At 65.3% G+C, this 54909-nt stretch carries 56 protein-coding genes and 2 tRNA genes (1 of these 58 only partly in view); 12 read left to right on the forward strand and 46 right to left on the reverse strand.

The window, feature by feature from the left end:
* From QE494_RS05220 to QE494_RS05260, 9 genes are all read right to left on the reverse strand, one after another.
* Positions 1-131, reverse strand: a 131-nt coding sequence (locus tag QE494_RS05220) for a GTP-binding protein (RefSeq protein WP_300041906.1), incomplete at its 3' end; no start/stop codon positions are given.
* A 191-nt stretch (positions 132-322) separates the two neighbouring features.
* The gene (gene fusA / locus QE494_RS05225) at positions 323-2425 is read right to left on the reverse strand and encodes an elongation factor G (RefSeq protein WP_300041852.1); all 2103 of its coding nucleotides are present in this window, start codon (positions 2423-2425) and stop codon (positions 323-325) included.
* Between the two features lie 68 nt (positions 2426-2493).
* A complete protein-coding gene (gene rpsG, locus QE494_RS05230) occupies positions 2494-2967 on the reverse strand; it encodes a 30S ribosomal protein S7 (RefSeq protein WP_300041853.1) in 474 nt (157 codons plus the stop codon).
* Positions 2968-3130: 163 nt separating this feature from the next.
* Complete coding sequence (gene rpsL / locus QE494_RS05235; protein ID WP_017759704.1) at positions 3131-3508, reverse strand: 30S ribosomal protein S12; 378 nt, start codon at positions 3506-3508, stop codon at positions 3131-3133.
* A gap of 235 nt (positions 3509-3743) precedes the next feature.
* On the reverse strand, positions 3744-4937 hold the full coding sequence (locus QE494_RS05240) for a D-alanyl-D-alanine carboxypeptidase family protein (protein ID WP_300041854.1): 1194 nt from the start codon (positions 4935-4937) through the stop codon (positions 3744-3746).
* A gap of 9 nt (positions 4938-4946) precedes the next feature.
* Positions 4947-5573: an alpha/beta hydrolase gene (locus QE494_RS05245; protein WP_300041855.1), complete on the reverse strand. Its 627-nt coding sequence runs from the start codon at positions 5571-5573 to the stop codon at positions 4947-4949.
* A gap of 42 nt (positions 5574-5615) precedes the next feature.
* Positions 5616-5972, reverse strand: a complete 357-nt coding sequence (locus QE494_RS05250) for a ferredoxin (RefSeq protein WP_300041856.1) — start codon at positions 5970-5972, stop codon at positions 5616-5618.
* Entirely contained in the window at positions 5969-7087 is a 1119-nt protein-coding gene (locus tag QE494_RS05255) for a VanZ family protein (RefSeq protein WP_300041907.1), read from the reverse strand. Before QE494_RS05255 ends, QE494_RS05250 begins: the two co-directional genes overlap by 4 nt.
* A 31-nt stretch (positions 7088-7118) precedes the next feature.
* Positions 7119-7541, reverse strand: coding sequence for a CopD family protein (locus QE494_RS05260; RefSeq protein ID WP_300041857.1), 423 nt, complete (start codon positions 7539-7541; stop codon positions 7119-7121).
* Positions 7542-7851: 310 nt separating this feature from the next.
* Between QE494_RS05260 and hemB the strand changes: the two genes are divergently transcribed.
* Positions 7852-8856 (forward strand): porphobilinogen synthase, encoded by a 1005-nt coding sequence (hemB, locus tag QE494_RS05265; RefSeq protein WP_300041858.1) that lies wholly within the window; start codon positions 7852-7854, stop codon positions 8854-8856.
* A gap of 57 nt (positions 8857-8913) precedes the next feature.
* Here the strand turns inward: hemB and QE494_RS05270 are convergent, their stop codons facing one another.
* From QE494_RS05270 to QE494_RS05280, 3 genes are all read right to left on the reverse strand, one after another.
* Complete coding sequence (locus QE494_RS05270) at positions 8914-9597, reverse strand: dienelactone hydrolase family protein (RefSeq protein ID WP_300041859.1); 684 nt, start codon at positions 9595-9597, stop codon at positions 8914-8916.
* 177 nt (positions 9598-9774) lie between these two features.
* Positions 9775-10353, reverse strand: a complete 579-nt coding sequence (locus tag QE494_RS05275; RefSeq protein WP_300041860.1) for a GNAT family N-acetyltransferase — start codon at positions 10351-10353, stop codon at positions 9775-9777.
* Positions 10354-10379: 26 nt separating this feature from the next.
* Positions 10380-11927 (reverse strand): class I SAM-dependent methyltransferase, encoded by a 1548-nt coding sequence (locus QE494_RS05280; RefSeq protein ID WP_300041861.1) that lies wholly within the window; start codon positions 11925-11927, stop codon positions 10380-10382.
* Positions 11928-12115: 188 nt separating this feature from the next.
* Between QE494_RS05280 and QE494_RS05285 the strand changes: the two genes are divergently transcribed.
* The 4 genes from QE494_RS05285 to QE494_RS05300 all read left to right on the forward strand — a co-directional run bounded on the left by QE494_RS05285 (position 12116) and on the right by QE494_RS05300 (position 17005).
* Complete coding sequence (locus tag QE494_RS05285; protein ID WP_300041862.1) at positions 12116-13657, forward strand: CoA-acylating methylmalonate-semialdehyde dehydrogenase; 1542 nt, start codon at positions 12116-12118, stop codon at positions 13655-13657.
* Positions 13658-13724: 67 nt separating this feature from the next.
* Positions 13725-15353 (forward strand): GMC family oxidoreductase, encoded by a 1629-nt coding sequence (locus tag QE494_RS05290; RefSeq protein ID WP_300041863.1) that lies wholly within the window; start codon positions 13725-13727, stop codon positions 15351-15353.
* A 345-nt stretch (positions 15354-15698) separates the two neighbouring features.
* On the forward strand, positions 15699-16457 hold the full coding sequence (locus QE494_RS05295; RefSeq protein ID WP_300041864.1) for a TSUP family transporter: 759 nt from the start codon (positions 15699-15701) through the stop codon (positions 16455-16457).
* Positions 16458-16477: 20 nt separating this feature from the next.
* A complete protein-coding gene (locus tag QE494_RS05300) occupies positions 16478-17005 on the forward strand; it encodes a DUF2946 family protein (protein WP_300041865.1) in 528 nt (175 codons plus the stop codon).
* Positions 17006-17093: 88 nt separating this feature from the next.
* Here QE494_RS05300 and QE494_RS05305 read toward each other — a convergent pair whose 3' ends face one another.
* Positions 17094-17651, reverse strand: coding sequence for a cytochrome c5 family protein (locus QE494_RS05305; protein WP_300041866.1), 558 nt, complete (start codon positions 17649-17651; stop codon positions 17094-17096).
* Between the two features lie 147 nt (positions 17652-17798).
* Here QE494_RS05305 and QE494_RS05310 point away from each other — a divergent pair.
* The 3 genes from QE494_RS05310 to QE494_RS05320 all read left to right on the forward strand — a co-directional run bounded on the left by QE494_RS05310 (position 17799) and on the right by QE494_RS05320 (position 20563).
* A tRNA-Arg gene (locus QE494_RS05310) sits at positions 17799-17874 on the forward strand.
* 18 nt (positions 17875-17892) lie between these two features.
* Positions 17893-19377 (forward strand): DUF1800 family protein, encoded by a 1485-nt coding sequence (locus tag QE494_RS05315; protein WP_300041867.1) that lies wholly within the window; start codon positions 17893-17895, stop codon positions 19375-19377.
* 10 nt (positions 19378-19387) lie between these two features.
* Positions 19388-20563: a DUF1501 domain-containing protein gene (locus tag QE494_RS05320; RefSeq protein ID WP_300041868.1), complete on the forward strand. Its 1176-nt coding sequence runs from the start codon at positions 19388-19390 to the stop codon at positions 20561-20563.
* Between the two features lie 10 nt (positions 20564-20573).
* On the opposite strand, the gene QE494_RS05325 is transcribed toward QE494_RS05320, so the two are convergent.
* From QE494_RS05325 to QE494_RS05365, 9 genes are all read right to left on the reverse strand, one after another.
* Positions 20574-22079 (reverse strand): M81 family metallopeptidase, encoded by a 1506-nt coding sequence (locus tag QE494_RS05325; protein ID WP_300041869.1) that lies wholly within the window; start codon positions 22077-22079, stop codon positions 20574-20576.
* Entirely contained in the window at positions 22076-22903 is an 828-nt protein-coding gene (locus QE494_RS05330) for an ATP-binding cassette domain-containing protein (protein ID WP_300041870.1), read from the reverse strand. The genes QE494_RS05325 and QE494_RS05330 overlap by 4 nt, the downstream gene beginning before the upstream one ends.
* Entirely contained in the window at positions 22897-23946 is a 1050-nt protein-coding gene (locus QE494_RS05335; RefSeq protein ID WP_300041871.1) for an ABC transporter ATP-binding protein, read from the reverse strand. Before QE494_RS05335 ends, QE494_RS05330 begins: the two co-directional genes overlap by 7 nt.
* Before the next feature lie 6 nt (positions 23947-23952).
* Positions 23953-24840, reverse strand: a complete 888-nt coding sequence (locus tag QE494_RS05340) for an ABC transporter permease (RefSeq protein WP_300041872.1) — start codon at positions 24838-24840, stop codon at positions 23953-23955.
* An 8-nt stretch (positions 24841-24848) separates the two neighbouring features.
* Positions 24849-25856: an ABC transporter permease gene (locus QE494_RS05345; RefSeq protein ID WP_300041873.1), complete on the reverse strand. Its 1008-nt coding sequence runs from the start codon at positions 25854-25856 to the stop codon at positions 24849-24851.
* 71 nt (positions 25857-25927) lie between these two features.
* Complete coding sequence (locus QE494_RS05350) at positions 25928-27505, reverse strand: ABC transporter substrate-binding protein (protein ID WP_300041874.1); 1578 nt, start codon at positions 27503-27505, stop codon at positions 25928-25930.
* A gap of 64 nt (positions 27506-27569) precedes the next feature.
* Positions 27570-31433, reverse strand: coding sequence for a hydantoinase B/oxoprolinase family protein (locus QE494_RS05355; protein ID WP_300041875.1), 3864 nt, complete (start codon positions 31431-31433; stop codon positions 27570-27572).
* The gene (locus QE494_RS05360; protein ID WP_300041876.1) at positions 31430-32167 is read right to left on the reverse strand and encodes an IclR family transcriptional regulator; all 738 of its coding nucleotides are present in this window, start codon (positions 32165-32167) and stop codon (positions 31430-31432) included. The genes QE494_RS05355 and QE494_RS05360 overlap by 4 nt, the downstream gene beginning before the upstream one ends.
* 178 nt (positions 32168-32345) lie before the next feature.
* Positions 32346-33218 carry a hypothetical protein gene (locus QE494_RS05365; protein ID WP_300041877.1) on the reverse strand — a complete coding sequence of 291 codons (873 nt, stop codon included), beginning with the start codon at positions 33216-33218 and terminating at the stop codon, positions 32346-32348.
* A 1874-nt stretch (positions 33219-35092) separates the two neighbouring features.
* Between QE494_RS05365 and QE494_RS05370 the strand changes: the two genes are divergently transcribed.
* Complete coding sequence (locus QE494_RS05370; protein ID WP_300041878.1) at positions 35093-35710, forward strand: Hsp20/alpha crystallin family protein; 618 nt, start codon at positions 35093-35095, stop codon at positions 35708-35710.
* Positions 35711-35920: 210 nt separating this feature from the next.
* Here QE494_RS05370 and QE494_RS05375 read toward each other — a convergent pair.
* The 18 genes from QE494_RS05375 to rplN all read right to left on the reverse strand — a co-directional run bounded on the left by QE494_RS05375 (position 35921) and on the right by rplN (position 44841).
* Positions 35921-35997: transfer RNA gene (locus QE494_RS05375), tRNA-Met, on the reverse strand.
* Between the two features lie 35 nt (positions 35998-36032).
* Entirely contained in the window at positions 36033-36425 is a 393-nt protein-coding gene (gene rplQ / locus QE494_RS05380) for a 50S ribosomal protein L17 (protein WP_300041879.1), read from the reverse strand.
* A 72-nt stretch (positions 36426-36497) separates the two neighbouring features.
* A complete protein-coding gene (gene rpoA / locus QE494_RS05385; protein ID WP_300041880.1) occupies positions 36498-37487 on the reverse strand; it encodes a DNA-directed RNA polymerase subunit alpha in 990 nt (329 codons plus the stop codon).
* A 131-nt stretch (positions 37488-37618) separates the two neighbouring features.
* Positions 37619-38242 carry a 30S ribosomal protein S4 gene (gene rpsD, locus QE494_RS05390; protein WP_300041881.1) on the reverse strand — a complete coding sequence of 208 codons (624 nt, stop codon included), beginning with the start codon at positions 38240-38242 and terminating at the stop codon, positions 37619-37621.
* Between the two features lie 150 nt (positions 38243-38392).
* The gene (gene rpsK / locus QE494_RS05395) at positions 38393-38797 is read right to left on the reverse strand and encodes a 30S ribosomal protein S11 (RefSeq protein ID WP_300041882.1); all 405 of its coding nucleotides are present in this window, start codon (positions 38795-38797) and stop codon (positions 38393-38395) included.
* 18 nt (positions 38798-38815) lie between these two features.
* On the reverse strand, positions 38816-39181 hold the full coding sequence (rpsM, locus tag QE494_RS05400; protein ID WP_300041883.1) for a 30S ribosomal protein S13: 366 nt from the start codon (positions 39179-39181) through the stop codon (positions 38816-38818).
* Positions 39182-39206: 25 nt separating this feature from the next.
* A complete protein-coding gene (gene rpmJ, locus QE494_RS05405) occupies positions 39207-39320 on the reverse strand; it encodes a 50S ribosomal protein L36 (protein ID WP_012348927.1) in 114 nt (37 codons plus the stop codon).
* A 73-nt stretch (positions 39321-39393) separates the two neighbouring features.
* Entirely contained in the window at positions 39394-40713 is a 1320-nt protein-coding gene (secY, locus tag QE494_RS05410; protein WP_300041884.1) for a preprotein translocase subunit SecY, read from the reverse strand.
* A gap of 48 nt (positions 40714-40761) precedes the next feature.
* Positions 40762-41193 (reverse strand): 50S ribosomal protein L15, encoded by a 432-nt coding sequence (rplO, locus tag QE494_RS05415; RefSeq protein ID WP_300041885.1) that lies wholly within the window; start codon positions 41191-41193, stop codon positions 40762-40764.
* Between the two features lie 22 nt (positions 41194-41215).
* Entirely contained in the window at positions 41216-41398 is a 183-nt protein-coding gene (rpmD, locus tag QE494_RS05420; RefSeq protein ID WP_300041886.1) for a 50S ribosomal protein L30, read from the reverse strand.
* Positions 41399-41411: 13 nt separating this feature from the next.
* The gene (gene rpsE / locus QE494_RS05425; RefSeq protein ID WP_300041887.1) at positions 41412-41933 is read right to left on the reverse strand and encodes a 30S ribosomal protein S5; all 522 of its coding nucleotides are present in this window, start codon (positions 41931-41933) and stop codon (positions 41412-41414) included.
* Positions 41934-41950: 17 nt separating this feature from the next.
* Complete coding sequence (gene rplR / locus QE494_RS05430) at positions 41951-42316, reverse strand: 50S ribosomal protein L18 (RefSeq protein WP_300041888.1); 366 nt, start codon at positions 42314-42316, stop codon at positions 41951-41953.
* 11 nt (positions 42317-42327) lie between these two features.
* Positions 42328-42861 carry a 50S ribosomal protein L6 gene (gene rplF, locus QE494_RS05435; protein WP_300041889.1) on the reverse strand — a complete coding sequence of 178 codons (534 nt, stop codon included), beginning with the start codon at positions 42859-42861 and terminating at the stop codon, positions 42328-42330.
* 16 nt (positions 42862-42877) lie between these two features.
* Positions 42878-43273 carry a 30S ribosomal protein S8 gene (gene rpsH, locus QE494_RS05440; RefSeq protein ID WP_300041890.1) on the reverse strand — a complete coding sequence of 132 codons (396 nt, stop codon included), beginning with the start codon at positions 43271-43273 and terminating at the stop codon, positions 42878-42880.
* Between the two features lie 15 nt (positions 43274-43288).
* Positions 43289-43594, reverse strand: coding sequence for a 30S ribosomal protein S14 (gene rpsN, locus QE494_RS05445; protein WP_300041891.1), 306 nt, complete (start codon positions 43592-43594; stop codon positions 43289-43291).
* Positions 43595-43603: 9 nt separating this feature from the next.
* On the reverse strand, positions 43604-44143 hold the full coding sequence (gene rplE / locus QE494_RS05450) for a 50S ribosomal protein L5 (RefSeq protein WP_300041908.1): 540 nt from the start codon (positions 44141-44143) through the stop codon (positions 43604-43606).
* A gap of 2 nt (positions 44144-44145) precedes the next feature.
* Positions 44146-44463 carry a 50S ribosomal protein L24 gene (rplX, locus tag QE494_RS05455; protein ID WP_300041892.1) on the reverse strand — a complete coding sequence of 106 codons (318 nt, stop codon included), beginning with the start codon at positions 44461-44463 and terminating at the stop codon, positions 44146-44148.
* Positions 44464-44472: 9 nt separating this feature from the next.
* The gene (gene rplN / locus QE494_RS05460) at positions 44473-44841 is read right to left on the reverse strand and encodes a 50S ribosomal protein L14 (RefSeq protein ID WP_300041893.1); all 369 of its coding nucleotides are present in this window, start codon (positions 44839-44841) and stop codon (positions 44473-44475) included.
* 356 nt (positions 44842-45197) lie between these two features.
* Between rplN and proC the strand changes: the two genes are divergently transcribed.
* On the forward strand, positions 45198-46055 hold the full coding sequence (proC, locus tag QE494_RS05465) for a pyrroline-5-carboxylate reductase (RefSeq protein WP_300041894.1): 858 nt from the start codon (positions 45198-45200) through the stop codon (positions 46053-46055).
* Between the two features lie 11 nt (positions 46056-46066).
* On the opposite strand, the gene ubiA is transcribed toward proC, so the two are convergent.
* The 3 genes from ubiA to recG form a co-directional block, all read right to left on the reverse strand.
* Positions 46067-46954, reverse strand: a complete 888-nt coding sequence (gene ubiA, locus QE494_RS05470) for a 4-hydroxybenzoate octaprenyltransferase (protein ID WP_300041895.1) — start codon at positions 46952-46954, stop codon at positions 46067-46069.
* Positions 46955-47061: 107 nt separating this feature from the next.
* Positions 47062-48018, reverse strand: a complete 957-nt coding sequence (locus QE494_RS05475; RefSeq protein WP_300041896.1) for a LysR substrate-binding domain-containing protein — start codon at positions 48016-48018, stop codon at positions 47062-47064.
* Between the two features lie 15 nt (positions 48019-48033).
* Complete coding sequence (gene recG, locus QE494_RS05480; RefSeq protein WP_300041897.1) at positions 48034-50112, reverse strand: ATP-dependent DNA helicase RecG; 2079 nt, start codon at positions 50110-50112, stop codon at positions 48034-48036.
* A 55-nt stretch (positions 50113-50167) separates the two neighbouring features.
* On the opposite strand from recG, the gene queA reads away from it, so the two are divergent.
* Together queA and tgt are read left to right on the forward strand one after the other, a co-directional pair.
* Entirely contained in the window at positions 50168-51268 is a 1101-nt protein-coding gene (queA, locus tag QE494_RS05485) for a tRNA preQ1(34) S-adenosylmethionine ribosyltransferase-isomerase QueA (protein WP_300041898.1), read from the forward strand.
* 44 nt (positions 51269-51312) lie between these two features.
* Positions 51313-52473, forward strand: a complete 1161-nt coding sequence (tgt, locus tag QE494_RS05490) for a tRNA guanosine(34) transglycosylase Tgt (protein WP_300041899.1) — start codon at positions 51313-51315, stop codon at positions 52471-52473.
* 8 nt (positions 52474-52481) lie between these two features.
* Here the strand turns inward: tgt and QE494_RS05495 are convergent, their stop codons facing one another.
* From QE494_RS05495 to QE494_RS05505, 3 genes are all read right to left on the reverse strand, one after another.
* Positions 52482-53195 carry an RES family NAD+ phosphorylase gene (locus tag QE494_RS05495; RefSeq protein ID WP_300041900.1) on the reverse strand — a complete coding sequence of 238 codons (714 nt, stop codon included), beginning with the start codon at positions 53193-53195 and terminating at the stop codon, positions 52482-52484.
* Entirely contained in the window at positions 53155-53535 is a 381-nt protein-coding gene (locus QE494_RS05500; RefSeq protein ID WP_300041901.1) for an antitoxin Xre/MbcA/ParS toxin-binding domain-containing protein, read from the reverse strand. Before QE494_RS05500 ends, QE494_RS05495 begins: the two co-directional genes overlap by 41 nt.
* A gap of 152 nt (positions 53536-53687) precedes the next feature.
* Positions 53688-54909: the 3' portion of an FIST N-terminal domain-containing protein gene (locus tag QE494_RS05505; RefSeq protein ID WP_300041902.1), read on the reverse strand. The gene runs 44 nt beyond the window's last position; only the last 1222 of its 1266 coding nucleotides appear in the window; the start codon falls outside the window, past its right edge — the gene reads right to left on this strand; it ends in the stop codon at positions 53688-53690.

A 54909-nucleotide genomic window follows, 5' to 3' on the forward strand; every position in this document is an offset into this window, starting at 1 on the left:
GCTTCGCCGCCAAACTTGGCCGACAACACCGTCGTAATGGCCGCCGTCAGCGTGGTCTTGCCATGGTCCACGTGACCAATCGTGCCCACGTTCACGTGCGGCTTGGTCCGCTCGAATTTTCCTTTTGCCATTTCTCAAATCTCCAAAGAGCAAGGCCCGTGACTGTTTAACGTCTCTGGCAAAGACCGCGCCACGGGCAGCGGGTCAACCACGTTCGTGGCGCCAAAGACAATTTCTCGTTACCAGGCCCCGTGGCCCCGGCTTTGCCGGGACCGCCAGGGCGCCCCTTGGGGGGAGGCGGCGAAGCCGCTTCGGGGCGGTCTTATTTAGAGCGCGCGGCCATGATGGTTTCGGCCACATTACGCGGGGCTTCCGAGTAATGCTTGAACTCCATCGTGTAGGTGGCGCGACCCTGCGACATCGAACGTAGGGTGGTCGAGTAACCGAACATCTCGGACAGCGGGACCTCGGCCTTGATGGCCTTGCCGCCACCGACCATATCGTCCATGCCCTGGACCATGCCGCGGCGAGAGGACAGGTCGCCCATCACGCTGCCAGCGTAGTCTTCCGGAGTCTCGACTTCCACGGCCATCATCGGCTCGAGGATGACGGGGCTGGCCTTGCGAGCGCCTTCTTTGAAGCCAAAGATGGCAGCCATCTTGAAGGCGAGTTCGTTCGAGTCCACGTCGTGGTACGAGCCGAAATGCAGCGTGACCTTGACGTCAACGACCGGGTAGCCCGCCAGCACGCCTTGCGTGACGGCTTCGTGGATGCCTTTTTCGACCGCGGGGATGTACTCGCGCGGCACCACGCCGCCCTTGATGGCGTCGATGAATTCGATGCCCTTGCCCGGCTCATTCGGCTCGATCTTGAGCACGACGTGGCCGTACTGGCCCTTGCCGCCCGACTGGCGCACGAACTTGCCTTCGGCGTCTTCCACCGTCTTGCGGATGGTTTCGCGGTACGCCACCTGCGGCTTGCCCACGTTGGCTTCCACGCCGAACTCGCGCTTCATGCGGTCGACGATGATCTCCAGGTGCAGCTCGCCCATGCCGGCGATGATGGTCTGGCCGGATTCTTCGTCGGTACGCACGCGGAACGACGGGTCTTCCTGCGCCAGACGGTTGAGGGCAATGCCCATCTTCTCTTGGTCGGCCTTGGTCTTGGGCTCAACGGCCTGCGCGATCACGGGCTCGGGGAAGACCATGCGCTCGAGGGTCACGGTGGACGACGGGTCGCACAACGTCTCGCCGGTGGTGACGTCTTTGAGGCCCACGCAAGCGGCGATGTCACCTGCGCGGATTTCGTCGACTTCCTGGCGGTTGTTGGCGTGCATCTGCACGATACGACCGATACGCTCTTTCTTACCGCGGACCGGGTTGTAAACGCTATCGCCCTTGGAGAGCACGCCGGAGTAGACGCGCACAAAGGTCAACTGGCCCACGAAGGGGTCGGTCATCAGCTTGAACGCGAGTGCGGCAAACTTTTCGCCGTCGTCGGCCTTGCGGCTGGTGGGCTGCTCGTTTTCGTCGGTGCCGGACACCGGGGGAATATCCACCGGGGAGGGCATCAACTCGATCACGGCGTCGAGCATGCGCTGCACACCCTTGTTCTTGAACGCGGTGCCGCAGAGCATCGGCTGAATTTCGCCGGCGATGGTGCGGGTGCGCAGACCCAACGTGATCTCTTCTTCGGACAAGTCACCTTCTTCCAGGTACTTGTTCATCAGGTCTTCGGACGCCTCGGCCGCAGCCTCGAGCATCTTCTCGCGCCATTCCTTGGCGGTCTCCAAGAGGTCGGCGGGGATATCTTCGTAGTTGAACTTCATGCCCTGGGAGGCTTCGTCCCAGATGATGGCCTTCATCTTGCGGAGGTCGACCACGCCGGTGAAGTTTTCTTCGGCGCCAATCGGGATCACGATCGGCACGGGGTTGGCCTTGAGGCGCAGCTTCATCTGGTCGACGACCTTGAAGAAGTTGGCGCCGGTGCGGTCCATCTTGTTGACGAAGGCGAGACGGGGGACCCGGTACTTGTTGGCCTGGCGCCAGACGGTTTCCGACTGGGGCTGCACGCCACCCACGGCGCAATACACCATGCAGGCGCCGTCGAGCACGCGCATGGAACGCTCCACCTCGATGGTGAAGTCGACGTGGCCAGGGGTGTCGATGATGTTGATACGGTGCTCGGGGAAGGACATGTCCATCCCCTTCCAGAAGCAGGTCGTAGCAGCAGACGTAATGGTGATGCCGCGCTCCTGCTCCTGCTCCATCCAATCCATCGTGGCAGCGCCGTCGTGCACTTCACCGATCTTGTGGTTGACGCCGGTGTAGAACAGGATGCGCTCGGTGGTGGTGGTCTTGCCGGCGTCGATGTGCGCCGAGATGCCGATATTGCGATAACGCTCGATAGGCGTATTGCGGGCCATGATCAATCTCTTTCGTTGAAGTGGACAGCGGCCCGCTCGTGGCGGGCCGACCGTACCAGGGGGAATGCTTAGAAGCGGAAGTGGCTGAAGGCCTTGTTGGCCTCGGCCATGCGGTGCACTTCGTCACGCTTCTTCATGGCGCCGCCACGACCTTCGGTGGCTTCCATGAGTTCGTTGGCCAGTCGCAGGGCCATGGATTTCTCGCCACGCTTCTTGGAGGCTTCCTTGATCCAGCGCATCGACAGTGCAACACGGCGGACGGGACGCACCTCAACGGGCACCTGGTAGTTGGCGCCACCCACGCGGCGGGACTTCACTTCCACCATGGGCTTCACGTTGTTGATGGCGATGGTGAAGGCTTCCAGGGGATCCTTGCCCGGATTCTTTTTCTCGATGAAGTCGAGGGCTCCGTAGACGATGCGCTCGGCCACCGCCTTTTTGCCGCCTTGCATGATCACGTTCATGAACTTGGCGAGCTCGACATTGCCGAACTTGGGATCCGGCAGGATTTCACGTTTAGGGACTTCGCGACGACGCGGCATTTCGAACCTCTTTCATTTGCTTCAGTTGGCCAGCCCTTCCGGGTGGCCGCGAGAGCCATTAGGACTCTCACTTACTCGACCCACAGGCACCATGCCTGCTTGGGGTCACTTCGCCGATGCAGCCTGACTGGCCCACCGACACCGGGAAAAACAATCAGGCCGCTCAGGCCTTCTTCGGACGCTTGGCGCCGTACTTGGAGCGGGACTGCTTGCGGTCTTTGACGCCCTGCAGGTCCAGAGAACCGCGAACGATGTGGTAACGCACACCGGGCAAGTCCTTCACACGGCCGCCACGCACGAGCACCACGGAGTGCTCCTGCAGGTTGTGGCCTTCGCCGCCGATGTAGGAGATGACCTCGAAGCCGTTGGTCAGGCGCACCTTGGCTACCTTGCGAAGCGCGGAGTTTGGCTTCTTGGGGGTGGTGGTGTACACGCGGGTGCAGACGCCACGGCGCTGCGGGCTGTTTTGCATCGCGGGGCTTTTTGATTTGGTCTTTTCGACCTCGCGCCCCTGACGCACGAGTTGATTGATGGTTGGCATTAAACGTCCCTAAACGTTTGAAAACGTCTGAAAAAATCCCAGCGACAGCCGGCGTGAACCCGGAAAGATCGCAGGCAAATAATTCCCGCCCCAATAGCGGGAAAGCCCTCCAGTATATCCGGCCGTCAGGCAACCGGCAATGACAGCAGGCGGGCACGACACCCCTCACGAGGTGACGAGGGTCAGCCAGTGGAGGCGCCGCCGGTCGAAAAACCGGACAAAGAGCCCTAAAGAATTACTTTATCCACAGGCGGATGGCGTCCCAGGCTCGACCCAGCACGCCCGCCTGGGGCACGGCTTCGAGGGCGACAAGCGGAATCTCAGAGACGACCTGATCGCCAGCGAGCACCGTGAGCACGCCCACCGATTGACCACGGCCCAGGGGGGCGACCAGCGGGTCGGGCCGCACCACCTGGGTCTTGAGCCGGCTGGCGGTCCCCGCAGGCACCGCCACCACGATGGCCTGAGGCCGGCCGAGCTTGGCCCGCGACTGGGTACCCTTCCAGACCTCCGGGGTGAGCACGGCCTGATTGGCTTCGAACAGCTTGACCGCCTCAAATGCGGTGTAGCCCCAATTGAGCAGCTTCTGGGACTCGTTGGCACGGGCGTTTTCGTTGGCAGCGCCCAAGACGATGGAAAGCAGGCGACGCGAACCCAGGCCCGGGAAGTCGCGATGGGCGGTGGCAATCAGGCAGTAACCGGCGGCTTCGGTGTGGCCCGTCTTGAGGCCATCGACCGTCGGATCGCGCATCAGCAGAAGGTTGCGGTTGTTTTCGTTCGCGGCGGGCGTGCCCGGGTAACGGTACTTCTTGATCGCGTAGTAGCCCACATAGTCCGGAAAGTCCTGCATCAGCCGGGTCGCTAGGACGCCCAAGTCGCGGGCGGTGGTGGTGTGACCTGGCTCGGTCAGGCCTTCGGGGTTGCGGTAAGCAGTGGCCTTCATGCCGAGGTTCTTGGCCTGGTCATTCATCAGCTGCACGAAGCGCTCTACGCTACCGCCCACACCCTCGGCCAAGGCCACCGTCGCATCGTTGCCAGACTGAACGATCATTCCTTTGATCAGGTCCTCCACCGGCACTTTCATCTTGGGGTCGATGAACATCCGGGAGCCAGGCATCTTCCATGCGCGCTCGCTCACGGGCAGCGCCTGCTTGAGATCGAGTTTCTTCGACTTGAGGGCGTCGAAGACGATGTAGGCGGTCATCAGCTTGGTCAGCGATGCGGGCTCGACAGGCGAGTCCACGTCGCGGCCAGCCAGCATCTGGTTGGCAGTGACATCGAACAGCAGGTAGCTGCGCGCCGCAATCTCGGGCGGCTGCGGCGCCTGTGCCTGGGCGGGACATGACCCGAAGAAAAAAATCAGGGCGAGCAGCGGCCCGAAAAATGACGCAAAAAAATGCGCGGGCAGCATGCGGGCAAGTGGGTTCATGGTGGACGATCAACGCAGGTGGCGAACCACCAGAGACTTGAGCAGCGGCAATTGTCCGTGAAAGAAATGCCCGCCACCAGGCACCACTGTCACCGGGAGCGATTGAGGGCGCGCCCAGTCAAAGACCGCAGACAGCGGCACTGTGTCGTCCTGCTCGCCATGGATCACCAGGGTGCGTTCATGTGCCTCGGGCGGCAAGGTGGCCACCGAAAAGCGCGAGGCGGCAGTGCCCACAAGCACCAGCTGATCGACGGGCCGCTGCGCCCACATCCGCGCCGCCACCTGGGAGGCGACAAAGGAACCGAATGAAAAGCCCGCCAGGCCCAGGGGCCCGGCAGGCGCCACTTGTCCGACCAGAGAGATCATGTCCTCGACCTCGCCAGCGCCCCCGTCATGCGCACCCTCGCTGCCGCCCACGCCACGAAAATTGAAGCGGATCGCGGTCCACCCACATTGAATAAAGGCGCGGGCCAGAGTCTGGACCACCTTGTTGTCCATGGTGCCGCCAAAGAGCGGGTGGGGGTGGGCAATGACCGCGGTGCCCCGCCATGGCAGGCCGTCGGGCGGCGTGTCACGTAGCGCCTCGATCACGCCTGCCCCGCCTGCCAGGCGAAGGCGTTCGGTCTGTGCGTTCATGGGGCCGCCTTCATCCAGGAACGCAGGGACCGGCAGCCAGGTTCAGCGGCCGACGTTCGCCGGTAGCACGAGGCGCTCGACCACCTTCCCGTTTTTCAGGTGGGACTCGACGATCTCGTCGATATCGTCCATATCGACGAAGGTGTACCAGACGGCTTCCGGGTAGACCACCGCCACCGGGCCACCGGCGCAACGGTCAAGGCAACCGGCCTTGTTGACCCGCACTTGCCCGGGCCCAGCCAGCCCCGCCTGCTTCACACGCGCCTTGCAGCGGTCAAAGCCCTCCTTGGCCGGATGATCGGCGCAGCATGCCTCGCCATTGGGGCGCTGGTTCAGGCAGAAGAAAACGTGGCGCGCGTAGTAAGAGGCCGTGTCGGCCCCCTGAACAATTGAAGTCATGCGCCGATTCTAGGCCGCGCATCACCCCGGGACAGCCGCAGCAGACCATAGGCGAGCGCCGCGTACGGCCAGCACCACCCGATCCACTGCGCCAGACCGTTGAAGCGGATAAACCGACCCTGCTCCCAGGCCTGAAGCGTGAGCGAGTAATACGCATTGGCCGGCGCTTGGTTCAACAGGGCCAGGTGCAGCACCAGCACCGGCAGGAGCAGGGCCACGCAGCCCCGGCGAGGCAACCAGACCGCCAGCACGGCCAGCGCCAGCCCACCGGCCAGCCCCAGCTGCACGGATAGGCTCAGCCACGCCCAGGCGTTGGCCGGGCCGAAGCTCAAAGCCGCAGACAGCGCGCTGGCGGCAAGACCGGCGGCAAGGAGGAGGAGCATCAATGCCAGCCGCCCACGAAGGGCACCCATGATGGAAAAAGCCAGCAGGCAAGGCACCAGCAAACCCAGCGCCACCGCGACCAGCTCGGTGCCTTGTCCGAGCGGCTGTTGTAGAGGCTCCCGGACTGGCAGCCAATCGATGAAGGGCGTGTACTCCAGCCACTCCGCCAGGGCGAGTTGGGTTCGCTCGAGCACCTGCCCCAGGCCCAAGGGCAGCGGCGCGGGAAATAACAAGCCGGCCGGCCACAGGGCCAGCAGCACCAGGGCGCCGCGGGCCTCGTCCACGAACCAACGGCGCCGAAAGCGCGACCAGCGTTGCAACAATCCCAACCGCTCGAGGCCCGAGGCGAGCAGTGCGCCCAAGACCGTACCCGCCAGATTGAGCCCGAGGTCGAGGTTCGAGGGCACGCGCGAAGGCAGGAAGGTCTGGAGCGCCTCCAAGGAAAAGGACAGGGTGCCGGCGGCGACGAGTGACACAACCATCGCGCCGCCAGAGCCGCCCGCTGCTGGATCGCGCCGCAACCGGGCCAGGGCGATCAGGAAGCCCAGCGGAGCGTAGCCGGCCACGTTGGCTGCCATATCGAAGCCTGTCCACCACTGCGGCCAGGGGCTGGCCAGGAAAGCCCAGGGCGCGAGGCCCTGGACGCGCCAGCCATCGAAGGGGTAGAGGCTGGCATAGACGATCAACACCCCATAGGCCAGGGCCAGCGGCCCGGCAGAGGTCTTGTGCATCGGCATGACGTCTGCTTGCGTCGGACCGCGCTCAGAATGGCTTGATGACGACTAGCAGCACCGCCACCAGCAGAAGCACCACAGGGATCTCATTGAACCAGCGGTACCAGCGGTGGCTCCGGGTGCTGCCACCGGCCTCGAACCGGCGCAGCATGCGAGCGCAGGCGTGGTGGTAGGCGATGACCAGCAGGACAACGATCAGTTTGGCGTGCATCCAGCCGTCACCGCGACCGATGCCATAAGTCAGCCAGAGCACCAGCCCCAGCGCCACTGCGGGTACGGCCAGCAAGGTGGTGAAGCGCAGCAGCTTACGTGACATGAGCAGCAGCCGATCGCGCTCGGCCAGTGAGCCAGGCTCGACCATGGCGAGGTTGACGTAGATGCGGGGCAGATAAAACAGGCCAGCAAACCAGCTGGCGACGAAGACGATGTGCAGGGCTTTGATCCAGAGCATGGTCTAAGTGTAGACAGCGACACCCCTGGGACAAAAAAAACCCCGGCCAACGAGCCGGGGTGGGAAGCCTTTTTGCTGTCACACATCAAGGCGCCCGCTCAGGGAGGAAAAGCGGGGGGCGGCAAACCGCCCAAGACCAATCTAGCAAAGGCCCCTCGGGCCCACAAGCAACCGCACACGGGGGTTTCCCCTGCCTCGGATGACCATGCAATTCTTTGGAACTACATCTCGGGCTGGCCAGTTAACCACGGTTGACGGTGTGACACGACAAGCTGTTCTTACGACGCCGTCTGGTAGCAAAATAACGACCATGACACTGCATGCCCCGTTCCCCATGGGCCGCCCCCGGCGGCTGCGCCGCGACGAGTTCACCCGCAATCTGGTTCGCGAACATCGTTTGACAGCGCACGACCTGATCTATCCGGTCTTCGTGCTTGACGGCCAGAACCGACGCGAGTCGGTGGCCTCGATGCCGGGCGTCGACCGCCTCAGCCTGGACCAGCTGATTCCAGTGGCCGAAGAGTGCGTGGCACTGGGCATTCCGGTGATGGCGCTCTTTCCGGTCATCGACCCATCCCTCAAGACACCCGATGGCGCCGAGGCTGGCAACCCAGACGGTCTGGTGCCCCGGGTGGTGCGCGAATTGAAGAAGCGGGTGCCCGGTCTGGGCGTCATGACCGATGTGGCGCTGGACCCGTTCACCAGCCACGGACAAGACGGGGTGATGGACGAGACGGGCTACATCCTCAACGACGAGACAGTGGCCATCTTGACGCGCCAAGCCCTGGTGCAGGCCGAGGCTGGTGTGGACATCGTCGCACCCAGCGACATGATGGACGGACGTATTGGCGCGATTCGCCAGGCCCTGGAAAAAGACGGCCACATCCACACACGAATCATGGCCTACAGCGCCAAATACGCCAGTGCGTTCTACGGCCCCTTCCGGGACGCGGTGGGGTCGGCCGCCAACCTTGGCAAAGGCAACAAGAAGGTCTACCAGATGGACCCGGCCAACACCGACGAGGCCCTGCGCGAGGTCGCGATGGACATTGCCGAAGGTGCCGACATGGTGATGGTCAAGCCAGGCATGCCTTACCTGGACATTGTTCGCCGGGTCAAAGACGAGTTCAGCATGCCAACCTTCGCCTACCAAGTGTCGGGCGAGTACGCGATGCTGCAGGCGGCCGCTGCCAACGGCTGGTTGGACCGTGAAGCGGTCATGATGGAGAGCCTGCTGGCGTTCAAGCGCGCCGGCGCAGACGGCATCCTCACCTACTTCGCGCGCGACGCGGCCCGCGTGCTTCAGTCAGCCTGAAGCGGCACCTTTGCTGGCGGTCCATGGCCGGTAGGCCGCTGGACCGCCTGGCCTGAATCAGGCCAGGTGACGAGCGAAGAATTCCAGCGTGCGCTGGCGCGCCAGAGCGGCGGCAGTCGCATCTCCGGTGGCACGGTGGTCACAGTTAAAGCCGTGATCGGCGGCGTAGGCGTGAACCTGCACCTCGGGATGGGCCTCGGCGAAGGCGCGCACAGAGTCCATCGGTATCCACGCATCGCGCTCGCCAAAGTGGGCCATCACGGGCACCTGGGGCTTGCGCGCGGACTCCTCGGGCGAGGTGACGCCGCCACCGTAATAGGGCGCAGCCGCCGCCAGACCCTTGAGCAGGCACGCGGCGCGCCAGGTCAGGAGTCCGCCCCAGCAGTAGCCGACCACCCCGACCTTGCCCGCTTGTCCTGCGTAGTCAATGGCCGCCTGAACGTCCTGCATCACTCCGGGCGCCGGCAGCGTATCGACCGCTGTCTTGAGCGCAAAGCCCGCCTTTTTGTCCTCGTCGCCGTAGCCCAGTTCGACCCCGGACTTAGCACGGTGGAAGGTTGGCGGCGCGACCGCCAGGTAGCCTTCGGCAGCGTAGCCGTCGGCGACCGCACGGATATGCGCATTGACGCCGAAGATCTCCTGCAAAACGACGACGCCGCCACGCGGTTTCCCGGCTGGCCGGGCCACGTAGGCGGGAATGGACTGGCCATCGGCCGATGTGAGGTTGACGATTTCACCCATGGTCTCTCCTAGTCTTGTTCAGATCGCTGCGGTCCCGAGCCCCGCAAATTCTTGCAGACAGGGAAACGCCAGACCAAGCTTAACCGGCCCGGGCTGGCAGACAGGTGCAGGGATCCCCTGAGACAGGGCGAAGGGCGAAGGGCGGGGCGCAGGCTGCTGCGATGGAGGCCTGGCACTTCAGTCGTCTGGCGCGACCCGAGACAACAGCACGTTGTCACGCCAGCGGCCATTGAGCTTGACGAAGTCGCGGGCGTAGCCCTCGACCACGAAGCCCAGACGTTTGAGCAGTGCGGCGCTGCGCAGGTTCTCCGGCAGGTGAGTCGCCATCACCCGGTGCAGGTGGTGGCGCGACATGACCTCGGGCACTACCGGGCCCAGCCACTGGTGCATCAGGCTGCGGCCCTCTAACTGGCGATCGAGCAGAAAGCTCAAGGTGCAGGCTTCGAAATCACCATGCTCGATCCCCCAGAAGCTGACCAGGCCGCCGATCTCACGGTCATCCCCCTGGCGCAGAAAACCCACCAGATGAACCGCCCGGCCAGCCTGCATATCCGCCTGGCGCCGGGGAATCTCGGCCTCCCAGTAGGCCTCTTGTTCGAGCTCGGGGCCCAGGCTCATCGCCATGCGAAGGTGGAGGCGGTTGCGCTGGTGGAAGCGCACCAGCGCCTGGACGAACTGCGGGTGAATGCCGTACAGCCACCACTGGGGGTGTTCGGTCCAGAGAACGGCGGTGTCGAGGGCGGGCTGAATGCTCATGAATTTTCCGGAGGAAAGATGGCCGCTCAGGCCAGGGGATGGTCCATGAGACCCAGCCGCTGCCAGGCTGGCGCGACACGGGCCAGAAAGCGTTCGGCCTCGCCGAGGGGCGTCGCCTGCGCGTCGCCAGATCCGAGACCCAGCTCGCTGCCGGGGCTGGCTTGCCGGAGCGCCTCGGCCAGGGCGACCGGGTCGCGGGCGCCGTCCTCCCACGCTGCCAGCATGAGACGCTCAGGCCTTGAGGCCTCGAAGGCGTGGCCCGTCAACGGGCTGGCGAGGTAACGCAGCAGGTCGTCCTGCCGCGCGCGCTCAGCGACCACCCGGTTGATGGCGCGTGCGCGCGAAGCACCCGCATGACCGGTGTCGTCGGCGAACGCGGGGAAGACATGGCCTTGAGCCACCAGCGCCACCAGCACATGGAGCAGCTGCTCGATCGCAACCTCCGCCAAACCCGCCTCGTCGCGCAGCTGGCGCAGGGGCAGGGGTGCAGACGCAGCCTCAAGTGCAGCCAGCAGCGGTCGCAAGACCTGGGGGTCGAGGGCCACCGAGCCATAGGGCGTCTGCACCGTCGACTGGCCACCGGCACCCGGCCGAAGCAAGACGAAGGAGAGATCGAGCAACCGCTGCTCACGCTCGGCGGGCAGCAGCCGCCGCGCACCGCGGACGAACAGGTCGCGGCGGAAACGCCGGTTCAAGATGAAGTCGTGCGCGGTCTCGCGCAAGGTCGGGTCGAGGCCATCGAGTCCGCGGCCCTGGGCACGCTGCTGGACCTCGCCGACCAGGTCGGACTTGTGGGCGGAACAGGCAAACTGAAGCCCGGCCGGCTCCAGGGCGCGGGCCACATCAGCGAAATAGCCGATGTGCCAGCTGCGGTTGAAGTACTCGTGGGCCACCACCTGGACCTCATCGCGCTGCAGATCTTCGAGCATCTGGACCGCTGGGGGATGGTGGGCAAAAAAGGCCGCCCGGCCCTGGCGCAATCGGTCGGCGAAGTCGACCGAGCGTCGGATGCGCGAGGCGGTCGGGTCGCCCGGGGGACTGGCCAACTCGGTATGCAGGTGCATCAGGTCACGCAGGGGCTTTTCGGAGGCCCAACCAGGCATGACATTGCAGGAGAGGTAGACCACGCCGCCAACCTTGAGCCGGCGGCGCAGGAACTCCACCACAGCAGCCCGTGCATCGGCATCGATCCAGGACCAGACACCGTGGAGGGTGACGAAGTCGAACTCGGGCAAATCTTCGGCGAGCAAGTCCTGAAACGAGCGGGACAGCCAGCGGGCATCCAGGCCGGCGCGTTGAGCCAGGTCTTGGGCAAAAAGCGCGTGCTCGGGCAAAAAGTCGGTGCCCCAGAAGCTGCCCCGGGGGTTCGCAGCGGCGTGCAGGTTGCCCGATACTCCCTGCCCATAGCCCAGCTCGCAATACCGATACCGGCCGGCGTTGCTGGCATCGCCGCCGCCATGGTCCAGCCCCTGCAGCAGCAGGGCAAAGCGGACAAAGGACGGGGCCAGCTCGTGGTAGTAGCCGTGGGTGTAGGGGAGGTCGGCAACATAGCCAGCGGCCCATGAACGTCCCATGAATTCACTCCTCTTAATGAATACGGCTTAATTGAACATTAAGTATCCATTTCTGACAAGCCTTATCCGCCGGGCTCCGGCCCGGCTCGCAAGCCCCGCTTCCAGCGGGGACGAACCGCCTAGGCAAGCCACCCCGCGCTGACCTAGACTGAGCGGCTTTGGCTGCAACCCCACCCTTTCCGACCACCATGAACGCACCCGACAAAATCCCGCAGGCCACCGCTCCCGCCGCCATCGCCCACTGGGTGGGCGGGCGGGCCCTTGGCGGCCGCTCTGGCCGCCAAGGCGATGTCTTCAACCCCGCCACTGGCCGGGTGACGGGCCAGGTGGCCCTGGCCCATGCCGACGAGGTCGGCCAGGCGGTCGCCGCCGCGCAAGCCGCCTTTCCGGCCTGGGCCGAGACGCCCCCGCTGCGCCGCGCGCGGGTCATGTTCAAGTTCCTGGAGCTGCTCCAACGTGAGCGCGACGCGCTGGCCCGCCTCATCACGGCCGAACACGGCAAGGTCTTCACCGACGCACAGGGTGAGGTGACTCGTGGCATTGAGATCGTCGAGTTCGCCTGCGGCATCCCCCAGCTTCTCAAGGGCGACTACACCGACCAGGTCTCCACCGGCATCGACAACTGGACGATGCGCCAACCCCTGGGCGTGGTTGCCGGCATCACGCCGTTCAACTTTCCGGTCATGGTTCCGATGTGGATGTTCCCGGTGGCGATCGCCTGCGGCAACACCTTCATCCTCAAGCCCAGCCCCATCGACCCCAGCGCGTCGCTGCGCATGGCCGAACTGTTCAAGGAGGCCGGCCTGCCCGATGGGGTGTTCAACGTCGTTCAGGGCGACAAGGAGGCGGTCGACGCCCTGCTCGCGCACCCCGATGTGAAGGCCGTGTCCTTCGTCGGCTCGACGCCGATCGCCAACTACATCTACGAGACCGGTGCGCGTGAGGGCAAGCGGGTGCAAGCCCTGGGCGGGGCCAAGAACCACATGGTGGTCATGCCCGACGCCGACATCGACCAGGTGGTCGACGCCCTGATCGGCTCGGCCTACGGCTCGGCCGGTGAGCGCTGCATGGCCATTTCGGTGGCGGTGCTGGTGGGCGAGGTGGCCGACAAGATCGTGCCCAAGCTGGTGGAGCGCACGCGCACGCTCAAGGTGCTGGAAGGCAACAACCTCGCCGCCGAGATGGGGCCCATCGTCACCGAGGCCGCACGCCAGCGCATCACCGGCTACATCGATGCCGGCGTGGCCGAGGGCGCTCAGTTGCTGGTCGACGGTCGCCACTTCGACGGCCAAGCCGCGGGCGCGGGCTGCGAGGGCGGCTTTTGGCTCGGCGGCACGCTGTTCGACCAGGTGACGCCCGCCATGAAGATCCACCGGGAAGAGATCTTCGGCCCGGTGCTCGCCTGTGTGCGTATGCCCGACTTCGCCACCGCGGTCGAATTGATCAACGCCCACGAGTTCGGCAACGGGGTGTCGTGCTTCACCCGCGACGGCAACGTGGCGCGCGAGTTCTCGCGCCGCATCCAGGTGGGCATGGTGGGCATCAACGTACCCATTCCGGTGCCCATGGCCTGGCACGGCTTTGGTGGCTGGAAGAAGAGCCTGTTCGGCGACATGCACGCCTATGGCGAAGAGGGCGTGCGCTTCTACACCCGGCAAAAATCCATCATGCAGCGCTGGCCCGAGAGCATCGGCAAGGGCGCCGAGTTCGTGATGCCTACTTCCAAGTGAGCGGTCGCCCTTCGCGGGGCAGCGCCTGTGCATCCGCCCCAAGAACGAACGAGCAGAGCACGGCCCGATGACCCCACCCGAGTTCGACTACATCATCGTCGGTGCCGGCAGCGCAGGCTCCTTGCTCGCCAACCGGCTTAGCGCCGACCGGACCAAGCGGGTGCTGCTGATCGAGGCGGGCGGCAAGGACGACTACCACTGGATCCACATCCCGGTGGGCTACCTGTATTGCATCGGTAACCCGCGCACAGACTGGCTTTACCAGACCGAGTCGGAACCCGGGCTCAACGGCCGCTCGCTGCGCTATCCGCGCGGCAAGACACTGGGCGGCTGCTCCAGCATCAACGGCATGATCTACATGCGCGGCCAGTCGCGAGACTACGACCAGTGGGCCTCGCTCACCGGGGACGCGCGCTGGCGCTGGGACGAATGCCTGCCCGACTTCAAGCGGCATGAGGATTACCACCGGGGCGCCGACGCGATGCACGGCGCCGGCGGCGAGTGGCGGGTGGATAAGCAGCGCCTGCGCTGGGACATCCTCGACGCGTTTGCACAAGCCGCCCGAGAAGCAGGCCTGCCGGCCAACGACGACTTCAACCGCGGCAACAACGAAGGCGTGGGCTATTTCGAGGTCAATCAGAAAAATGGCTGGCGCTGGAACACGGCCAAGGCCTTCCTGCGTCCGACCTGCTATGGGCGCCCGAACTTCGAGCTGTGGACCCGCGCCCAGGTCAGTCGCCTTCTGTTCGAGCCTGGCGCCGATGGCGCGCCGCGCTGCGTGGGCGTTCAGGTATGGACGGGCCGTGCAATGGTGACCGCGCGCGCCAGCCGTGAGGTGCTGCTGTCTGCCGGCAGCATCGGCTCGCCGCAGATCCTGCAGCTGTCCGGCCTGGGTCCGGCCGACGAATTGCAGGCGCTGGGCATCCCGGTCCTACGTGACCTGCCCGGCGTGGGCGCCAACCTGCAGGACCACCTCCAGATACGGGCCGTCTACCAGGTCAAGGGCGCAGCCACCTTGAACACCATTGCCAGCAGCCTCTGGGGGCGTCTGGGCATCGGCCTGGAGTACGCCTTGCGCCGATCCGGCCCCATGAGCATGGCGCCCTCGCAGCTGGGCGCCTTCACCCGCAGCAGTCCCGACAAGCCCTGGCCCGATCTGGAGTTCCACGTGCAGCCCCTGAGCCTGGACGCCTTCGGCGAGCCGCTGCACCGCTTCGACGCCTTCACCGCCAGCGTGTGCAACCTCAACCCTAGCAGCCGGGGCAAGGTGAGTCTGGTCAGTGCGCGCTTCGAGGACGCGCCCCGGATCGCGCCGAACTACCTGAGCACGACCGAGGACCGGGAGGTGGCGGCGCAATCCCTGCGGGTGGTGCGGCGTATCGCCAGCCAGCCGGCGCTGGCTCGCTACCAGCCCCAGGAGTGGAAGCCGGGGCCGCAGTATGAGAGCGACGAGGACCTGGCCCGACTGGCGGGTGACATCGCGACCACCATCTTCCACCCGGTGGGTACAACCAAAATGGGCCGGGACGACGATCCGATGGCGGTCCTCGACTCCGAACTGCGGGTACGCGGCGTGGCCGGGCTGCGGGTGGTGGACGCGGGCGCCATGCCCACCATCACCAGCGGCAACACCAACGCGCCCACCCTCATGATGGCGGAGAAGGCCGCCAACTGGGTGCTGTCGGCAGCGGCCTGAACGGGCCCCCGTAGGCCCTTCCGGGCCATCGTTCTGGCCGCGGCCCTGACCGAGGCACTGCTCCTCGTCTTCGGCCTCGACCGGCCCTTGCCGAGGGTTTCCGCCAGGGCCGGGAAAGTCCTGATGCCCCGCCGCGGGGCCGGGGGCTACAGTCTCGCCAACTCGCAGGCCACCCCAGGGCGGCTGCTGAAAAGCGAGAGGTCCGAGGAGACATCGGAGACATCGACAGAACAAGACGGACGCCTCCACGATGAGGCGCCCAAGCAAAGGCGCCGTGAGGCGCCTTTGCCTTTTTGGCAGGCCGATCCCAACGGTACGCGCAGGGCCGATGAGACAATCGCCCCCATGGACTTGCTGCTGATGGTGCTGGCCTCGCTGGGGGCCGGCTTCGTGGATTCGATCGTCGGCGGCGGCGGCCTCATTCTGACGCCCGCACTCTTTGCCATCTTTCCCCAGGCGGCTCCCGCATCGCTCTTCGGCCTGAACAAGAGCGCCTCCATCTGCGGCACGTCTTTCGCCGCATTCCAGTACGGGCGCCGGGTCACGCTGCCTTGGCGCGCCTTGCTGCCTGCCGCACTTGCCGGACTGGCGGGCGGGTTCACAGGGGCCTGGTGCGTGACCGTGATCTCGGCAGACTTTCTGCGCAAGGGCCTGCCGCTGGTGCTGCTTGTGGTACTGGCCTACACCCTCGCGCGCAAGGACCTAGGGCGCGAGCATGCGCCGCGTCTGGCGCCGGGGCCCGAGCGTCTGGCGGCGATGGCGATTGGCTTGGCCATCGGCTTCTACGACGGCTTCTTCGGCCCGGGCACCGGCAGCTTATTTATCTTTCTGTTCGTACGGGTCTTGGGCTACGACTTCCTGCACGCCTCGGCCGCTGCCAAATTGCTCAATGTCGCGACCAACGCCGCCGCACTGACCCTCTTTGCGGTCAAGGGCCATGTCTGGTGGCACTACGCCGTGGCCCTTGCCCTGGCCAACATCGCTGGCAGTCTGCTGGGTACGCGGCTGGCCCTGCGTCATGGCGCCGGATTCGTGCGCGGCATGTTCATTCTGGTGGTCAGCGCCCTGATCCTCAAGACCGGCTACGACGCTTTCCTTCGCTAGCGCACGCTGATAATCAGCGCATGGACGATATCGTGCGCCAGGCCATCGCCAAGTGGCCCCATGTGCCCCACTGCTACGGCTGGCTGGGGCTGGACGCCCGAGGCGGCTGGTACATGCGCGACGATCGGGTGCAAGCGCAGGGCCCGTTTCGACAGGCCAAGGGCTCGCTGCTGCGGCACGAAAAGCTGGTCGAGTTCATCCACCGCAACTACGAGCGCGACGCCCAGGGCCAGTGGTTCTTTCAGAACGGACCGCAACGGGTCTATGTCGAGCTCGAGGTCACGCCGCTGGTCTGGCGCCTGGCGGCAGACGGCAGCGTCGAGGCCCATACCGGACGTGCTGCGCAGGTGCGGGGCTGCTACCTCGACGAGCTGGGCCACCTGTACCTGGATAGCGACATCGGTTTTGGCCTCGTCCACAGCCTCGACATGGGTCTGGCCGCCGAGGCGGTGGAGTCCGGGCGCTGGCAGCCGGAGGCGGTGGAGAGCCAGTCGCTCCCGGCACGCTTTGGCTTCGTGCGCAGCCCTAGCGAGACCAGAGCAAGCTAGATCCAAGAAGGCATTGGCTGCGCAGCGCGTGCCAGCACCCAAGAAAAAGGCAGGCCATGGGCCTGCCTTTGCATGAGCGGAGTCCGCCTTACTTCGCGGCGGATGCGGCAGCAGCCGGACGGTCGGGAATGGGGAACTTGCCGCCGGCGGCGTTGGTCAAATAGACCACGCTGCGACCGATTTCGATGTCGTCAAATTCGCCACCGCCTTGGGCGCCCATCGCGCCCTTGCCCTTGAGGGCGGAGGTCAGCAGGGCGTCGTAGCCCTTGGCAATACGCGCGCCCCAGGCGCCGGCATCACCGAACTTAGGAGCACCAGCGGCACCGCTCGCGTGGCAAGCGACGCACTGGGCCTTGTAGACCTCTTCGCCAGCACGCAGGGGGCGGTCGGCGTCACGAATCTCAACCTCGCCGACCTTGCGCAAACGCTCTGCCACGCCGCGCTCCTGGTCCTTGGTGCTCAGGCCACCGAGTGCGTAGCGCTCGGGCTGACCGCTACCTGCGGGCTTGCTCTCGGAGGTGACATAGGCCACCAGGCCGATGATGATGAAAACCGGAATGACGAATGCGGCGAGCGACGCCCACATGAGCTGCTTCGGGGTCTTGATCGGGCCGGTGTGGGCTTCTTCCTGGTGGTTATCGCTCATGGCGTCCTCTGGGGGGAAATGCGGGGAGAGTTGTCGGACGGATTCGAAACAACCAACGATTATAGAGGGGCACCCCGGACAGATCCCGACGGACCACATTGCCCCGCGCACCATCGGACTGTGCCCCGGTACAATCGACGCTCACGCGCGGCTGTAGCTCAGTGGATAGAGTATTGGCCTCCGAAGCCAAGGGTCGTGGGTTCGATCCCCGCCAGCCGCGCCAAACACTCCTACGCTGTCCATGCCCCCACAGGCGACGCCGCTGGTTCACCGATTCACCCGCCGGGTCGCCTTCGGCCTGCGGGCCGACGCGCAGCTGCCAGCCGACCCGCTGAACTGGGCGCAGGCGCAAGTCGCCCAAGTACCCCCCATCGACATCCTTGAGCGCGACGGCACTCGCCGCGCCGACCTGCCCGAGGGCATGCGCCTGCTGTGGGAGATGGACGAGGTGATGACCGCCTTCCACCGGCACCAGGAGGCGGAGCGGGCCTCCTTTGCCAAGGGCCGCAGCCTGCCACGCGAGCAATACGCAGAAGAGCGCAAGCGCGAGATCGAGATTCCCTACCACCGCCTCGAGCACTGGAAGGAGGCGCAGGCCCGCGCCAGCACCGCCTTGCATGGGGCCGCGCCGGTATTCGAGCGCTTCTGGCATTTTTGGGCCAACCACTTCATGGTGGCGCCGGGCAATCAGAACAACGACACCCTGGTCGGGCCCTTCCAGCGGTCGCTGCGCCCGAAGATGCTTGGGAATTTTCGCGACCTGCTATGGCACGCGACAGTCCACCCGGCAATGCTGGTCTATTTGGACAACAACGAGAACACCGGCCCGCGCTCGCGCGCCGTGCGCGAGGGCTGGACCCGTCGAAGCGTCAATGAGAATCTGGGCCGGGAGCTGCTCGAGCTTTTTTCTCTGAGCCCGGAGGGCGGCTATACCCAGCAGGATGTTGAGGCCACCACGCTGCTGCTCACCGGCTGGCGTGACATGAAGCCTGACCGTCACCACAAACCCGGTGTACCCCTGGGCACCTACTTTGACTTCAACCACCACGAGCCGGGTGCGCAAACGGTCATGGGTAAAACCTACACCGCCTTCGTTCGCCAAGACAGCAAGCTTGCAGACCTGGTAACCGACCTGGCCCAGCACCCCGCAACCGCCCGGCACCTGGCGCGCAAGCTGTGCGTGTATTTCATCGACGACGAGCCTCCGCCACAGGCGGTGGCGCATGTGGAGCAAGTATTCAGGCAAAGCCGCGGCGACCTGCCGGCGGTGCACCGTGCGGTCATCGAAATGTGCTGGGCGCATATCGCGAGTACCCGCAAGCTCGCCTCGCCCGAAGCCTGGCTGCTGCAGTGCCTCACCCTGACCGGACTCGATCTGCCCCGAGCGATCCCGGTGGACGATCGCGGCGGCATCAAGACGCACTATTTGCTCGGGGATTTGGGCCAGCCGATTCCCCGCTGCCCCCAGCCCAATGGCTGGCCGATTCGTTCGGTGGACTGGATTTCCAAAGAGTTGATGGACCGCCGGGTGCGCTACGCCGGGCTGCTGTCCAACGACCTGGGGCGCCAGCCCGCAGCAATGGTGCGCATGCTCGAAGTGCAGTCCGAGCGGCACCTCGCCGAGGGCAGCGCCGAGCAGGCGCTGGTGCGCAGCGCGCTGGCGCGCCGTGACCTGCGCAGCGCCAACACCTTGCTCCATGTGAGCCCCTCCCTTTTGTGGGCCTGATGTGGGCCTGATGAAGATGGACCGTCGACACTTCCTTCGCAGCGCCAGCGGCCTGGCCGCGCTCAATTTCGCGGCGGTGCCCTCGGCCTGGGCCAGCGCCGACGCGGACGCGCCGCGATTGCTGGTCGTGATGCTGCGCGGCGGCATGGACGGCCTGACCGCTGTGCCGCCAGTGGGAGACGCGGACTACGAAGCCATTCGGCCCACCATCGGCATCCGCGGCGGCTTACGACTGGACGGCTCCTTCGCCTTGCACCCGGCCATGAAGCAGCTGCACCAGATCTGGAACGATGGGCAGCTGGCCATCGTGCACGCCACCGGCTTCGCCTACACCGGGCGCTCTCATTTCGAGGGCCAGGACATCATGCAATCGGGGATGGCCAAGCCCTACACCTCGTCCTCGGGCTGGCTGGGTCGGGCCATGCAGGCGGCTCAGGCTGGTGGTGGTGTTGCGATCTCGATTCCGATGCCCCTAATTCTTCGTGGCAACCACCAGGCGTCCACCCAGTTCCCCAACTGGATGCCCATCCCCAGCGAGCCAGTGGCCCAGGCCTTGACGCAAGTCTGGGCCAGCGACCCGCTGCTCGCACCCTTGGCCCCGGTGATTCAGACAGAGAGCCTGCGCCTGCGCCAGACACAGAACGTGCGTCCCGATTTCGCGACGGCGCGCTCGCTGCCAGAGCTTGGCCGGCTGGCGGCCGAGGAGATGCGCGCGCCCCAGGGCCCGCGGCTGGGGCTGATCGACTTCACCCATGGCTTCGACACCCACGCCAGCCAAGGCGGCGACACCGGCAGCCATGCCGATCTACTCGCAACGCTCGACCGGGTGGTGGCGGCCTTCAAGACCCACATGGGCCCGATGTGGGCCAAGTCACTCGTGGTCACCGTGACCGAGTTCGGCAGAACAGCGGCAGAAAACGGCACCACTGGCACCGACCATGGCGTCGGCAGCTGCTGCCTGCTTGCCGGTGGGCTGGTGCATGAGTCGCGGGTCTACGCGCAGTGGCAAGGCCTGCGCAAGCCGCAACTGTTCGAGGGCCGCGACCTGCCCGCAACCACCGATGTGGCGGCGGTGTACGCACGGGTGGTGGAAAGGGTGTTCGGGCTGCCGCCGGCGCTGATCAACGAGCAGGTCCTCGCACACCGCAAAAATCCAGCGCTCAAGGGACTGCTCGACCTGGGCTGATGGAGGGTGCTCAATCCGGGTGGTGCACTGGCCCCAAAGGTCCCAGACGCACGCCGGGGCGAAGCCGGCGCCAGTCGAGGTCTGCCGGGTCGAGCGTGCAGGGCCCGGGACTCTTGACGATCATGACCTCAGCGGCGAGCGCCTCAAAATCGTTGCGGAAATGGACCGAGCTTTTGAGTGCCAGCAGGGCCTGGCGCGCAGGCTCCACACCCACATGCCGCAAGAGCGCCTGATCGGCCGCCTGAAACTTGCGACTGGCCAGCACCACACGCACGCCGCTGGTCACGTGACGCAAGCAGGCCATCCGCCCGAGTTGCAGGTGCCAGCCTGCGAACATCGGGCCGGTACAGTGAATATCACCGTCGCCCAGACGCTCGACCTCGAACTCGCCCGCCACCGGGCCACCGCCGATGCGATCGGCCGATGCGCCAAGTCGAAATTGCCCGCGTCCACCTTCACCGAGCGCATGCGCCTGGTCGGCGGCATTGGCGTCGATCAGGAGCGCCAGCACCGCATCCGTCGCAGCCGCCTCGACCAGCGCTCGGAGCAAGCCCGTTGTGTTGCCGTCACCGCCGGCACCGGGGTTGTCCTGGGTGTCGGCCAGAACCACCGGCGCGCCCGGGCGGCCACGCGCCATCGCGCGCCGGACCGCCTCTTCAGGCGCCAGCGCCTCGGTCACGAAGTCCGGCTCGGCGGCGCGAATCGCGCCGGCCATGTCGGCCAAGGCCGCCTGGGTTTGACTGGCATCAGGGCCGTAGGCCACCAAGGCCATGCCGCACTCGGCGATGTCGGCCATGGCAAAGCCCATGGCGAAATCCAGCGAGACGCCGCTACGCGCCTGAAGCGCTTCGAGCCGTTGATACAGGTCACGCGCTGGCGCCACCGTCGTGCACTGCGAAGGCAGCGAGGTGAGGTAGTCAAAGGCGACGAAGGCCTTGTGCGGCCGCTGGCCACTATCCAGCATGGCGTGCAGCAAGTCGGCGGCGCGCTGGCCGGTCTGCGCTGAGTCCACATGCGGATAGGTGCGAAAGACGGTGATCGCGTCGGCCAGCTCGAACATCTGCCGCGTCACGTTGGCATGCAGGTCCAGGCTGACCGCAATTGGCACCTGAGGACCCACCACCGCGCGGACACGACGCAAGATCTCGCCCTCGCCATCCTCGAGGTGGGTGCAGACCATGGCGCCGTGCAAGTCCAGCAGCACCCCGTCCACGGGCCCCGCCTCGCGCAGGCGTTGCACCAGCCGGCCGATGATTCGCTCGAATGCGTCTTCGGTGACATGGGCAGAGGGGGACGCAGCGGCCCAGACCAAGGGCACACACGCGTGACCCAGGGCCTGCAGGCGGTCCAGTGCGCCCTGCACCGGGATGTTGGCGCCCCGCAGGCGTGTGAGCAGGGCTTCGCCCTCGAGCGGGCTGGGCTCGGCCGAGAGCACCGAGAAAGCGTCGTAGTCGGCAGGCGTGGGCGCGAAGGTGTTGGTCTCGTGACGCATGCCACCGATGGCAATACGCGTCATGTAGGGGTCCGTTGCCCGTCCGAGCCTGCAGCGCCGATGCCCTCCAGTGAGGGAACCGCCGCCAACAACTGGCGCGCGTAGTCGCTTTGCGGCGCATCGAACACCTGCTGGCAGTCGCCCTGCTCGACGATCTGACCGTGGTGGATCAGGGCGACCCGGTCGCACATGTAGCGGATGACGGCCAGGTCATGGCTGATGAACAGATAGGTCAGGGAGAGCCGCTGCTGCAGCTCGTGCAGAAGATTCAAGACTTGGGCTTGCACCGACACGTCGAGGGCTGAAGTCGGCTCGTCCAGCAGCAACATCGTGGGCGAGGTCGCCAGGGCACGGGCGATGCCGATGCGCTGGCGCTGTCCACCGGAAAATTCGTGCGGCTTACGAAACAGGTGCTGCTCGCCCAGGCCCACCAGCTGCAGCAACTCGAGTGCACGCTCGGTACGCTGGCGTGCGTCCAAGCCCATGACCTCTCGGTGGATGACCAGAGGCTCGGTCACGATGTCGTGGACCGACATGCGGGGGTTGAGGCTGGCCTGCGGATCCTGGAAGACCATCTGGATGCGGGCGCGCGCATGGCGCATCGAGGCAGGCGACAGGCGCGCCAGGTCCTCGCCCTCGAAGACGATGCGACCCGCACTCACCGGCTCGAGCTGCAAGATGCAGCGTGCCAGCGTGCTTTTGCCGGACCCCGACTCGCCCACCAGGCCGAAGCTCTCGCCGCGGGTAATTTCCAAACTCACGTCCTGCAGGGCCTGAACGGGCGCGCCGCGGCGCCAGCCCCGGCGCTGGCCCGGGTAGGTCTTGTGCACACCTTCGATCGTCAGCATGCGGCCTCCACAGGGTGAGCGTGGAAGCAAGCCACCTCGTGGCCGGCACCGGCCGCCAGCGCGGACGGAACAGGCTCAAGCGCCGGCACCTGCGCGCGGCAGCCTTCCTGCGCGCGCGCGCAACGCGGCGCGAAGCGGCAACCCGGTGGGGGGTGAATCAGGTCCGGAACCGTCCCCGGGATGCCCTCGAGCGCACCGCGCGCCATCTCGCGCCGGGGAATGGCTGCGAGCAGGGCACGGGTGTAGGGATGCGTGGGCCGCCTCATCACCTCCTGAACCGGGCCGCGCTCGACGATGCTGCCGGCATACATCACCGCCACATGCGAACAGGCCTGGGCGACGACACCAAGGTTGTGGGTGATCAGCAGCACGGTCATGCGGAAGTCGCGCACCATGTCCCGCAGCAGCGCGAGGACTTGCGCCTGCACCGACACGTCCAGCGCGGTGGTGGGCTCGTCGGCGATCAGCAACTGTGGCCGGCCGATCAGCGCCATGGCGATCAGCACCCGCTGGCGCATGCCGCCGGAAAACTGGTGCGGGAAATCGTCAAGGCGCTGGGCGGCATCGGGAATGCGCACCCGCTCGAGCATCTCGAGCGACAGGGCACGGGCAGCCCGGCGCTTCTCGCGCGCACTGGCGCCAGCCGGCACGCCCAAAAGCTCAAGCCGCCAGGCGGCAGCGGCCAGGGCCACATCGACGAGCTGCTCGCTGATGCGAAATAACGGGTTGAGGTTGGTCGTCGGGTCCTGGAAAATCATGCCGATGCGACCGCCGCGCAGCGGTCGCATCTGGGCCTCGGACATCTGGAGCAGGTCCTGACCATTGAACAAGATCTGCCCCCGCCCATAGCGAGCCGGTGGCGAGGGCACGAGGCGCGAGACCGACAGGCCGGTGAGGGACTTGCCACAGCCGGTCTCGCCCACCACCCCCCAGACCTCGCCATGGCCCACCTGGAGGTCAACGCCCTGGAGCACATGGGCCTCGCCCTCGAAGCTTCGCATCCACAGATGCAGGTCACGGATCTCGAGAAGGGGAGCGCTCATGAGGCCTCAGCGACGTGAGCGCGGGTCGAAGACGTCACGCAGACCGTCACCCAGCAGGTTGAAGCCGAACACGGCCAGGAAGATGGCTAGGCCGGGAAAGATGGCCGTCCACCAGAAGTCGGGCATGTAGCTGCGCGCCACAGACAGCAGCGAGCCCCACTCCGGCGTGGGTGGCTTGACACCGATACCAATGAATCCCAGCGAGGCCACGGTGAGGATGGCAAACCCCATGTCCAGCGACATCTTCACGATGACTGGCGTCATCACATTGGGCAAGATGTGCACCAGCAGCAGCCGCGCGGGCCGGGCACCGATCGCGCGCGCAGCAGTGACATACAAGTCCTCCTTGCGCGCGAGGACCTCGCCGCGAACCAGACGGGCATAGCCCGGCCACCAGGACAGGGAGATGGCCACCACCATGTTGAAGATGCCTGGGCCCAGGGCCGCGGCGACCGCCATCGCCAGCACCAGGCCAGGGATGGTGAGCTTGAGGTCCGACAGGCGCATCAGCAGGTCGTCGGTCCAGCCCCCCGCAAAGCCAGCGACGCCGCCCACCAGAGTGCCGGCCAGGGCGCCTAGCAAGACCACCGCCAGGCCAGCCAGTACCGACACCCGTGCGCCGCCCATCACCAAGGAGAAAACGTCCTGGCCCATCTCGTTGGTGCCAAACCAGTGCTGCGCCGAGGGCGGCTGGAATCGGGCCGCGGTGCTCACCGCGCCCTCCAGATGCTCGGGATAGGGCGCCAGCCAGGGCCCGACCAGCGCCATCAGCATCAGCAGGGACACGATCGCCAGACCCAGCACCGACAGGCGGCTTTGGGCGAAGCGGTACAGACCGCGCCGCCAAGCCTCACGACCCGCGCTACGAGGCCGCCGGGCGGAGGGAGTAGACATCTCGGCGCTCATGCTGGACGCACCTTCGGATTGAGAAGGCCATACAGCAGGTCCACCAGCAGGTTGACCAGAACGAACAAGGTACCGATCACCAAGGTGACGCCGATGATGGGCATGAAGTCCTGCGTCACCACCGCCTTGGTGGCGTACAGGCCCAGGCCTGGCCAGTCGAACACCGTCTCGACCAGCACCGTGCCGCCCAGGAGCCAACCGAAGTACAGGCCAATGACGGTGAGCGTGGCCGAGAAGGCATTACGGGCCACGTACTTGGTAATGATCAGGCGCTGCGGCAGACCCAAGGCGCGCTCGGTGAGCACATAGTCCTGCTGAAGCACCTCCAGCGTGGACCCGCGCATCATGCGCATGATGGTGGCAAGGGGCGAAAGCGACATGGCCAGGGCCGGCATCAACAGATGCTGGCAGGCCACCCAGAAGGCGTTGAGGTTGCCCGCAAGCAGGGCGTCCACGGTGAGGAGGCCGGTGATGCGCAGCGGCAACTCCTCGGTGATCGGAAAGCGCCCGCCCAGGGGCAACCAGCCCAGGGCCATGGCCAGGCCCAGTTGCAGCAGCAGGCCCAGGAAAAAGCGCGGCATCGAGATGGCGCCCAGTGCGAGCACTCGCGAGAGGTAGTCGGGCCAGCGGTCACGCTGCACCGCGGCCCAGAGACCCATGGGCACACCGACCAGCACCGCCAGCGTCATGGCTGCCAGCACCAGTTCCAGGGTCGCTGGCAGGTAGGCACGCAGGTCCTCGATCACCGGACGGCGGGTGTAGATGGAGACACCGAAGTCTCCCTGCAGCAGGCCCCACAGGTAGCGGCCATATTGCTCCCAAAGCGGGCGATCCAGGCCGAATTCGCGTCCATAGGCGGCGATCTCCGCGGGGGATGCATTGGGGCCCGCGGCCAGGGCGACCGGATCGCCGGGCAGCAGCCGGGCGATAGCGAACACCAGAACCGTCAGGCCCAGGAGCACTGGGACCAGCAGCAGCAGGCGTCGGACGAGATAGGACCACATGGGCGATGTACTCAAGGCGCGCCGGCAGCCCTCAGGGCCAGCCGGCGCGAGTCAGTCGGTCAGGGCCCGACTCAGGTCAGCGAGAGGCCGAAGCACTCGATGGCGTTGGAGGCGACCGGCGCGAACTGGAAGCCCTTCACATTGTCACGCAGCGCCAGCTTGCGCTTTTCCAGCACACCGAAGATGTCGGGCGCATCGGCGACGACCTTCTGCTGCATGTCACGATAGATCGCCACCCGTTTGGCGCTATCGGACTCGGCACGTCCACGCTCGATGAGCACGTCGACCTCGGGGTTGGCATACACCGCGTTTTGCCAGTTGCCATTGCGGGACGAGTGGTACGCGGCAAAGGCCACGTTGTCTGGGTCGCCATAGTTGGCGGTCTGGTAGACCGGGAAGAAGTCCGGGAAGGTCTCGGGCTTGGCGCAGGCGGCGACCATGTCGGGCCAGAGCATGGGCTTGATGTCCAGTTGGATATTCAGCTGCTTGAGGCTGTCGAGCAGCACCAGCCCAAAGCGACGCTGCTGCTCGAGGCCAGAGACATAGGCCATGGTCAGCTTGATGCCGCCATTGGGCGACTTGGACTTGGCCAGGTGCTCCTTGGCCTTGGCCATGTCAGTGCGGTAGACGGCCAGTTGCGGGTTGTGACCCAGGATGCCGTTGGGAAGCGGGCCCACCATCAAGTCGGCGTAGCCAGCGGCGTCCAGGATGCCCTTGTAGTTGACGGCATACGACACCGCCTTGCGCAGGTCGAGGTCGGCCATGGGGCCGTGGCGGGTGTTCATCTTGATCGAGAAGGTGCGGTACTCCGGCTCGATGATGCGCACCACCCCTGGCTTGTCCTTGAGAGCGTCCATGTCCTCGCTGGTCAGATCGACCGCGATATGGACTTCGCCGCGTTGGATCAAGAGGCGCTGCGAGGCGGTCTCGCGCACGATGCGCCAGATCACGCCTGTGAGGTTGCCGCCGCCTTTTTGCCAACCGTCTACACGATCGAGTTCGTACAGATTACCGGCCTCTGCGCGGCGCACCTTGAAGCCACCCGAGGCAGCGGTCTGGGTACGCAGATAGGTCTGGCCATCGTCGCTGCCCAGGTTGGCCTCGACATCCGCCTTGGACACGACCCAGATCCATGGCAGCACGTGCATGAAGGCGGCAAACGGCTTGAGCAGGTTGAAGCGCACCGTGCCCGCATCGACGGCGGTCACGCTGTCCTGGCCGACCACGCCCTGGATCATCCAGGCGTTGCCCTTGTTCAGACGCAGCGCCCGCTTGAACGAATAGACCACGTCGTCGGCGGTCAGCGGCTTGCCGTTGTGGAAGCGGGCCGCCGGGTTCAGCTTGAAGGTGTAGGTCTTGCCGTCGCCGGAGACGGTCCAGGACTGGGCCAATTCAGGCACCGGCTTGGGCGGGCTGCCCTCCACCCGCACCAGGGCATCGTAGACGTTGCGCAGCAGGAAGCTGGCCGAATAGCCGGTGGCGATATGCGGGTCAAAGTTGGGAATGTCTTGCGTGGCGGCGATCACCAGCACACGGCGTCCGCCCTGCTGGGCGAACGCGTCCAGGGGCAGGACCAAGCTGGCCAGGCCGGCGCCAGAGGCACCTAGCCACTGACGGCGGTTGACTTGGGGATTGTCGGAGTGATGCACGGTGATCTCCTTGTTAGCAGGGGTTGGAACGGTCAGAAAGCGCGGGGAGGGAAACAATTCATCTTCAGGTCGTGGCGAGGCTGGGATCGGCGGCGCGCCCGGCACCTGCCGTGGGCGCCGACTGGCCATAGTCGTGGCCTGTGGCATCCGGCGAGATGAGGCCCAGTCGCAGGTCGCGGGCCAGGGCATCGGGCGAACGTTCACGCGGCGACCCATAGCCAGAGCCACCGGCGAGCACCAGTTCGACCCATTGATCGGCGCGGCGAAGCTCGACCAACTGACCGCTGCCGACATTGAGGAGTTCGTTACCCTGGGGGTCGATGAGGCGGCCCAGGGCCTCGCCACCAGGTTGGCCACCGTACAGGCCATCGACCGGGTTGTTGACGCCCTCGGGATAGACCGAGATCAAGGTGGGGAGTCCGTCGTCCTCGCGCTTGCGCAAACGTACGCGCTGGCCGAGGCCGCCGCGATGCCGGCCCGCACCACCGGAGTCGGTGACATAGGTCTTTTCGAGCACGACCACCGGGGCACGACTCTCGATCAGTTCGATCGAGGTGTTGGCGGCGGAGGTGGGCCACAGCAGTGTGGAGTGGCCGTCGCCACGCGCGGAGCCGCCTTGACCACCACCGCAGAACAGCATGTCCGAATAGAACCGGCCGTGCTCGTCCTGGCCATAGATGTTGGCCGCTACTGCGAGCCCGGTGAAGGATTGCACCTGCTGCGGTGCAGCCTGGGACAGCGCCCGGAAAATGTTGGGCGCCAGGTACCAGCCGGTACGGGTGCGCAGGTTGACGGAGGCTGGGTAGCTGCAATTGAGCACGGAACCTTCAGGCGCGCTCACCGTGAAGGGCCGGTAGCAGCCCGCGTTGCCACGCACCGAAGGGGTGAGCATGCACTTGAGCGGGTAAGTTGCGTGCGCCGCCGTGTAGTTCAGGGTGCAGTTCAGCCCCCCTTGCGCCAGTTGCGCAGGCGCGCCGGCAAAGTCCACATCGATCGAATCGCCAGCGATGGTCAACTTGACCGGATAGGCCAGCACCTCCCCGAGCGGGTTGTTGGTGATGACGCTGCGGTACTCGCCATCGGGCAGGGCGCGGATGGCGTCACGCATAGCCTTTTCGGACAGGCCCTGCACCACTTCGGCGAGCGCGCCCAGGTCGCGCATGCCGTAATCGTCCATGAAGGAGAGCACACGCTCGGCCCCCATGGCGTTGGCGGTCACGAAAGACTGCAAATCGCCCAACACCTGGTCGCCATTGCGCACGTTCAGGTGAATCAGCCGGTGAAGGGTCTCGTTGGGCCGACCCGCCTCGTACAGCTTCATTGGCGGGATCTGCAGGCCCTCCTCGTAAATCTCTCGGGCTTTGAGCGAGTCCTTGGTACCGCCGATGTCAGAAACATGACCCACCGTGCCAACGAGACCGACCAGCCGGCCCTCGCGGAATACAGGGGTCACGACCGCGATATCGAACAGATGCCCCGCGCACAGCCAAGGGTCGTTGGTAATCAGCACATCGCCTGGCTGGAGCGTGTCGGCCGGGTAGGCGGCCAGCAGGGCCTTGACTGCACGCGGCAGGGTCAGATTGAAAACCGGCATCGCACGCGGCGAATGGGCCAGCGTCTCGCCGTCGCGATCGAGCAATTCGCAGGCGAAATCCTGCGCCTCTGAGATCACCAATGAGAAGGCGGTCCGGCAGACGGTGAGCCACATCTCGTCAACCACATTGACCAGACGGCTCCACATGATCTCCAGGCCAATCGGGTCCGCCTGGATGCGTGCCACCGCCTCGGCACGCGACATGCCCTCGCGCACCACCGCCTCCATCGCACGCGTGGCAGCGACCGTGATACGCAGATTGAGGTTGTCGTCCACCTCGACGAGGTCGTCCGGTGCGACCACGGTGGTCGATTCGCGCTCCTCGATGATGGCCGGGCCGTCGATCCGATCGCCCGGCCGCAGTGCGTAGCGGTCCACCACCTGGGTGAGCATCGCGCCTTGCTCAAACACCGCCATGCGCTGGCCCTTGACCCGTGGCGAATCGTCCGCGCCACCCGCGGCGCCTTGCAGGCTCAGGCGGGGCGTGGGGCCGGCGCATCGCACGCGAAAATTCACCGCCTCGATGCGCGCGTCCTCGAGTACCGAGGTGTAGCGGGTGGCATAGGCAGCCTCGAAGGCCTGGCGGATCCCCGCCAGGCTCTGGGTACCGATCAGGCCATCAGGCAGTGTGACCGCGATGTCGTGCATCTGCCCTACCAGGCGCATGTCAGCGTGTCGTTCGACCTCTATGGCAGACGGATCAACGCCCGCCGCCTGCAATCGCTCACGGCCCTGGGTCTCCAAGGCCGTGAGCACCTGATTGACCGCTTCGGCATCGAATCCGGGTTCAAACGCCACGCGCAGCGAACGCACCCCGTCGAAGGACAGGGGCGCAGCCAGGAATCCCAGTGCCGAGGCGGCGCCGGACGCTGGAGGAATGATGACCTCACGCACGCCCATGGCGCGCGCCACATCGACCGCATGGGCGGGTCCGGCGCCACCGAAGCCGACCATGGCATAGGCCCGCGGGTCCTTGCCCTTTTCGATCAGGTGCACCCGTGCGGCAGCGGCCATGCTCTCGACCACCACCTTATGGATGCCCAGCGCCGCCTGCGGCACGGTCAAGCCCAGCGGCTTGGCGACGCGCTCGACCGCGCGCTCGGCGGCGGCCAGGTCGAGCTTCATGCGGCCGCCAAGGAAGAAGCCGGGGTCGTAGTAACCGAGCACCAGGTTGGCGTCCGTCACGGTGGGTTCGGTGCCGCCCAGGCCATAACAGGCCGGGCCAGGGTCGGAGCTGGCCGAATGCGGCCCCACCTTGAGCAGACCGACCTCGTCGATGGCGGCGATGGAGCCGCCACCGGCGCCGATCTCGATCATTTCGATCACCGCCGACTTGATCGGCAGGCCCGAGCCGCGGGTAAAGCGGCTCACGCGGGCCGCCTCCATCATCGGCGCGATCTCCGCGCGGCCGTCTTCAATGAGGCAGGCCTTGGCGGTCGTGCCGCCCATGTCGAAAGAGATCACGTCCTGCTTGCCCGCCAGAGAGCCAAAGAGCGCAGTGGCCAGACCGCCGCCGGCCGGGCCGCTCTCGAGCAGGCGGATGGGGAAGAGGCTGGCGGTCTCGACCGACACCAGGCCACCGGCCGAATGCATCATGCGCAGGTCGCCGGCGAAGCCCAGCTCCGAAAGAGACTGCTGCAAGCGACCCAGGTAACCAGCCATCAGCGGCTGCACATAGGCATTGGCGCAGGTGGTCACGGTGCGGGCGTACTCACCCATCTCCGCCACCACGTCCGAGGACAGCGATACCGACACGCCGGGATGGTGCGCGCGGATCCAGTTACCCACGGCCTGCTCGTGTGCCGGATTGGCATAGCTGTGAAGCAGGGACACCGCAATCGCGCGGCAGCCCGCGGCCACCAGGGCATCGACCGCTTCGCGCACGCTGACCAGGTCCAGCGGCGCGACGACACGGCCCAAGGCGTCGATGCGCTCGCCCACCTCACGGCGGAGATCGCGCTCGACCATCGGCGCCGGAAAGCGCACGAAGAGGTCGTAGATGTCGTAACGCTGCTCAGCGCCCATCTCGAGGATGTCGCGAAAGCCCCGCGTGGTCAGCAAACCCAGCGGCGCGCCCTTGCGCTCGATCACCGCGTTGGTCACCAGCGTGGTGCCGTGGATGATCTCGTGCACCTCGGCCAGGGTGATGCCTCGCATCGCCACCAGCTCCTGCAGGCCCTGCAGCGCCGCCTCTGACGGATCTTTGGGTGTGGTCAAGCGCTTGTGCAGCGTGACACGGCCTTCTTCGTTGTCGTAGAGGATGAAATCAGTGAACGTGCCGCCAATGTCAAAGCCAATGCGCCAGCGTGAGTTGAGCACGGGGCTGCGATTCATGGATGACTCCTGATGAGATTTCTGCGCTCCTGCAGGAGCAATTCGATGGCCCGCTTGCGATCGGCCGGACCGAGGGCCAGCAGCGGGTAGGTGAGGCACAGGCACAGGCGCTCACCGGTTTGCGGGTCGGCCACCGCCACGGCAACGGCACCGGCGCCTGGGAGGGCCTCATGCTGAGACTCGGCAAACCCTTGCTCGCGGATCTGCCTCAGCCGCGCGAGCAGCTCGTCAAAGTCACGTGGCGACTGCGGGGCCGCGAGAGAGACGCGCCCACCCAGCAGTTGGCGCACCTCGCCATCGCCCATGGTGGCCAGCAGGGCCCGTCCGGTGGCGCAAGCGTCGACCGGCAAGCGCCCGCCGAGCGGCACGCCCACCTGCTGGGTGTTGCCACCCACATGGTGAGCCAAGCCAACCATATGCGTACCTACCAGCACCGAGACATAGCCGGAGTACCCCATTTGGTCACTGACCCGGCGCGCCGCAGCGCTGGCGCGTGCTTGGAAGGTCTGGGTCTGCGTGGCCATCTGCCCGAGGTCTTGCAACCATTCCCCCAGGCGGTAGCCGCGGCCACGCCCGGCGGCGTCGAGCATGCCGGCCTCATGCATGGCCCGCAGCAAGCGGGATACGTTGCTCTTGGGCAGACCCAACCAGGTGGCGACCTCGGTCACCGTGAGCTCAGGCCGGCTCGGCGTGAAGCAACGAAGCACATGCACTGAGTTTTTCAGTGTCGACATGCCTAGATCCAGCCGGCTTTGTGCCGTAAAGTGGAACGATCGTCCCTCATAGAGGCATCATAGGCCGACTCATCGGCACCAAGCAAGCAAACGGGGGGTGGAGAAATCCCCTAGGACAGAAGGCCACATCGCCGTCGGCGATGGCTCAGGCCCCTGGCCGGCCTCCGGCGAGGCCGAATCAATTGCCGATGCCCTTGCCGGTGTCTTCCGGCACCACGCGCGCGGCGGTCGATGCGGCGGAGGCGAGGGCAGTAGGGGCATTGGGAGCAAGGGCCTGGGACTCCGTGGCCAAAGCTCTGGCCGGGCTCACGCTTGCGGCCATCACGCTTGCCGGGATCACGCTGGCCGGCCCCTGTGCAATCGTCCCCACTCCCTGGCGCCCGCCACCTTGGGCCAGCGAGCGTGACAGCGTGTCTCGCTTGGCGGACTCCCAGGCATCAGAGACCGCGCGGGCGAATGACAACTCACGTTGTTTGGGAAGGGTGTGAAGCACCAGAAGGTTCGCCTGTTCGGGCTGCAGGCCCGCATTCTTCAAGGCCGGAGCGGTGATCGGCACCTGCTCCAGAGCGTGCAGCATGGACCCGATCTGCCGGTCCGAGTTTTCCGCGTGTGGCTCGTTAAGCGCCAGTGCGTCGATCAAGCGATGGTTGTAGAAATGCATAGACGCTGCTGCGACATGCCGCAGGACATAGGGCATGGGGCTCTGCTCGTGCAGGGCACGGGGGCTGATGAGGACAGTGCGGGTGAACGGGTTGTAGCTGGCTTGCTGGCGATTCAGGCTGTCCATGCGAAGCTCAAAGGACGGGAGACCCTGGTACGCACTTGCGCGGCCCTGCGAGGCCTGGCTGAAGATGGCGCGGACGGCCGCAACAACGCTCTGGAAATTCGGGACGACCTGCTTTCGGGCCTGCGCCTGCACCTTCACAGCAGCAAGTACCCGCGCCTGCAGTTCCTGCTCCTGGGCCGTGTAGCACTCACCAGCTGCCAGGGCTCGCGCCAGCTCCGCATGAAACCGGTAACGGGGCGCCCAGCCAGCACCGCGCGGATCCATGCTCTGCAAACTATCCGCCGAACATCGGAGCAGTGAGGCCCGCACCGACAGGGGCCAACGCAGAAGTTCGTTCCGGAATCGGTTGGACAGAGGTTGTCCCGAGGCACGGGTGACGCGCTCGTGCAGTCCCTGGAGTGCGGGAAGCAAATCGCGGTGCCAGCGAGCCCGAATTGCCGCTTGTTCTCTCGCTTGTGTGTTCGCTTGCGCCGACGCTTGCCGACCCGACGCGTCGGGCACGCCCCTGTAGAGGGCTTCGTCAGCGAGGCGTCTTCCCCAATCACACATGCCCGTGAGCTGTGTGGGCCGCTCGGGCGAGGAGAGGCCAAGCAGGCGCCCCTTCGTATCGGCGAGTCGGGCGCGTTCGGTTTCGTTCCATTCACTGCCCCGCTGGTGCGCAGGTCGATCGCCCGCCGACGGCGCTGCACCCAGGGAGCCATACATGGGGATCGAACTGAGCTGATCTGCCAACGAGGGTGCCTCTGTGGAGGCCAGAGGCAGGGGTGCTCCACGGGTCGCAAGGGCCGACGCGACGAGCGGCGGATGAATCTCCGCAGTGGGCGGTGCCGCAGCGCCAGTCCCGGCGCCAGAGAATTCGGGGGCCAGGCTTCTGTTGACACTGCTAGGAGGGTCTGGCTCACCAGCGGCCGAGCGCGGCTCGGATGTAGGCACCCGACCAGAGTCCGACGGGGGTCGACTCGCTTTGTGGCCATCACCGGAGCCCCTGCGCGATCCCACAGCATCGGGAGCCGGATCGGCTTTACGGTCAACGCGGGGCGGCGGCGATGCCTCTGAAGACGCCGCAGCGGCCGCGTCTGGTAGCGGAGCCAGCGAGCGCCGGCGTTGGGTGATCGCGCCGCTCGCAGTCTCCAGCTCGAGGCGCCACGCGGCCTCGTCCTTGGGCGGATCATCCCGCCAGGAGGCATCCAGGCAGGCCTTGACGATCCTCTGGTTTGAGCTGATCAGGCAGGTGTTGATCCGGTTGTAGAGCGTCTGGGTGCCGCTGCAATTCCATGTTGCGGGGGTGAACGCGAGCGTCGACAACCCAGCCGCCTGGGGAGCATCCATGCCGCCCGTGATCAGGTCTTGCTGGAACTTCACAAATGCCGCGAGCAGCCGCAATTGATGCACTCGAACCGCGCCCGCATCGGTGAGGTTGTTGAACGGGACGGCGGCCTGATCCCGGATTACCCCGGGGGGCAACGCCCTTGCGAAACGATCGGCGATGCGGGTCCTCGCAGCGGAGGCTTGCTTGTTTCGCAAGAAGGCCGGCGATAGGGGAGAGCGGGGGGGGGTGCCGGCGGCACTCACGCCCGTGCCATCGAACAGCACCAGATTGTTTGCATCCGAGCACTGCACCGCCGCGCCCAATTCGATGAAACTTTTTGAATCGGCGGCGGCGGTCTGGGGGGGCGATGCCGCCCCGCGTGAAGGTGAGCGCGGGGACAGTGAGCGGAACATTGACGAGAGCATGGGCGGTAACGATCGGCTGTGAGGAGGGAGTGGGGTGGCCGCCATGCGGCCGGAGATGCCTAGGGGACCGTGGACAGACGGACAGATAGACCGATGGATACGGAGGCACGCGGTCTGTCACCGCCGGGGCTCAGCGGGTTCTCTCTGGCTGCGCACATCGCCAGTTGCACGCCAGCGTCCCTTGCGCAACCGCACATGGCCGCACCAAGCCGCACGAGGTCGCACGAGGCCCTGCGACGGGGCGCTGGGCCGTGCCTTGAGGACCGCCGTTTGCACCGACAACAATTGCCCCGCAGACCACTCCTACACCAGCATGGCACCCGCCCCCACAGGACCGCCCTCAGGGCCTGGCGCAAATTGCCCCTTTCCCCTTCCTCGCTCTGACCTTCTTCTTGGAGATGACCATGACTCGCCAGCCCGGATTCCTCACCCCCACGCGCAGCTCAGCCGACCCTTTCGCCGCACTGCACCAGCAGATGAACCACCTGTTCGACGACTTCATGGGCAGCAACGCCTTGCCGTCGCTTCCATCCGCCATGGCCTTGCCGCGAATGGATGTGCGTGAGAGCTCGCAGGAGATCTGCATCAGCACCGACCTGCCAGGCGTCAACCCGGCTGATGTCGAGGTGCGGCTCGACGGCAACATGCTCACGCTGCGGGGCGAGAAGCGCCAGGAGCACGAGACCCAGCAACCCCAGGACTATCACCTGATGGAGCGCAGCTGGGGCCGGTTTCAGCGCTCGCTCCAATTGCCCTTCGCGCCCGAATCACAGGAGATCAACGCGGACTTCGCGCATGGGGTGCTGACCATTCGGATACCCAAGCACGCGCTGCAAGAGCGCAGCCACCGGATTGCTGTGCACAGCCATGAATTGCCCTCGCAGAGTGCGGCGGTGAGCCAGGGCGGTGGGTCAGCAGGCAGGCAAATCGGCACGCAGATGGGCGAGAAAGCAGGTGGGCATGCATCGGCAGAAGGCCATGCAGCGGAGGGCGGGAAAAAAGGGGGCTCCAGCCGCCATTGAGCGCACGCATCTTTCTTGGCCTGGGCCGGGGAAGATCGCGGAGAAGAACGCCGGCGCAAGACGCTACATCATGCCGGCTTGATACCGGCGTGATGTCGGCATGAGAGCCGACAAAAGCGGCACTGAATGCGCCGTTCAACGCACCAATGAAAACGCCCACATATGTGGGCGTTTTCATGGCGTCGGACTTTGTGGTCCTCGGCTTGGGTTTGGTTGCGCGGGCAAGATTTGAACTTGCGACCTTTGGGTTATGAGCCCAACGAGCTACCAGGCTGCTCCACCGCGCGTCAGAACCGATAAGTATAGCGGGGAAACCCCTCGATCACTCGCTCGCAGCGGCTTGATCGGCAGAAATTTCAGGGCGGTCGACGAGCTCAACAAGCGCCATCGGCGCGTTGTCGCCCACGCGGAAGCCCATCTTCAAAATGCGGGTGTAACCGCCCGGGCGCACCTTGAAGCGCGGGCCGAGATCATTGAACAGCTTGGTGACGATGTCACGGTCACGCAGGCGGTTGAAGGCCAGGCGGCGATTGGCCACCGAGTCTTCCTTGGCCAGAGTGATCATGGGCTCGACCACGCGGCGCAGTTCCTTGGCCTTGGGGACGGTGGTTTTGATGGCTTCGTGCGTGAGCAGCGAAATCATCATGTTGCGAAGCATCGCCTGGCGGTGCTCGCTGGTGCGATTGAGTTTACGAAGGCCGTGGCCGTGACGCATGGTGTGTTCCTTTCTTTATCTAAAAGGCAGCCGGATCAGGTACTGCCAGTTCACCAATGTGCAAATTGAAAATCAGCGCTTGTCCAAGCCTGCGGGCGGCCAGCTTTCCAGCTTCATGCCCAGGGTCAGGCCACGGGAGGCGAGAACTTCCTTGATTTCGTTGAGCGACTTGCGGCCCAGATTAGGCGTCTTGAGCAGCTCGTTTTCGGTGCGCTGGATCAGGTCACCGATGTAGTAGATGTTCTCGGCCTTGAGGCAGTTGGCCGAGCGCACGGTGAGCTCAAGCTCGTCGACCGGACGCAACAGGATCGGATCGAACTGCTGTGAGCTGCGCTGCACCGGCTGGTCGAAGGCGGCGAGTTCGCTGCCCTCGAGCTGGGCGAAGACAGCAAGCTGCTCAACCAAGATCTTGGCCGAGGCGCGCACTGCGTCTTCAGCGGTGATGGCACCGTTTGTCTCGATCTCGACGACGAGCTTGTCCAGGTCGGTACGCTGCTCGACGCGGGCGCTCTCGACGGTATAGCTCACGCGCTTCACAGGCGAGAAGGAGGCATCGAGCACGATGCGGCCAATGGACTTGGTGGGCTCGTCGGCAAAGCGGCGCAGCGTACCGGGCACATAGCCGCGGCCCTTTTCAACCTTGATCTGCATGTCGAGCTTCCCACCTTGCGACAGGTGGGCAATGACGTGATCCGGGTTGATGATCTCTACGTCGTGCGGGGTCTGGATGTCGGCCGCAGTGACCGGGCCCTCGCCCTCTTTGCGCAGCGACAGGGTGACCTCGTCACGGTTGTGGAGCTTGAACACCACGCCCTTGAGGTTTAGCAGGATGGAAACAACATCTTCCTGGACACCGTCAATGGAGGAGTACTCGTGGAGGACGCCAGCGATGGTGACCTCCGTGGCTGCGTACCCGACCATCGAGGACAGCAGCACGCGACGCAAAGCGTTGCCCAGGGTATGGCCGTAGCCACGCTCGAAGGGCTCGAGCGTCACCTTGGCGCGATTGGCGCCAAGCTGCTCCACGTTGATGGACTTGGGTTTCAGCAGATTGGTTTGCATTCAGACTTCCTCTCAATACCCCCGGCTCGTTACACCGGTAAGGCTGGTGAAGCACCTGGGCGCAGTGCCCCGCGGCATGGGACGAAAAACGGAAACAGTCGCAGGGAACTCCTGCGACTGCGGCAAGTCGATCAGCGCGAGTACAACTCGACGATGAGCGACTCGTTGATGTCAGCGCCGAACTCATCGCGGTCCGGGGCCTTCTTGAACACGCCTTCGGCTTTGTCGGCGTTAACTTCGACCCAGGCGGGGATGCCAACCTGGTGAGCCAATTGCAGGGCCTCGACCACGCGGTTTTGCTTCTTGGATTTCTCGCGCACGGCGATGACATCACCGGCCTTGACCAAGTACGACGGGATGTTGACCGCCTGGCCGTTGACCGTGATGGCCTTGTGGGACACCAGCTGGCGCGCTTCGGCGCGGGTGGAGCCAAAGCCCATGCGGTACACGACGTTGTCCAGACGGGATTCCAGCAGCGACAACAGGTTAGCGCCAGAGTTGCCCTTGCGGCGGGAAGCTTCAGCGAAGTAGCGGCGGAACTGCTTCTCGAGCACGCCGTACATGCGCTTGACCTTCTGCTTCTCGCGCAGCTGCAGGCCGAAGTCCGAGGTGCGCTGGCCAGAGGTGCGGCCATGCTGGCCGGGCTTGGAGTCAAATTTGGCCTTGTCCGCAATCGAGCGGCGTGCGCTCTTGAGGAATAGGTCGGTGCCTTCGCGCCGGGAGAGTTTGGCCTTGGGGCCGAGGTAACGTGCCACTTTGCTTTCCTTCTATGTCACTGCCGCGGCCATTTACCGCGGGAGCCAGGCACGAATGAGTGCTGGCGGTGGGCTTGGGTTGAAAAACTTCAGGATCGCCGGGGGAGAACGAACTCCGCCGCAAGCGACCCCTTGTTCAAAGCGCCTGCCTCAGATGCGGCGGCGCTTCTGGGGACGGCAACCGTTGTGCGGCACCGGGGTCACGTCCGAGATGGAGGTGATACGGATGCCCAAGGCGCCCAGGGCGCGCACGGAAGACTCGCGACCCGGGCCGGGGCCCTTGATCTCGACGTCCAGGTTCTTGATGCCCTGCTCGATCGCAGCCCGGCCAGCCACCTCGGACGCCACCTGGGCGGCGAAGGGGGTGGACTTGCGCGAGCCCTTGAAGCCCTGGCCGCCGGAAGAGGCCCAGGACAGGGCGTTGCCCTGGCGATCGGTGATCGTGATGATGGTGTTGTTGAAGGAGGCGTGCACGTGGCAGATGCCATCGGACACGTTCTTGCGAACCTTCTTGCGCACTCGCTGCGCGGCGTTGTTGGCGGGAGCCTTGGCCATGTCTTATCTCTTTCCCGATTATTTCTTCAGAGCCTGAGCAGCCTTGCGCGGCCCCTTGCGGGTACGGGCATTGGTGCGGGTGCGCTGGCCGCGCATCGGCAGGCCACGGCGATGACGGAAACCACGGTAGCAACCGATGTCCATCAGGCGCTTGATGTTCATGGTCGTCTCGCGGCGCAGGTCACCCTCGATGGTGATCAGACCGATCTGGTCGCGGATCTTTTCCAGATCAGCGTCGGTCAGGTCTTTCACCTTCTTCGAATAGGGGATGCCAGTCGCTTCGCAAATCTTGCGGGCGCGGGTACGTCCAATACCAAAAATGGCGGTGAGGCCAATCTCGGTGTGCTTATGCGGCGGGATGTTGATGCCAGCGATACGTGCCATGTTGGTCTTTCCTGAAACCTGTAAATCAGCCTTGGCGCTGCTTGTGACGCGGGTCGGTGCAGATCACGCGAACGACGCCCTTGCGCCGGATGATCTTGCAGTTGCGGCAGATCTTCTTGACGGAAGCCGAAACTTTCATTGCTTTTCTCCTAAATACCTTGGCGCCAATTGAAGCGCGAAATTCGTGTGGGTTGCGGGACGGGAGCAGGCCATCAGGCAGCCCCAGTGGTCTTGAAGTTAGCCTTTTTCAGCAGCGATTCGTACTGCTGGGACATCAGGTAGTTCTGTACCTGGGCCATGAAATCCATGGTCACAACCACAATGATCAGAAGCGAGGTGCCACCGAAGTAGAAAGGCACGTTGTAGCGCAGGATCAAGAACTCGGGCAGCAGGCAGACCACGGTGATGTAGATCGCACCGGCCAGGGTCAACCGCACCAGAATCTTGTCGATGAAGCGCGCGGTCTGGTCGCCAGGCCGGATGCCAGGAATGAAGGCGCCGCTCTTCTTCAAGTTGTCGGCGGTCTCGCGGCTGTTGAAGACGAGGGCCGTGTAGAAGAAGCAGAAGAAAATGATCGCCGCTGCGTACAGCATCACATACACAGGCTGCCCAGGCGCCAGGGTGCCGGCCACGTCACGCAACCAAGTCATGGAGTCACCGGTGGAGAACCAGCCCACCACGGTCGCTGGCAGCAAGATGATGGACGAGGCAAATATCGGTGGAATCACGCCGGCCATGTTCAGCTTGAGCGGCAGGTGGGACGACTGGCCGCCGTAGACCTTGTTCCCGACCTGCCGGCGTGCGTAATTCACAAGAATTTTCCGCTGGCCGCGCTCGATGAAGACGACGAACCAGGTCACCACCACCACGATGGCAACGATGAGCAACGCAGCGATGATGCTCATCGCACCGGTGCGAACCAGCTCGAGCAAGCCACCGATCGCGCTGGGCAAACCCGCGGCGATGCTGGCGAAAATCAGGATGGAGATACCGTTGCCCAGGCCGCGCTCGGTGATCTGCTCGCCCAGCCACATCAGGAACATGGTGCCTGCAGTCAGGGTGACCACTGTGGTCAGGCGGAAGCTCAGGCCGGGACTGATCACCAGACCCGCCGAGCCTTCCAGCGCGACCGCGATGGACAAGGACTGGAACAGGGCCAGGCCCAGAGTGCCATAGCGGGTGTACTGGGTGATCTTGCGGCGACCGGCCTCGCCCTCTTTCTTCAACTGCTCAAACGTCGGCACGACGTAGGTGAGCAGTTGCATCACGATGGAGGCTGAGATGTAGGGCATGATGCCCAGGGCAAACACCGCAAAGCGAGAAAGGGCACCGCCCGAGAACATGTTGAACAGGCTCAGGATGCCGCCCTCTTGCGTCTTGAAGAGAGCCTGCAACTGGGTCGGATCGATGCCGGGCACAGGAATGTGCGCGCCCACCCGGTAGACCAGCAGCGCGAGCAACAGGAAGACCAGCCGGCGACGCAGGTCGCCGAACTTGCCGGTCTTCGCGAGTTGTGCAGCGTTAGTGGCCACGCGTGGTTTCCTTGGCTCGGTTCAAGTTGCTTCGGGTCAGCTGAGTGCTCAGGCCAACGAGCCGCCAGCGGCCTCGATGGCTGCCTTGGCACCGGCGGTAGCGCCGACGCCGGTCAGCTTGACCGCACGCGTGATTTCGCCCGACTTGATCACCTTGACGACCTTGGTCATCGCAGGCACCAGATCGGCCGCCTTGAGGGCCAGCAGGTCAACTTCTGCGGCGCCCAGCTTTTCGAGGGCGGTCAGGGTGACTTCTGCGTTGTACTTGAGCGATTGGGACTTGAAGCCGCGCTTGGGCAAGCGCCGCTGCAGCGGCATCTGGCCGCCTTCGAAGCCCACCTTGTGGTAGCCGCCTGCACGGGACTTTTGGCCCTTGTGACCGCGGCCGGCGGTCTTGCCCAGGCCGGAGCCAATGCCGCGACCGACGCGGCGCTTGGCATGCTTGGCGCCCGCTGCGGGCTTGATGTCATTCAGTTGCATCGTGTGCCTCTCGACTACCGGTTCAGAGAACCTGGACCAGGTAGCTGATCTTGTTGATCATGCCGCGCACCGAAGGAGTGTCCTCCAGCTCGCTGACGCTATTGAGCTTGCGCAGGCCCAGGCCACGCACAGTGGCGCGGTGATCAGCCTTGGTGCTGATGGGGCTGCGAACGAGCTTCACTTTGACGGTTGGTTGCTTGGTCATGTGAGTGCTCCGATCAGGCGGTGAAAATGTCTTCGACCGACTTGCCGCGCTTGGCCGCCACTTCCGAGGGGGTAGTGGAGTTCTTCAGCGCATCAAAGGTGGCGCGGACCATGTTGTAGGGATTGGTCGAACCATGGCTCTTGGCCACGATGTCGGTAATACCCATGACCTCGAACACTGCGCGCATCGGGCCGCCGGCGATGATGCCGGTACCCTTGGGGGCGGGCATCATCATGATGCGGGCTGCGCCGTGCTGGCCTTCCACCGCGTGGTGGATGGTGCCGTGCTTGAGGGACACCTTGGTCATGTTGCGACGGGCCTCTTCCATGGCCTTTTGCACGGCGACGGGCACTTCCTTGGACTTGCCCTTGCCCATGCCGACGCGGCCGTCACCGTCACCTACCACAGTCAGCGCAGCGAAACCGAGAATTCGGCCGCCCTTGACGACTTTGGTGACGCGGTTGACCGCAATCATCTTCTCCCGCAGGCCGTCTTCCGGACCGTCACCCTGGGTCTTCGCAATAATTTTTGCCATTTGTGTATCCGTGTCCGTTAGAACTGCAGGCCGGCTTCGCGGGCGGCTTCTGCCAGGGCCTTGACGCGGCCGTGATAGGCAAAGCCGGAGCGGTCGAAGGCCACCTTCTCGACGCCGGCGGCCTTGGCCTTCTCGGCGATCAGCTTGCCGATGGCGGCGGCGGCGGCGGCGTTACCACCCTTGCCCGAGCCACCGAGCGACTTGCGCACATCGGCCTGGGCGGTGGAGGCGGCTGCCAGCACCTTGCTGCCGTCTTCGGAGATGACGGCGGCGTAGATGTGGAGGTTGGTGCGATTGACGGTCAGACGGGCCACACCTTGCTGGGCAATGCGGAAGCGGGTCTGACGGGCGCGGCGCAGGCGCTGCTCTTTCTTGGTCAACATCGTGCGGCCCCTTATTTCTTCTTGGTCTCTTTGATCGTGATCTTCTCGTCCGCGTAGCGGATCCCCTTGCCCTTGTAGGGCTCGGGCGGACGAATCGCACGGATCTCGGCAGCGAACTGACCCAGCACCTGCTTATCGAAGCCCGTCACCACGATTTCAGTCGGGGTGGGGGTCTTGACTTCCAGACCCTTGGGAACATCGAGGTTCACCGGGTGCGAGTAACCCACCTGCAGGTTCAGCTTGGCGCCCTGCGCGGCGGCCTTGTAGCCCACGCCGACCAGGCTCAGCTTCTTCTCGAAGCCGCGGGTCACACCCACCACCATGTTGTTGACCAACTGGCGGAAGGTGCCACTCATGGCATTGGCCTCGCGCGACTCATCGATCGGGGTGAAGGACAGCTTGCCGTCCTTGTTCTCGACCTTGACCAGGGTGCTCAGGGCCAGGGACAGAGCACCGCCCTTGCCCTTGACGTTAATCTGGTCCTGCTTGACTTCAACGGTGACGCCATCAGGAACGGCGACCGGCATTTTTCCGACTCGGGACATAGCTAATTCCTTCCCTTTAGGCGACGTAGCACAGGACTTCGCCGCCCACGCCCGTGGCGCGCGCCTTGCGGTCGGTCATCACGCCCTGGGGGGTGGTGACGATGGCCACGCCCAGACCGTTCATGACCTGGGGAATCGCGTCACGGCCCTTGTAGACGCGCAGGCCGGGGCGGCTCACGCGCTCGATGCGCTCGATGACCGGACGGCCAGCGTAGTACTTGAGGGCGATTTGGAGCTCGCTCTTGCCACCCTCGGTCTTCACCTGGAAGCTGTCGATGTAGCCCTCGTCCTTCAGCACTTGGGCAATGGCCACCTTCACCTTGGAAGAGGGCACGCTCACCGTGGACTTCGCCACCATCTGCGCGTTGCGGATGCGGGTCAGCAGGTCAGCAATGGGATCACTCATGCTCATGTTTGTAACTCCTGCTTACCAGCTGGCCTTGATCACGCCGGGAATGTCGCCACTGAAGGCCATCTCGCGGATCTTGTTGCGGGCCAGACCGAACTGGCGGAAGGTGCCACGCGGACGACCCGTGATCTCGCAGCGGTTGCGCTGACGAGTCGGGTTGGCGTTGCGCGGCAGTTTTTGCAGGGCGAGGCGGGCGGCAGCGCGCTCTTCCTCGCTCTTCTTGGCATCGGTAGAGATGGCCTTGAATTCCGCGTGCTTTTTCGCGTACTTGGCGACCAGTTTCGCGCGCTTGAGTTCGCGTTCGATCAGAGCTGTTTTAGCCATGGTGCACCTTCAATTCTTGAACGGGAAACGGAAGCCGGCGAGGAGCGCCTTGCACTCATCGTCGTTCTTGGCCGTGGTGGTGATGCTGATGTTCAGACCGCGCAGGGCATCCACCTTGTCGTACTCGATCTCGGGGAAGATGATCTGCTCTTTCACGCCGATGTTGTAGTTGCCACGGCCGTCAAAGGAGCGGCCGGAGATGCCGCGGAAGTCACGCACGCGGGGCAGGGCCACGGTGACGAAACGGTCCAGGAACTCGTACATGCGGTTTCCGCGCAGGGTGACCATGGTGCCAATGGGCTGCTGCTCGCGGATCTTGAAACCGGCGATGGCCTTCTTGGCCTTGGTGACCACCGGCTTTTGGCCGGAGATCTTGGTGAGGTCACTCACCGCGTGATCCATGACCTTCTTGTCGGCCACGGCCTCGGACACACCCATGTTGAGGGTGATCTTGGTGATGCGCGGCACCTCCATGGGCGACTTGTAGCCGAACTTGGAGGTGAGCTCAGGGACCACCTTGTCGAGATAGTGTTGCTTCAGACGTGCCATGGTCATGCTGCCTTGATTTCTTCGCCGGAGGACTTGAACACGCGCACGCGCTTGTCGCCCTCGGACTTGATGCCCACGCGGTCGGCCTTGCCGCTGGCGGGGTTGAAGATGGCCACATTGGACTGGTGGATCGGCATGGATTTCTCCACGATGCCGCCGGTCGTACCCTTCATCGGGTTGGGCTTGGTGTGCTTTTTGACGAGGTTGATGCCCTCGACGACCACATGGGTCTCGTTGGAACGGAGCACGACCTTGCCGCGCTTGCCCTTGTCACGGCCTGCGAGGACGATGACCTCGTCGCCTTTGCGAATCTTGTTCATGGATTCCTCTTACAGGACTTCAGGGGCCAGCGACACGATCTTCATGAACTTCTCGTTACGCAGTTCACGCGTGACCGGGCCGAAGATGCGGGTGCCAATGGGCTCCAGCTTGTTATTGAGCAGCACGGCGGCATTGCCGTCGAACTTGACGAGAGAACCGTCGCCACGGCGGATGCCCTTGGCGGTGCGGACGACGACGGCGCTGTAGATCTCGCCTTTTTTGACGCGACCGCGCGGAGCAGCTTCCTTGATGGTCACTTTGATGATGTCGCCCACGCTGGCGTAACGACGCTTGGAGCCGCCGAGCACCTTGATACACAGGACGGATTTCGCGCCCGTGTTGTCGGCAACTTCAAGCCGAGATTCAGTCTGGATCATTTCAATTAGTTCCCAACTTGTACCTGCGGAACCCGAAGCCGATGACTTCTGGAAGGACCCCTGCAGATCAGTCTTGGGCCTGTCGTCACCGAAACCTCGCCCTGGACAACTCCAGGAATTTGGCCTCGGATCCGCATAGGCAGATATACCCGCCTCGAAAAGGCGAGCCCGCGATTATGACCCATTGAATTGATCTGTCAAGCAGCTGAGGTCTGCAAGACGAGGCGGCGACGCGACACCTTGATGTTTGCATGCGCACACTTATAGAAATACCTAGATAAAACAAGGGGTTGGGGTCCGACGGCCAGTAACACAGCGATGGAAGGAGGGTGTTCACGCCGGGATAGACTTGCCGGATGACAAGCCCTGCCCTCTTTCAAAGCTTCTCTCCTGACCGTCCGCTGGCGTTCATTGGCGGCGGCAACATGGCAAGCGCCATCCTCGGTGGCCTGATCCAGCGGGGTCTTTCCCAGGCGGCCGTCCGGGTGATCGAGCCCTTCGAGGCGGCGCGCAGCCGGCTCAAGCAAGCCTATGGCGTAGACGCGCAGTCAGCTCCCGACGCAGGCTTTGCGGGCTCGACTTTGGTGGTCTGGGCGGTCAAGCCGCAGACTTTTCAGGACGCCGCAGCCCAGGCCGCGCCCTACCTCGGGAGACCGGGTCCCGCCCTCCACCTGAGCGTTGCTGCAGGCATCCGCTCGGACAGCATCGCTGCCTGGCTGGGGAGCCAGCGGGTGGTGCGGTCCATGCCCAACACGCCCGCGCTGATCGGCCAGGGGATGACCGCTTTGTTCGCCCGAGATTCGGTGACAGAGGCGGACCGTGCGTTGGTCGAGACGGTGATCGCTCCAACCGGCGACTACCTTTGGGTCGGTGCAGAGACCCAGCTCGACGCGGTGACCGCACTTTCGGGTTCGGGCCCGGCGTATGTGTTCCTGTTCCTAGAGGCCATGATCGAGGCCGGCACCCAGATGGGCCTGCCCGCCGACCAGGCCAAGCGTCTGGCGATCGCCACTTTCTCCGGCGCCGCAGCGCTGGCGCGGGACTCCAGCGAGCCGCCGTCGGTGCTGCGCGAGCGGGTCACCTCCAAAGGTGGCACCACCTATGCGGCGCTCACCTCCCTGGAGCAGGCCCAGGTGCCGCAAGCCTTCATCGCCGCGATGCACGCAGCCTGCCAGCGAGCAACCGAGCTTGGCGACGAATTCGGCCGGGCTTGACAGGACTTGAATCAGCGCAGCGCGTAGCCAGCTACGACGCCGGCAAAGACGGTGAGCCCCAGCCAGTGGTTCAAGCGGAAGGCGCGAAAGCAGCCTTCCCGGGAGCGGCTGCGGATCATCGTGAAGTGCCACAGCACTTGGGCTGAGGCGATCACCAGGGCCAGGGCAAGCGGCGCAAGGGCGACACGGCCCCACAGGAGCCCAAACCAAATGCCCAGAAACAGCCCGTAGCAGGCCATCACCACAGGCACATCCGCCTGGCCCAGCGTGATGGCCGAGGTCTTCATGCCAATACGCAGGTCGTCGTCGCGGTCCACCATGGCGTATTCCGTGTCGTAGGCCAGAACCCAGAACAGGTTGCCCGCGAGCAGCGCCCAGGCTTCGCCTGGCACCCGGCCCTGCACCGCGGCGAAGGCCATGGGAATGCCGAAGCTAAAGGCTACGCCAAGCACCGCCTGCGGCATGGAAAGGTGCCGCTTGGCGAAAGGGTAGGCGACGGCGATCGCAAGCGCGGCGAAGGACCAGGCGATGGTGGCGGCGTTGGTGGTGAGGACCAGGCCAAAGGCCGCCAGGGCCAGAACGGCACCGACCGCCAGGGCTTCGCGCGCACCCAGCAGGCCGCTGGTGACGGGCCGATGCGCGGTGCGTTTGACATGGCGGTCAAAGTCACGGTCGGCCACATCGTTGATGCAGCAGCCGGCGCTGCGCATGAGGAGGGTGCCGCAGGTGAAGACCGCCACCAGGTGCCAGCCGGGAAAACCACCCGCAGCCACCCACAGCCCGGCCAGGGAGGGCCAGAGCAACAACAACCACCCCGCAGGACGGTCCCAACGAATCAGGTCGAGATAAAGGCGCAGACGCGACGCTGGAACTTCGGGGGACAAGCCGATTTCACTCATGGCGTGATCGTAAGGCCGCGGGGAGCGTCACCGACCAGCCGACCTGGGCCGCGTTTGTAATTCGTGTGGCGGGCCAAACGGCGACCCGAGCGGGCCCACGCCGATGATCAGGACAGGCGAAGGACGCCTGGTAGCTCGCAGGCATAGACCGCGTTGCGCAGCGCGGCGATCGCCTCGTAACGCGTGAAGCTGCGCCGCCAAGCCAGCACCACGCGGCGTGAGGGCACATCGCCTTCGCTGAAAGGGATGTACTTCACGTATTCCGCATCGTCCTTGCGTCGGCGGCTCCGGGCTGCCGACGTTTCGGCCGGCACGGACAGCTGCGGTACCAGGGTGATGCCCATGCCCGCGGCGACCATGTGCTTGATGGTTTCGAGCGAAGAGCCTTCGAAGCTCTTGCGGATGCCCTCCGCGTCGGCCGAGAAGCGAGCGAACTCGGGACAGACCTCCAGCACATGGTCACGAAAGCAGTGCCCATTGCCCAGAAGCAGCATGGTCTCGGCCTTGAGCTCCTGGGCGGTGATGAACTTGCGTTCGGCCAGCGGGTGGCGGCTCGGCACGGCCACCATGAAGGGCTCGTCATAGAGGGCCGCCTGGGCCAGGCCGGTGTCGGGGAAGGGCTCGGCCATGATCGCGCAGTCGATCTCGCCGGTGCGCAGCATCTCCAGGAGGCGAACGGTGAAGTTTTCCTGCAGCATCAGCGGCATTTGCGGCGTGCGGTCGATCGCCTGGCGTACCAGACTGGGCAGCAGGTAGGGGCCGATGGTGTAGATCACACCCAAGCGCAGCGGGCCAGACAGTGGGTCCTTGCCCCGCTTGGCGATTTCCTTGATGGCCGCCGCCTGCTCCAGCACGCTCTGGGCCTGGCGCACGATCTCCTCGCCCAAGGGGGTCACAGACACCTCGTTGGCGCTGCGCTCAAACAGCTTGACCTCGAGTTCCTCCTCCAGCTTCTTGATTGCCAGCGACAAGGTGGGCTGGGAGACAAAGCAGGCCTCGGCCGCACGGCCGAAATGCTTCTCGCGGGCGACCGCGACGATGTACTTGAGTTCGGTGAGCGTCATGGGGGTGGGAACCGATCAGGCCTTGAGGTACTGCGATTTTCCACCCAGCCAGCGGGCCACATGCCGGTCGGCGAGGGCGGGATAGCGATCCTGCATCGGCGGCGCGGCCTCGCGCGCCAGCTCTAGCAGGCCGCGATCAGCCTCCAGGTCGGCAAAACGCAGCAGGGGGGCGCCTGATTGCCGGGCCCCAAGAAACTCGCCAGGGCCGCGAATTTCCAGGTCACGCCGGGCGATCTCGAAGCCGTCATTGGTTTGCGCCATGGCCTTGAGCCGGGCTTTGGCGGTATCGCCCAGGCGGCCGTTCTCGCCGGGAGAAAACATCAGCACGCAGGCCGAGGCCGCCGCGCCGCGGCCCACGCGACCGCGCAGCTGGTGCAGCTGCGACAGGCCAAAGCGTTCGGCATGTTCGATCACCATCAGGGAGGCGTTGGGCACATCCACACCGACCTCGATCACGGTGGTGGAGACCAGCACCCCCATCTGCCCGTCCTCGAAGAGGGCCATCACCGCCTTCTTATCCGCCGCCGGCATGCGCGAATGCAGCAGCCCCACCATCACGCCGGGCAGGGCCTCGGCCAGGTCCGCGTGCGTGGCGGTGGCATTGGACAGGTCCAGCGCCTCACTCTCCTCGATGAGCGGGCACACCCAATAGACCTGGCGGCCCTGGGCCAGCTGCGCGCGGATGCGGTCCACCACCTGCGCGCGCCGGCTGTCGGCAACCACCTTGGTGACGATGGGGGTGCGGCCTGGAGGTAGCTCGTCGATGGTGCTGACGTCCAGATCGGCGTAGTAGCTCATGGCCAAGGTACGCGGGATCGGCGTGGCCGACATCATCAGCAAGTGGGGCTCCAGTGGCGCGGATGCGTCCTGCGTTTGCAGCTTGCCGCGCAGTGCCAGGCGCTGGGCCACGCCGAAACGGTGCTGCTCGTCGATCACCGCCAGCCCCAGCTGCTTGAACTGCACCTGCTCCTGGATCACCGCATGGGTGCCCACCACCAAAGCCGCCTGGCCACTGGCGACGGCCTCGAGCATGGGGCCTCTTTCCTTCTTCTTCTGGCTGCCGGTGAGCCAGGCGACCCGCAAGCCGCGCGGCGTGAGCAGAGGCTCGAGCCAGCCAATTAGCTTTCGGAAATGCTGCTCGGCGAGGATTTCGGTGGGCGCCATCAGCGCGCACTGCCAGCCCGCCTCGATGGCCACCGCCGCGGCCAGGGCCGCGACCACGGTCTTGCCCGAGCCCACGTCCCCCTGCAGCAGCCGGTGCATCGGTGCTTCGCGGGCAATGTCCGCACCGATCTCTTCGACCACCCGGCGCTGGGCACCGGTGAGCTCAAAGGGCAAGGCCGCCAGAAGGTGCTCGGGCAGTCCGCCAGGCGCAGCGCGCAGGGCCGGCGCGCGCAAGGCGTCCCGCTCGCGCTTGCTTTGCAGCTGCGAGAGTTGCTGCGCCAGCAATTCCTCGGCCTTGAGCCGCTGCCAGGCCGGATGACTGCGGTCTTCCAGGGCGGCCAACGAGGTTTCGGGGCCGGGGTGATGGAGAAATTCCAGGGCCTCGCGCAGCCCCCAACGCGGGTTCAGGCCAAAGCGGCGCGCCAAGGTCTGCGGCAAGGTGTCGGACAAGTCGGCACGCGCCAAGCCGGAGTCCACCACCTTGCGCAGGTAGGCCTGGGGCAAGGTGGCCACCGTGGGGTAGACCGGGGTGAGCGCCTGCGGCAGCGGCGCGTCGGCCGGCTTGCACACCGGGTGCACCATTTGCCAACCGAAGAAGCCCCCACGCAGCTCGCCGCGCGCGCGGATGCGGGTGCCAGGGGCCAGCGCCTTCTGCTGCGCGGGGTAGAAGCTGAAAAAGCGCAGCTGGCAGGTGTCTGTGCCGTCATCCAGCGTGGCCACCAGCTGGCGCCGGGGGCGATAGGCAATCTCGCACGCGGTGATGGTGCCCTCGACCTGCGCCGCCTCGCCCTCACGAGCCGCCCCGAGCGGGGTGATACGGGTTTCGTCCTCGTAGCGCAGGGGAAGGTGAAGCGCCAGGTCGATGTCGCGCGCCAGACCCAATTTGATCAGGGCCTTCTGGGGGGCGGACAGGGGCTTGCCATCGGGCATGGGACAATTCTGCCCGACCCAATTGCTTGGCACGGGCCCGTCCGGCCCTCAGGACATGCGCACCTTTACCACTGGCGACTTTGACTTCGCCCTTCCCCCCGAGCTGATCGCCCAGCACCCGGCCCCCGAGCGCAGCGCCTCGCGTCTGCTCGATGGCACCCACACCTCCCCCATAGACCGCGTCTTTCGCGATCTTCCGGCGCTGCTGCAGCCGGGCGATCTGCTGGTGTTCAACGACACCCAGGTGGTCAAAGCCCGCCTCTTCGGCGAGAAGCCCACAGGCGGCAAGCTGGAGTTGCTGGTCGAGCGGGTCCTGGAGGGCGGCGAGGTGGTGGCCCACATGAAAGTGAGCAAAAAGCCGCCGGTGGGCACCGTGATGCGCATGGCGGGCGGCTGGGAGGCCACCTTGTTGGGGCGCTGGCCGTTGCCGGACGGGCCGCTGTTTCACCTGCGCTTTTCGCAGGACCCTTACGAGGTGATGGCCCGCCACGGCCATGTGCCGCTACCACCCTACATCACCCATGCCGACGAGGCCGAGGACGAACGCCGCTACCAAACGGTGTTCGCCCGCCATCCGGGTGCCGTTGCCGCGCCGACCGCCTCGCTGCATTTCGACGAGCCCGTGCTCGCAGCGCTGGAGGCCCGGGGCATCGAACGTGCCGCGGTGACCCTGCATGTGGGCGCTGGGACCTTTCAGCCAGTTAAGTCGGAGAACATTGCCGAACACCACATGCACAGCGAGCGCTACCGGGTGCCGGAGACCACGCAGGCAGCCATTGACGCGTGCCGGGCCCGCGGCGGGAAGGTGGTGGCAGTTGGCACGACCACGGTGCGCACCCTCGAGTCGTGGGCCAAGACCGGCCAAGCCGTGGGGGACACCGACATCTTCATCACGCCCGGCTTCGAGTTCCAGGTGGTAGACCGAATGGTCACCAACTTCCACCTGCCCCGTTCTACGCTGATGATGATGATCAGCGCCTTCGCAGGCTATGAGCGGGTGATGGGCCTCTACCAGCACGCGATCGCCGCGCGCTATCGCTTCTTCTCCTACGGCGATGCGATGCTGCTCGAAAAAAAGGTTTCACACGAAGCGAACTGCGGTCGCCTCCCTCCAGAGGGCCTCACGCGCAACTCGGCAGAGCCGGCTCTGCGGTGACCTTGACCCAGCCCCTCACATCTCACCGCTCACTCCTCTACGACATGCTGCAATTTGACATCCAAAAGACCGAAGGTCATGCCCGCCGCGGCACGCTCACGCTCAACCATGGCGTGGTGCAGACGCCCATCTTCATGCCGGTGGGCACCTACGGCACGGTCAAGGGCGTCATGCCCCGCTCGCTCGAGGAAATGGGCGCACAGATCATCCTCGGCAACACCTTCCACCTGTGGATGCGACCCGGCCTGGACGTGATGAAGCAGTTCGGCGGCCTGCACCGCTTTGAGCAGTGGCAAAAGCCCATCCTCACCGACTCGGGCGGGTTTCAGGTCTGGAGCCTGGGCGAAATGCGCAAGATCAGCGAGGAAGGCGTGAAGTTCGCCTCGCCGGTCAACGGAGACAAGCTTTTTCTCACGCCCGAGATTTCGATGCAGATCCAGACGGTGCTCAATTCGGACATCGTGATGCAGTTCGACGAGTGCACCCCCTATGAGACCAAGGGGCACCTGACCACCGAGGCCGAGGCGCGCCACTCGATGGCACTGAGCCTGCGCTGGGCGGACCGCTGCCGCGCCGAGTTTGCGCGGCTGGAAAACCCCAACGCCCTGTTCGGCATCGTGCAGGGTGGCATGTTCGAGCACCTGCGCCAGGAATCACTGGAGGCGCTGGTGGCGATGGACTTCCCCGGCTACGCGGTGGGCGGGGTGAGCGTGGGCGAGCCCAAAGAGGACATGCTGCGCATCATGGCGCACACCCCGCACCGGCTGCCGGCGAACAAGCCCCGCTACCTCATGGGCGTGGGCACGCCAGAAGACCTGGTCGAGGGCGTGGCCCAGGGCGTAGACATGTTCGACTGCGTCATGCCCACCCGCAACGCGCGCAATGGCCACCTGTTCACCCGATTTGGCGACCTCAAGATACGCAACGCCCGCCACCGCAGCGACGAGCGTCCCCTGGACGAGACCTGCAGCTGCTACGCCTGCAGGGGCGTGACGAGCCCGGACGGCTCCGTCTCGGGCGGCTTCTCGCGCGCCTACCTGCACCACCTCGAGCGCTGCGGCGAGATGCTCGCGCCCATGCTGGCGAGCATCCACAACCTGCACTACTACCTGAACCTCATGAGTGAAGTGAGGCAGTCGTTGGAGGTGGGTCGCTTTGCCGCATTCACCGCCCAGTTCCGACAAGACCGCGCCCGCGGGGTGTGAGCCGCGCGCTACCACCGCGCCACTGAGAACTGCATCGATTCGGTATCGCGCCGGAGCGTCACCTCCTTGCGCGATACCGCCAAGAACCAGGTCTGGCGTTCGACCTCGGGCCTGGGCTTGGCAAAGCCGGCCGGGGTCAACAAGGCCAGGCACCACGCGGGCTGCGGGTCGCGCACAGACCGGTAGAGGATGCCGCCCAAATCCGCGTCACGGGCCACACGCGCCAGACGCTGCGTGGGTCCGTAGTCACGAGGGTGTTGCCAGGCCGCTCCTTCGGCCGCCCAGGGCGGGCGCTGGAGGTCGACGACCGACGCAGCGACCGAGACCCGAAACGCGGTGTGTGCCACCGGCTCAATGCGCACCAAATCCACCGCGTCGCGCAAGAACCGCCAGCGCCAATAGCCCAGTTCGGCGCCCGCCGTCCGGACGGACTCGGCGCCATAGAAGACACCCGGGTCGGTATCGCCCCGAAAGCGGGAGCCACCGCGCCGCGGGTCATAACGGAAAGGCGTGGCCAGAAGGTAGTCGAGGCCGGCAACGTCTGCGGAGCGGCGCGGCTTGCTCGCCTCGAGCAGGGACTCGAGCAGGTCCTGCTCGACGAGGCTGTCAACCAGCTTCATGGTGCCCGCAATATGCTGCGACTCCACCATGCGCCAAGCCTGACCACGCCAGGCAAAGGCCTCAGATTTGAGCGCGGGAGGCGTCCAGATAGTGGACGACACGGACCAATCCTTCCGTTTGGGCAATCAGATCGATCGGGCGACCCCGCAGGCCCCGGTTTTCGCTTTGCAGCCACTGGCGGGCGGTCTCCTCGTCACCCACGATGGAGTCCAGCGAGCGGAAGACACGCACGAACAACAGCGCCAGTTCCCACTCCTTGCGTCGCTCGTCCAATCGGTAGTCGCCGCTGTAGAGCCGGGTGACGGTCGCGGCGCTCACGCCGAGCACCTTGGCGAGCAGGGCGCGGGAGAGATTCAGCCGCTCGGCGGCACGCGCCACGGCCTTGGTCAGCACCGCGGCGGGGTCCGGCTTGGCAGAGGGGGAGTGGGCCCGGGCGATCATGAAATGAATTCTTTCCGCTGAAATAATAGACCAGATTTATTTCTGAGGAAAGATTCTGGTCGATGCGGATCCGGCAGGCAGGGATCGCTTCGCGCCCGAGGCCATGCCGGACTTGCCGCCGCGTCGGCTCGCACCGACGCGCGTGCGTGAACTCAGCCGCCGTGGGCGGGAGTGGTGAAGACGGTCAGCACGCCGGTATAGCCATAGAGCTGCTGCCCGGCAATCTCGCCAGCGGCGAAAAAGCCCACCAGAGGCACCTCGCCCAGGGCATGGCGGATCACCTGTAACTCAGCGTTGGGCCCGCCGAAATGCGGCCCGCCGCGACCGGTGCAGCTCACATAGACCGCGCCCGCAATTCGCCGCTGTGGGTGGGGCGCGGACAGTGCCTCGGGCAAGGCCAGCGATGCCGCCAGCGGGGCACTCATTTCCTCGGGCTCGAGCGCCTCGCGGATCTCAGCGCAGATGCGCACCAGATCCGCGCGGGCCGCGCGCCCGTTGCGTTGGCAAAAGGCCATCGGCATGCCGGCTTCGACCTGCTCGGCCACGGCGACGCCGCGGCGCCCGGGATCGAGGCCGATGATGTGCCGTACACGCACCTCGTCGCCGAAGCTGCCGGTGCGGCCCACTGCCGCGCCTCCGGGCAGGCTCAAACCCACGAGGGTCGAGCGCAGGGTGGCCATGGCCTCCTGCGGCCGCTCGAGAGAGATGGAGAGGTCTTTCAGGAGGCGGTCCAAGGCCGGCTCTTGGTCGAGGCCCAGGATGACGTTGCCCTCAGCGGCGGTCACCTGCATCTGCCGGGTGATCGGCTGGCAGCCTTGGGTGACCCGGGACACCAGGCTCACCTCCTCGCTGAAGGCAACGCCGGACAAGCCGCCCTGGAAAACACCGCCGGCCCGGCCATGGCCAGGCAGCGTGCCGTTGCCCGCCACAGCGAATTGCAGCACGTCACCGCGGCTGGAGGCCAGGCCGCCAAAGACCCGGCCACTGCCGGTGCGGGCGGCCATTTCGGCAATCAGTTCGCCCAGGTCTGGCGTGCCCGAATCGGCATGAACCAGGGCAGTGTTCGCATCAAAACCGATGCCCAGCGGGGCCACGCCCGAGAAGACACGGTACTGGTCCGACGGCAAGTCGCAAAGCATGACCGCGAGCGCCGGCTCGTCGATGTACTCGGCGTTATTGGCGCAGATGCCCACGCCCACGGTGCCCGACCAGTCGGCGACACCGGGCAGTTCGGCCATCAGGTGGTCGAGGATGTCCTGGGCCTGGGCCGCGTAATGGTCGGTGATGTAGAGAAGCCCCAGCGAAGGGGTGCTGGCGTAGTCGGGCAGCGCCATCTGGGCGCGCAACTGGGCAAGCGCCAAGCCTGCGGCCATC

It is taken from the genome of Ramlibacter sp. (assembly GCF_029866045.1).
Lineage (GTDB): Bacteria > Pseudomonadota > Gammaproteobacteria > Burkholderiales > Burkholderiaceae_C > Ramlibacter.

Bases quoted from the DNA above. Each gene is read 5' to 3' on its own strand.
- rplF (WP_300041889.1), bottom strand. From the start codon at position 42,861: ATGTCCCGAGTCGGAAAAATGCCGGTCGCCGTTCCTGATGGCGTCACC.
- QE494_RS05305 (WP_300041866.1), bottom strand. From the start codon at position 17,651: ATGAGCGATAACCACCAGGAAGAAGCCCACACCGGCCCGATCAAGACC.
- rplO (WP_300041885.1), bottom strand. From the start codon at position 41,193: ATGCAACTGAATGACATCAAGCCCGCAGCGGGCGCCAAGCATGCCAAG.
- fusA (WP_300041852.1), bottom strand. From the start codon at position 2,425: ATGGCCCGCAATACGCCTATCGAGCGTTATCGCAATATCGGCATCTCG.
- QE494_RS05365 (WP_300041877.1), bottom strand. From the start codon at position 33,218: ATGGATCCGCGCGGTGCTGGCTGGGCGCCCCGTTACCGGTTTCATGCG.
- QE494_RS05325 (WP_300041869.1), bottom strand. From the start codon at position 22,079: ATGACGCGTATTGCCATCGGTGGCATGCGTCACGAGACCAACACCTTC.
- recG (WP_300041897.1), bottom strand. From the start codon at position 50,112: ATGCCCGATGGCAAGCCCCTGTCCGCCCCCCAGAAGGCCCTGATCAAA.
- rpsN (WP_300041891.1), bottom strand. From the start codon at position 43,594: ATGGCTAAAACAGCTCTGATCGAACGCGAACTCAAGCGCGCGAAACTG.
- queA (WP_300041898.1), top strand. From the start codon at position 50,168: ATGCGCACCTTTACCACTGGCGACTTTGACTTCGCCCTTCCCCCCGAG.
- rpsH (WP_300041890.1), bottom strand. From the start codon at position 43,273: ATGAGCATGAGTGATCCCATTGCTGACCTGCTGACCCGCATCCGCAAC.
- QE494_RS05300 (WP_300041865.1), top strand. From the start codon at position 16,478: ATGGACGATATCGTGCGCCAGGCCATCGCCAAGTGGCCCCATGTGCCC.
- QE494_RS05330 (WP_300041870.1), bottom strand. From the start codon at position 22,903: ATGCTGACGATCGAAGGTGTGCACAAGACCTACCCGGGCCAGCGCCGG.
- rpsG (WP_300041853.1), bottom strand. From the start codon at position 2,967: ATGCCGCGTCGTCGCGAAGTCCCTAAACGTGAAATCCTGCCGGATCCC.
- QE494_RS05475 (WP_300041896.1), bottom strand. From the start codon at position 48,018: ATGACGCTCACCGAACTCAAGTACATCGTCGCGGTCGCCCGCGAGAAG.
- QE494_RS05260 (WP_300041857.1), bottom strand. From the start codon at position 7,541: ATGCTCTGGATCAAAGCCCTGCACATCGTCTTCGTCGCCAGCTGGTTT.
- QE494_RS05500 (WP_300041901.1), bottom strand. From the start codon at position 53,535: ATGATCGCCCGGGCCCACTCCCCCTCTGCCAAGCCGGACCCCGCCGCG.
- rplR (WP_300041888.1), bottom strand. From the start codon at position 42,316: ATGTTGACCAAGAAAGAGCAGCGCCTGCGCCGCGCCCGTCAGACCCGC.
- rpmJ (WP_012348927.1), bottom strand. From the start codon at position 39,320: ATGAAAGTTTCGGCTTCCGTCAAGAAGATCTGCCGCAACTGCAAGATC.
- QE494_RS05360 (WP_300041876.1), bottom strand. From the start codon at position 32,167: ATGTCGACACTGAAAAACTCAGTGCATGTGCTTCGTTGCTTCACGCCG.
- tgt (WP_300041899.1), top strand. From the start codon at position 51,313: ATGCTGCAATTTGACATCCAAAAGACCGAAGGTCATGCCCGCCGCGGC.
- rplQ (WP_300041879.1), bottom strand. From the start codon at position 36,425: ATGCGTCACGGCCACGGCCTTCGTAAACTCAATCGCACCAGCGAGCAC.
- QE494_RS05240 (WP_300041854.1), bottom strand. From the start codon at position 4,937: ATGAACCCACTTGCCCGCATGCTGCCCGCGCATTTTTTTGCGTCATTT.
- rpmD (WP_300041886.1), bottom strand. From the start codon at position 41,398: ATGACCAAGCAACCAACCGTCAAAGTGAAGCTCGTTCGCAGCCCCATC.
- QE494_RS05285 (WP_300041862.1), top strand. From the start codon at position 12,116: ATGAACGCACCCGACAAAATCCCGCAGGCCACCGCTCCCGCCGCCATC.
- rplX (WP_300041892.1), bottom strand. From the start codon at position 44,463: ATGAACAAGATTCGCAAAGGCGACGAGGTCATCGTCCTCGCAGGCCGT.
- QE494_RS05290 (WP_300041863.1), top strand. From the start codon at position 13,725: ATGACCCCACCCGAGTTCGACTACATCATCGTCGGTGCCGGCAGCGCA.
- QE494_RS05345 (WP_300041873.1), bottom strand. From the start codon at position 25,856: ATGTGGTCCTATCTCGTCCGACGCCTGCTGCTGCTGGTCCCAGTGCTC.
- QE494_RS05280 (WP_300041861.1), bottom strand. From the start codon at position 11,927: ATGGGACGTTCATGGGCCGCTGGCTATGTTGCCGACCTCCCCTACACC.
- proC (WP_300041894.1), top strand. From the start codon at position 45,198: ATGACAAGCCCTGCCCTCTTTCAAAGCTTCTCTCCTGACCGTCCGCTG.
- QE494_RS05270 (WP_300041859.1), bottom strand. From the start codon at position 9,597: ATGGGTGAAATCGTCAACCTCACATCGGCCGATGGCCAGTCCATTCCC.
- QE494_RS05335 (WP_300041871.1), bottom strand. From the start codon at position 23,946: ATGAGCGCTCCCCTTCTCGAGATCCGTGACCTGCATCTGTGGATGCGA.
- QE494_RS05370 (WP_300041878.1), top strand. From the start codon at position 35,093: ATGACTCGCCAGCCCGGATTCCTCACCCCCACGCGCAGCTCAGCCGAC.
- QE494_RS05340 (WP_300041872.1), bottom strand. From the start codon at position 24,840: ATGTCTACTCCCTCCGCCCGGCGGCCTCGTAGCGCGGGTCGTGAGGCT.
- QE494_RS05275 (WP_300041860.1), bottom strand. From the start codon at position 10,353: ATGAGCATTCAGCCCGCCCTCGACACCGCCGTTCTCTGGACCGAACAC.
- rpoA (WP_300041880.1), bottom strand. From the start codon at position 37,487: ATGCAAACCAATCTGCTGAAACCCAAGTCCATCAACGTGGAGCAGCTT.
- rpsK (WP_300041882.1), bottom strand. From the start codon at position 38,797: ATGGCCAAGGCTCCCGCCAACAACGCCGCGCAGCGAGTGCGCAAGAAG.
- QE494_RS05355 (WP_300041875.1), bottom strand. From the start codon at position 31,433: ATGAATCGCAGCCCCGTGCTCAACTCACGCTGGCGCATTGGCTTTGAC.
- hemB (WP_300041858.1), top strand. From the start codon at position 7,852: ATGACACTGCATGCCCCGTTCCCCATGGGCCGCCCCCGGCGGCTGCGC.
- ubiA (WP_300041895.1), bottom strand. From the start codon at position 46,954: ATGAGTGAAATCGGCTTGTCCCCCGAAGTTCCAGCGTCGCGTCTGCGC.
- QE494_RS05250 (WP_300041856.1), bottom strand. From the start codon at position 5,972: ATGACTTCAATTGTTCAGGGGGCCGACACGGCCTCTTACTACGCGCGC.
- rplN (WP_300041893.1), bottom strand. From the start codon at position 44,841: ATGATCCAGACTGAATCTCGGCTTGAAGTTGCCGACAACACGGGCGCG.
- QE494_RS05255 (WP_300041907.1), bottom strand. From the start codon at position 7,087: ATGCACAAGACCTCTGCCGGGCCGCTGGCCCTGGCCTATGGGGTGTTG.
- QE494_RS05245 (WP_300041855.1), bottom strand. From the start codon at position 5,573: ATGAACGCACAGACCGAACGCCTTCGCCTGGCAGGCGGGGCAGGCGTG.
- rpsL (WP_017759704.1), bottom strand. From the start codon at position 3,508: ATGCCAACCATCAATCAACTCGTGCGTCAGGGGCGCGAGGTCGAAAAG.
- QE494_RS05315 (WP_300041867.1), top strand. From the start codon at position 17,893: ATGCCCCCACAGGCGACGCCGCTGGTTCACCGATTCACCCGCCGGGTC.
- rpsE (WP_300041887.1), bottom strand. From the start codon at position 41,933: ATGGCAAAAATTATTGCGAAGACCCAGGGTGACGGTCCGGAAGACGGC.
- QE494_RS05295 (WP_300041864.1), top strand. From the start codon at position 15,699: ATGGACTTGCTGCTGATGGTGCTGGCCTCGCTGGGGGCCGGCTTCGTG.
- QE494_RS05320 (WP_300041868.1), top strand. From the start codon at position 19,388: ATGAAGATGGACCGTCGACACTTCCTTCGCAGCGCCAGCGGCCTGGCC.
- rplE (WP_300041908.1), bottom strand. From the start codon at position 44,143: ATGGCACGTCTGAAGCAACACTATCTCGACAAGGTGGTCCCTGAGCTC.
- rpsM (WP_300041883.1), bottom strand. From the start codon at position 39,181: ATGGCACGTATCGCTGGCATCAACATCCCGCCGCATAAGCACACCGAG.